General features: G+C 38.7%; 48 protein-coding genes, 3 tRNA genes and 1 other RNA gene (2 of these 52 running past the window's edge). 14 read left to right on the forward strand and 38 right to left on the reverse strand.

Translation table 11 applies throughout. The features are described from left to right. The 6 genes from nirJ1 to F606_RS0105575 all read right to left on the reverse strand — a co-directional run. A protein-coding gene (nirJ1, locus tag F606_RS0105550) for a putative heme d1 biosynthesis radical SAM protein NirJ1 (protein WP_019552888.1) crosses the window boundary here: on the reverse strand, positions 1-858 show its 5' portion. Its footprint begins 324 nt before the window's first position; the window shows 858 of its 1,182 coding nt (coding positions 1-858); the start codon lies at positions 856-858; its stop codon lies beyond the left edge, outside the window. Positions 859-1,207: 349 nt separating this feature from the next. Continuing rightward, complete coding sequence (locus F606_RS0105555; protein WP_019552889.1) at positions 1,208-1,843, reverse strand: TetR/AcrR family transcriptional regulator; 636 nt, start codon at positions 1,841-1,843, stop codon at positions 1,208-1,210. A gap of 125 nt (positions 1,844-1,968) precedes the next feature. Then, positions 1,969-2,045, reverse strand: a tRNA-Arg gene (locus F606_RS0105560). 478 nt (positions 2,046-2,523) lie between these two features. Continuing rightward, positions 2,524-3,945 (reverse strand): amino acid permease, encoded by a 1,422-nt coding sequence (locus F606_RS0105565; RefSeq protein WP_019552890.1) that lies wholly within the window; start codon positions 3,943-3,945, stop codon positions 2,524-2,526. Between the two features lie 375 nt (positions 3,946-4,320). Continuing rightward, a complete protein-coding gene (locus F606_RS0105570; RefSeq protein WP_019552891.1) occupies positions 4,321-4,497 on the reverse strand; it encodes a hypothetical protein in 177 nt (58 codons plus the stop codon). A gap of 113 nt (positions 4,498-4,610) precedes the next feature. Continuing rightward, positions 4,611-4,925, reverse strand: a complete 315-nt coding sequence (locus F606_RS0105575; RefSeq protein WP_019552892.1) for a hypothetical protein — start codon at positions 4,923-4,925, stop codon at positions 4,611-4,613. Positions 4,926-5,099: 174 nt separating this feature from the next. On the opposite strand from F606_RS0105575, the gene F606_RS0105580 reads away from it, so the two are divergent. Further along, on the forward strand, positions 5,100-5,555 hold the full coding sequence (locus F606_RS0105580; RefSeq protein WP_019552893.1) for a DUF441 domain-containing protein: 456 nt from the start codon (positions 5,100-5,102) through the stop codon (positions 5,553-5,555). Positions 5,556-5,558: 3 nt separating this feature from the next. On the opposite strand, the gene F606_RS20670 is transcribed toward F606_RS0105580, so the two are convergent. Continuing rightward, the gene (locus tag F606_RS20670) at positions 5,559-6,164 is read right to left on the reverse strand and encodes a DUF3846 domain-containing protein (RefSeq protein WP_019552894.1); all 606 of its coding nucleotides are present in this window, start codon (positions 6,162-6,164) and stop codon (positions 5,559-5,561) included. 202 nt (positions 6,165-6,366) lie between these two features. Between F606_RS20670 and ssrS the strand changes: the two genes are divergently transcribed. Beyond that, a non-coding RNA gene (ssrS, locus tag F606_RS22650) (6S RNA) lies at positions 6,367-6,546 on the forward strand. Between the two features lie 15 nt (positions 6,547-6,561). Here the strand turns inward: ssrS and F606_RS0105590 are convergent. Together F606_RS0105590 and F606_RS0105595 are read right to left on the reverse strand one after the other, a co-directional pair. Beyond that, positions 6,562-7,740 (reverse strand): DNA polymerase IV, encoded by a 1,179-nt coding sequence (locus F606_RS0105590; RefSeq protein WP_019552895.1) that lies wholly within the window; start codon positions 7,738-7,740, stop codon positions 6,562-6,564. Between the two features lie 186 nt (positions 7,741-7,926). Continuing rightward, positions 7,927-11,172 (reverse strand): DEAD/DEAH box helicase, encoded by a 3,246-nt coding sequence (locus F606_RS0105595; RefSeq protein WP_019552896.1) that lies wholly within the window; start codon positions 11,170-11,172, stop codon positions 7,927-7,929. A gap of 194 nt (positions 11,173-11,366) precedes the next feature. On the opposite strand from F606_RS0105595, the gene F606_RS0105600 reads away from it, so the two are divergent. The 3 genes from F606_RS0105600 (at position 11,367) to F606_RS0105610 (ending at position 13,270) form a co-directional block, all read left to right on the forward strand. Continuing rightward, positions 11,367-12,413: a glycosyltransferase family 9 protein gene (locus tag F606_RS0105600; RefSeq protein WP_019552897.1), complete on the forward strand. Its 1,047-nt coding sequence runs from the start codon at positions 11,367-11,369 to the stop codon at positions 12,411-12,413. 62 nt (positions 12,414-12,475) lie between these two features. Further along, positions 12,476-12,850, forward strand: coding sequence for a hypothetical protein (locus F606_RS0105605; RefSeq protein WP_019552898.1), 375 nt, complete (start codon positions 12,476-12,478; stop codon positions 12,848-12,850). A gap of 6 nt (positions 12,851-12,856) precedes the next feature. After that, positions 12,857-13,270: a hypothetical protein gene (locus F606_RS0105610; RefSeq protein WP_019552899.1), complete on the forward strand. Its 414-nt coding sequence runs from the start codon at positions 12,857-12,859 to the stop codon at positions 13,268-13,270. Between the two features lie 43 nt (positions 13,271-13,313). Here the strand turns inward: F606_RS0105610 and F606_RS0105615 are convergent, their stop codons facing one another. From F606_RS0105615 to F606_RS0105685, 14 genes are all read right to left on the reverse strand, one after another. Further along, positions 13,314-14,006, reverse strand: coding sequence for a response regulator (locus F606_RS0105615; RefSeq protein WP_019552900.1), 693 nt, complete (start codon positions 14,004-14,006; stop codon positions 13,314-13,316). A gap of 41 nt (positions 14,007-14,047) precedes the next feature. Continuing rightward, positions 14,048-16,747, reverse strand: a complete 2,700-nt coding sequence (locus tag F606_RS0105620; protein ID WP_019552901.1) for an ATP-binding protein — start codon at positions 16,745-16,747, stop codon at positions 14,048-14,050. Between the two features lie 31 nt (positions 16,748-16,778). Then, on the reverse strand, positions 16,779-17,357 hold the full coding sequence (gene kdpC, locus F606_RS0105625; RefSeq protein WP_019552902.1) for a potassium-transporting ATPase subunit KdpC: 579 nt from the start codon (positions 17,355-17,357) through the stop codon (positions 16,779-16,781). Positions 17,358-17,378: 21 nt separating this feature from the next. Continuing rightward, positions 17,379-19,412, reverse strand: coding sequence for a potassium-transporting ATPase subunit KdpB (gene kdpB / locus F606_RS0105630; protein WP_019552903.1), 2,034 nt, complete (start codon positions 19,410-19,412; stop codon positions 17,379-17,381). Between the two features lie 14 nt (positions 19,413-19,426). Continuing rightward, positions 19,427-21,133, reverse strand: coding sequence for a potassium-transporting ATPase subunit KdpA (kdpA, locus tag F606_RS0105635; RefSeq protein WP_019552904.1), 1,707 nt, complete (start codon positions 21,131-21,133; stop codon positions 19,427-19,429). A gap of 1 nt (position 21,134) precedes the next feature. Next, entirely contained in the window at positions 21,135-21,254 is a 120-nt protein-coding gene (locus F606_RS20675; protein ID WP_083923956.1) for a potassium-transporting ATPase subunit F, read from the reverse strand. Positions 21,255-21,402: 148 nt separating this feature from the next. Further along, a complete protein-coding gene (locus tag F606_RS0105650; protein WP_019552906.1) occupies positions 21,403-21,909 on the reverse strand; it encodes a hypothetical protein in 507 nt (168 codons plus the stop codon). A 225-nt stretch (positions 21,910-22,134) separates the two neighbouring features. Next, the gene (locus tag F606_RS0105655) at positions 22,135-22,635 is read right to left on the reverse strand and encodes a ferritin family protein (RefSeq protein WP_019552907.1); all 501 of its coding nucleotides are present in this window, start codon (positions 22,633-22,635) and stop codon (positions 22,135-22,137) included. A 47-nt stretch (positions 22,636-22,682) separates the two neighbouring features. Further along, entirely contained in the window at positions 22,683-24,113 is a 1,431-nt protein-coding gene (gndA, locus tag F606_RS0105660) for an NADP-dependent phosphogluconate dehydrogenase (protein WP_019552908.1), read from the reverse strand. Between the two features lie 33 nt (positions 24,114-24,146). Then, complete coding sequence (gene pgl, locus F606_RS0105665; protein ID WP_019552909.1) at positions 24,147-24,866, reverse strand: 6-phosphogluconolactonase; 720 nt, start codon at positions 24,864-24,866, stop codon at positions 24,147-24,149. Then, positions 24,859-26,385, reverse strand: coding sequence for a glucose-6-phosphate dehydrogenase (gene zwf / locus F606_RS0105670; RefSeq protein WP_019552910.1), 1,527 nt, complete (start codon positions 26,383-26,385; stop codon positions 24,859-24,861). Before zwf ends, pgl begins: the two co-directional genes overlap by 8 nt. 123 nt (positions 26,386-26,508) lie before the next feature. After that, positions 26,509-28,326, reverse strand: a complete 1,818-nt coding sequence (locus F606_RS20680) for a diguanylate cyclase (RefSeq protein ID WP_019552911.1) — start codon at positions 28,324-28,326, stop codon at positions 26,509-26,511. 263 nt (positions 28,327-28,589) lie between these two features. Then, positions 28,590-28,678: transfer RNA gene (locus F606_RS0105680), tRNA-Ser, on the reverse strand. Positions 28,679-28,705: 27 nt separating this feature from the next. Further along, positions 28,706-28,794: transfer RNA gene (locus F606_RS0105685), tRNA-Ser, on the reverse strand. Between the two features lie 423 nt (positions 28,795-29,217). On the opposite strand from F606_RS0105685, the gene F606_RS0105690 reads away from it, so the two are divergent. The 3 genes from F606_RS0105690 to F606_RS0105700 are packed head-to-tail and all read left to right on the forward strand — an operon-like array spanning position 29,218 to position 30,646. Then, entirely contained in the window at positions 29,218-30,174 is a 957-nt protein-coding gene (locus F606_RS0105690; protein ID WP_019552912.1) for a magnesium transporter CorA family protein, read from the forward strand. 16 nt (positions 30,175-30,190) lie between these two features. After that, on the forward strand, positions 30,191-30,421 hold the full coding sequence (locus tag F606_RS0105695) for a hypothetical protein (RefSeq protein WP_019552913.1): 231 nt from the start codon (positions 30,191-30,193) through the stop codon (positions 30,419-30,421). Between the two features lie 33 nt (positions 30,422-30,454). Continuing rightward, positions 30,455-30,646 carry a type II toxin-antitoxin system Phd/YefM family antitoxin gene (locus tag F606_RS0105700; protein WP_019552914.1) on the forward strand — a complete coding sequence of 64 codons (192 nt, stop codon included), beginning with the start codon at positions 30,455-30,457 and terminating at the stop codon, positions 30,644-30,646. 42 nt (positions 30,647-30,688) lie between these two features. Here F606_RS0105700 and F606_RS0105705 read toward each other — a convergent pair whose 3' ends face one another. From F606_RS0105705 to F606_RS0105720, 4 genes are read right to left on the reverse strand one after another with little or no spacing between them, the layout of a single operon-like run. Further along, positions 30,689-31,087 (reverse strand): secondary thiamine-phosphate synthase enzyme YjbQ, encoded by a 399-nt coding sequence (locus tag F606_RS0105705; protein WP_019552915.1) that lies wholly within the window; start codon positions 31,085-31,087, stop codon positions 30,689-30,691. Positions 31,088-31,119: 32 nt separating this feature from the next. Continuing rightward, positions 31,120-32,283 (reverse strand): FtsW/RodA/SpoVE family cell cycle protein, encoded by a 1,164-nt coding sequence (locus F606_RS0105710; protein WP_019552916.1) that lies wholly within the window; start codon positions 32,281-32,283, stop codon positions 31,120-31,122. 44 nt (positions 32,284-32,327) lie between these two features. Then, complete coding sequence (gene trmB, locus F606_RS0105715; protein ID WP_019552917.1) at positions 32,328-32,975, reverse strand: tRNA (guanosine(46)-N7)-methyltransferase TrmB; 648 nt, start codon at positions 32,973-32,975, stop codon at positions 32,328-32,330. A 19-nt stretch (positions 32,976-32,994) separates the two neighbouring features. Continuing rightward, positions 32,995-34,905, reverse strand: a complete 1,911-nt coding sequence (locus tag F606_RS0105720) for a sigma 54-interacting transcriptional regulator (protein WP_019552918.1) — start codon at positions 34,903-34,905, stop codon at positions 32,995-32,997. A gap of 375 nt (positions 34,906-35,280) precedes the next feature. On the opposite strand from F606_RS0105720, the gene F606_RS0105725 reads away from it, so the two are divergent. Genes F606_RS0105725 through F606_RS0105740 form a run of 4 tightly spaced genes read left to right on the forward strand, consistent with a single transcriptional unit; the run spans position 35,281 to position 37,469 of the window. Continuing rightward, the gene (locus F606_RS0105725; protein ID WP_019552919.1) at positions 35,281-35,460 is read left to right on the forward strand and encodes a DeoR family transcriptional regulator; all 180 of its coding nucleotides are present in this window, start codon (positions 35,281-35,283) and stop codon (positions 35,458-35,460) included. 14 nt (positions 35,461-35,474) lie between these two features. Then, on the forward strand, positions 35,475-36,227 hold the full coding sequence (locus F606_RS0105730) for a DeoR/GlpR family DNA-binding transcription regulator (protein WP_019552920.1): 753 nt from the start codon (positions 35,475-35,477) through the stop codon (positions 36,225-36,227). A gap of 29 nt (positions 36,228-36,256) precedes the next feature. Continuing rightward, positions 36,257-37,063: a Cof-type HAD-IIB family hydrolase gene (locus F606_RS0105735; RefSeq protein WP_019552921.1), complete on the forward strand. Its 807-nt coding sequence runs from the start codon at positions 36,257-36,259 to the stop codon at positions 37,061-37,063. A 37-nt stretch (positions 37,064-37,100) separates the two neighbouring features. Beyond that, positions 37,101-37,469, forward strand: coding sequence for a hypothetical protein (locus tag F606_RS0105740; RefSeq protein WP_211210036.1), 369 nt, complete (start codon positions 37,101-37,103; stop codon positions 37,467-37,469). A gap of 98 nt (positions 37,470-37,567) precedes the next feature. Here F606_RS0105740 and rbr read toward each other — a convergent pair whose 3' ends face one another. The 3 genes from rbr to ilvB all read right to left on the reverse strand — a co-directional run bounded on the left by rbr (position 37,568) and on the right by ilvB (position 40,513). After that, positions 37,568-38,101: a rubrerythrin gene (rbr, locus tag F606_RS0105745; protein ID WP_019552923.1), complete on the reverse strand. Its 534-nt coding sequence runs from the start codon at positions 38,099-38,101 to the stop codon at positions 37,568-37,570. Positions 38,102-38,324: 223 nt separating this feature from the next. After that, a complete protein-coding gene (gene ilvN, locus F606_RS0105750; RefSeq protein WP_019552924.1) occupies positions 38,325-38,825 on the reverse strand; it encodes an acetolactate synthase small subunit in 501 nt (166 codons plus the stop codon). Beyond that, on the reverse strand, positions 38,822-40,513 hold the full coding sequence (gene ilvB, locus F606_RS0105755; RefSeq protein WP_019552925.1) for a biosynthetic-type acetolactate synthase large subunit: 1,692 nt from the start codon (positions 40,511-40,513) through the stop codon (positions 38,822-38,824). The genes ilvN and ilvB overlap by 4 nt, the downstream gene beginning before the upstream one ends. Positions 40,514-40,784: 271 nt before the next feature. Between ilvB and F606_RS0105760 the strand changes: the two genes are divergently transcribed. Next, entirely contained in the window at positions 40,785-42,203 is a 1,419-nt protein-coding gene (locus tag F606_RS0105760) for a DASS family sodium-coupled anion symporter (RefSeq protein WP_019552926.1), read from the forward strand. A 142-nt stretch (positions 42,204-42,345) separates the two neighbouring features. Beyond that, positions 42,346-43,206, forward strand: coding sequence for a LysR family transcriptional regulator (locus F606_RS0105765; RefSeq protein ID WP_019552927.1), 861 nt, complete (start codon positions 42,346-42,348; stop codon positions 43,204-43,206). An 82-nt stretch (positions 43,207-43,288) separates the two neighbouring features. On the opposite strand, the gene malQ is transcribed toward F606_RS0105765, so the two are convergent. The 8 genes from malQ to F606_RS20685 form a co-directional block, all read right to left on the reverse strand. Beyond that, the gene (gene malQ, locus F606_RS0105770) at positions 43,289-46,735 is read right to left on the reverse strand and encodes a 4-alpha-glucanotransferase (protein ID WP_019552928.1); all 3,447 of its coding nucleotides are present in this window, start codon (positions 46,733-46,735) and stop codon (positions 43,289-43,291) included. Positions 46,736-46,817: 82 nt separating this feature from the next. Then, positions 46,818-48,254: a glycogen synthase GlgA gene (gene glgA, locus F606_RS0105775; protein ID WP_019552929.1), complete on the reverse strand. Its 1,437-nt coding sequence runs from the start codon at positions 48,252-48,254 to the stop codon at positions 46,818-46,820. Positions 48,255-48,282: 28 nt separating this feature from the next. Then, positions 48,283-50,355: a 1,4-alpha-glucan branching protein GlgB gene (glgB, locus tag F606_RS0105780; RefSeq protein WP_019552930.1), complete on the reverse strand. Its 2,073-nt coding sequence runs from the start codon at positions 50,353-50,355 to the stop codon at positions 48,283-48,285. 118 nt (positions 50,356-50,473) lie between these two features. Next, entirely contained in the window at positions 50,474-52,915 is a 2,442-nt protein-coding gene (locus tag F606_RS0105785) for a glycogen/starch/alpha-glucan phosphorylase (protein WP_019552931.1), read from the reverse strand. A 142-nt stretch (positions 52,916-53,057) separates the two neighbouring features. Next, the gene (gene glgD / locus F606_RS0105790) at positions 53,058-54,164 is read right to left on the reverse strand and encodes a glucose-1-phosphate adenylyltransferase subunit GlgD (protein WP_019552932.1); all 1,107 of its coding nucleotides are present in this window, start codon (positions 54,162-54,164) and stop codon (positions 53,058-53,060) included. Positions 54,165-54,198: 34 nt separating this feature from the next. Continuing rightward, on the reverse strand, positions 54,199-55,356 hold the full coding sequence (locus tag F606_RS0105795) for a glucose-1-phosphate adenylyltransferase (protein ID WP_019552933.1): 1,158 nt from the start codon (positions 55,354-55,356) through the stop codon (positions 54,199-54,201). Positions 55,357-55,562: 206 nt separating this feature from the next. After that, entirely contained in the window at positions 55,563-56,603 is a 1,041-nt protein-coding gene (locus F606_RS0105800; RefSeq protein ID WP_019552934.1) for a M48 family metallopeptidase, read from the reverse strand. 202 nt (positions 56,604-56,805) lie between these two features. Beyond that, positions 56,806-57,671, reverse strand: partial view of a CYTH domain-containing protein gene (locus tag F606_RS20685; protein ID WP_019552935.1) — the 3' portion only. Its footprint extends 28 nt past the window's final position; the window shows 866 of its 894 coding nt (coding positions 29-894); the start codon falls outside the window, past its right edge — the gene reads right to left on this strand; its stop codon occupies positions 56,806-56,808.

Raw genomic sequence — 57,671 nt, forward strand, 5'->3', positions numbered from 1 at the left:
CGAAATGTATTTTTCAATCTGCTTCGCCACTACAATATCGCCTTCAGCAATAGCTTGCAAATACATATATATACCATCACAATGGTTATCTACTGTTAAAATTTCTTTTTTCAAACCACGCGCTTCAAAATCTTTCGTACGGCGAATGATGATATCCATCGCTTTGCGAGACTCTTCTGCCGTCACATCTTCATCCATCATCTGATTACCGCGACCCGAATAAACAAGATGATAAAAACAAACCCGATTTATATTTTCCGCTTCAATAAAATCAAAAATACGTTCCAGTTCCTGTATGTTATGATGATTAATTGTGAAACGAAGTCCTACGCGCTGATCCACAGCTACACAGTTTTTAATCCCCTGCATGGCTGCATCAAAAGCGCCTTCTTTACCACGGAACTTATCATTCACATCACGCAGCCCATCCAAAGATATACCTACATAACCGACACCGATATCTTTAATCTTCTGCGCTACTTCCCGTGTTATTAAAGTTCCATTCGTCGACAATGTCGGGCGGATGCCTTTTTTCTCTGCATATTCAGCCAACTCAAAAAAATCAGGACGAATCAAAGGTTCTCCGCCTGAAAATAAGATAACTGGTACTTTAAAATCAGCCAAATCGTCAATAAACTGTTTCGCTTCTTCTGTCGATAATTCATCTTTATACAATTTCGCATCGGAACTCATATAACAATGACGGCAGCTTAAATTACAGGTTCGTGTTGAATTCCAAACAACGACTGGACCAACGCCTGCATGTACACCATTTCGAGCTGTATTTGCGCCTTTCGTATAACGCAGTGAATCCCCAAAATATTCCGTTCCAAATAATAATTTCGTAACACTAATCATTTTCCCACTCACCTATACATCGTATTTTGATATACATAACTTATAAAATCTCTTTCACAACATAATTTTTCATTATACACAATTGAAAAATAAAATATAAACCTTGTTTTATGCCAAAACTTTATAAATTACAGCTGTGAACAACTTCTTTGCTAAAAGAGAATCATCCTCAAAACTGAATCGCATTCATTATTTTTATCATAACAGTTATTGATAGTTTGGTCAATAAATGAATTTGTAATTTATCATAAAGTTTTCATTTTATTTTTAGCAAATCAACAAAGGGATATAACATCCACTTGGTTTGGATGCTATATCCCTTTGGAATGGAAGCAGTAAAATAAGGATCTTATTTTTTCAAAATAATTCCATCCATAATCAAAATTAATTTATAACGAATATTGGCTAGAAAACTAATCTGAATACTGCTAAAAGATGCTGCTTGAAAAACCGAATGAAACATCTCCGTAATAATCTCCGCTGGAATGTCCTGCCGAAACTCGCCGCTCGCCTGACCAGCTTTAATAATCTGATCAAATATATGTTTAAATGTCATTTTTTTTGGCATACTGGCTGGTCTTTCTGTCTCGCTCATATCTTTCGATGGTTCCATACTATGGTCTTTGAATCCGCCTTTATGAGCAGCACTTAAAAACAGCGGTAACACAAACCGTTTGCTATCTAAGATTTCAGCTGTAAACAAAAACATCTCACGCAGTGTCTCTCCCGCCAAGCGAGATTCTTTTTGCAACTCTTCAAATTTATCATTTGTTTCTACTATAATCTGAAATAGCAAATGCTTCAAAATGTCTTCTTTAGACTGGAAATAGTTATAAAAAGTGCCAATACCTAAATCTGCTTCACTCATAATATCCGCTACCGTTGTTTCCTGATAGCCCTTTTGCGCAAATAATTTTACAGCGGACTCTACAATGGCCTTCTGCGAAAATATTTTTTTCCGTTCTCTACGATTGATTTCTGCCAAAACTTAGCCCCCTTTAGCAACAATAACGATACTTACTATTTATTATATATGAAAATGCTTTTATCTTCACGTATTTTTTTATACAAAAAAACTCCGAAACAACTTCGGAGTTTTTAATTTCGATATGGTGACCCTGGCAGGAGTCGAACCTGCGACCCTTTGATTCGTAGTCAAATACTCTATCCAGCTGAGCTACAGAGTCATGTTTAAGTTGTTCTCACAACCAACGAATATTATAATACCATTTATAATTTCATTTGTCAAATCTCTTTTGCAAAATATTGTTAAAAATGTAGTGTTTACTATTTATACACATTTTATACACAGAATTTGTGAATAAAAATTCCGCTCTAGCCTTAAAAGTTAAAACTTATACACATAGTCAGCTTATTTATCCACATATTTTTGCTATTTCTGCTTACTTATCCACTTTTTTGTTTTTTTTGTGGATAAAATTGTGGATAAGTCTTATTTTGTTGAGTAAAAATATTTTAAAAACTTGTTTACTCCATTATTATCCAAAATTTTATCCACAATCATAAAATAAAATCTCCTGATTTAACGGCTTATATCCAATAGTTATCCACAAGAACAGTCGTTTTGTGGATAAAATTGTGGATAACTGCAAAAAGAAGGCTGCCGCCAACGATAAATTTATATCGTTCATGCGACAGCATTTTTCAATCCTGATCAATTTGTGCCTTCAAAGAACCCTCATCTACCGCATCTACTTTATTAAACCCGGCTTTGTAATAAATGACGGTCAGAATGAGCAGCCAGACAGGGCCGACAAACAAAGATATACGATGTGCATCGTCGATAGCCATTGCAAAGACTACAAATCCCAAAAATATCATCGTCAGCCAATTCGTATAAGGATAACCCGGCATCGGAAATTTAAGCTTTGACACCTCAGCAGCGCTTAATTTTTTGCGATAACTATGCTGCGACCAAAGGATAATAAACCATACATACAGTCCAATGAATGTAATAACACTCATAAGATAATTAAAAATTGCTTCTGGAACAAAATAATTGAGAATAACACTAATCACCATCATACCTACCGATGCTAAAATACCACGGTGCGGCACTGCAGATTTACTGAGTTTAACAAAATACTTAGGGGCTTTGCCCTGCAGTGCCAAACTATGAAGGGTACGACCCGTTACATAGATACCACTGTTTCCCGTGGATAAGGAAGCCGTAATAACGACAAAATTGATGATTCCCGCTGCCGCCGGAATACCCAAATGATCAAAGATCAAAACAAACGGACTTCCCATCGTACCAATATCCTCCCATGGATAAACCGATAAGATGACCAACAGGGAACCCACATAAAAAATAAGCACACGATAAAATACTTTATTAATCGCTGATGGAATTGTTTTATCTGGATTTTCCGCTTCACCGGCTGTAACGCCGATGAGTTCCATCCCTAAAAAAGCAAATGCCACCATAACTAAGGATGTAATGAATCCTGATATGCCATTTGGAAAAATTCCGCCATGAATCCAAAGGTTGGAAAATCCGATTGCGATACCACTATTTCCTATGCCAAAAAAAATCATGGCCGATCCGAAGAAAATCATGGCAATAATTGCAATAACCTTAATCAAAGCAAACCAAAATTCAAATTCGCCAAACACTTTTACTGAAGCGAGATTCGCCACCGTAAGAAAAACCGTACAAGCCAACGCTGCGATCCATTGTGGCATATCCGGCCACCAAAACTGTACATAAATTCCTGTAGCTGTTGTCTCCAACATACATACGAGCGCCCAAAAGAGCCAGTATGACCAGCCGGTAAGGTAACCTGCCAAAGGCCCAATGAATTGATATGCATAAGCCGTAAAAGAGCCGGAAATCGGCTGTTCTACGGTAAGTTCTCCTAATGCCCGGAGAATGAAATATATAAAAATACCGCCAAGCCCATAGGCTAGAACGATCGATGGCCCCGCTGCCTTGATGGCTGATGCTGAGCCGAGAAAAAGCCCGACGCCGATAGCGCCGCCAATTCCGATGAGTTGAACATGCCGCTCTTTCAAGCCGCGCTGCAGTCCTTCATGCAGAATATCAGGTTCTTGCTGTTGTTTCATGAAATAACCTCTTTTTTTCTAAATTCTTCTCAATAAACGCTTCTTTGATACAGCGAGCATGATGACAAGTTTATCATCATAGCATAATCCCGAACCCCGTTTTGTACGTCTAGGAAAAACATAGCTCCGTTATCGCAACATGATTTATATTTTACGACAATTTTTTTGATTAGTAAATTGTTAAATCCATTTCAAAGAAAAAAAGTACAAATGTTTCCATGAAAAATAAGTTCGGTGTATTGAATCGTAAAAATCTAACAAAATACTACATATTTTGTTATGCAGAAATAACAACGTACAAAAAAAGCGAGCGGTTTTTAACAAAACCGCCCGTAAAAACATGCATTATTTCTTTTACTTCTCTTTTAGCTTTACTTACTTAACTTCATAAGACTGACAATCTGTCTGCGAAATCTGCCTCGTTACCATATATGGCATCGTTTTGCTTTTAAACCCCATTGCTTTACAACCATACGGCAATGCACGATCCCACGTAATATAGAAGTATTTACAGTTTGAACAAATTGCCCGTGAATTTTTCGTTTGCTGCATTTTTTTCTCCATCCTGCAAAACCTATTTTTTCATGGCTTACATAAATTTAAAGACCGATTCTATAAAAATAAGAAAAAGGCGTACAACTACAGCTGCACGCCTCTTTCACATTTTACTTATCCATACCATCCAGTACGTAGTCAATCGGACGGCTCCAGTCAACGTAGACATCCGTTTCGCCCCAAACGCGTGTCATAGCTAATTTAAATGATTCCAGACTCGCAAGCGGCTGAATTTTTTCTGTCGTAAAATCTCTAAGTGTCGCATGCGGTACTTGGATTTCATGTTCATTGGCCAAATAGTTTTCTACGGCCGCTTTCTTATCTAATGTCTTTAAAAAGACGTTTGCTGCTTTTGTATTAATTACATATTCCACATATCCAATATCATTTAGATAATGAACAGCTACACGATATATATTTTCCATATGCAGGTCTCCCTCGTATAAAAATCTCTTATATATTATAATCTGTAAATTTCAATTTGTCTTGTCTTATTTTCGAAAGCCTAGATTTGTGTGATTGTCGAAAGGCAAGATTTGCCTATTGTGATGAATCATTATATAATTATCTGCAAAACACAAATAAAGGATGATTTTCTTATGTATTCTGAATATATTGCGATCGCAGCAATTTTGATTCTCAGTCTGGTTGGTCACAACTTATCGGTTGCGTATGCCGCTGGAATTATTTTGGTTATCAAGGTGCTTGGGCTTACTTCTATAATGTCACTGCTTCAGACCAATGGTCTTAATTGGGGCATTATACTTTTGACAATAGCAATCCTAATTCCAGTAGCGACTGGTGAAATCACAATCCAAATCATGATAAACTCTTTCAAATCCCCGCTTGGCATCACGGCCATCATTGCTGGTATTCTTGCCGCAGCTTCCGGCGGAATGGGTATTCAGCTTTTAAAAAGTTCCCCGGAAGTCGTAAGTTCGTTAATTATCGGTACCATGATCGGCGTATTTTTCTTTAAAGGAATCACCGTCGGGCCTTTGATTGCCGGTGGTATTGTCTATATGGTTATGAATATCCTGACTTATTTCAAATAAAATTTACTGCAACGTTTTTTTTTCTGTTGTTATGGTAACTTGGCGAAAATATCGACCATGTATTTCAATTACTTCATATTCCTCATTTTGAATCAGTTTCGCTCGCCCAGCTTGTAAAAACCTGTCCACTTTGGTAGGTTTTTCTATTTCTACCCACTTATAGGCCCGTTCTTCTGATGTGCCTTCATTTTCTATATAAATTTCACCTTTGGAACTTGGTTTTTCATCTCCCTGACATGGTTTAAAGCTGCTCTTGATCTGTTCTATAAACATCTGGCATACATGTTCCGGCATATCCACAATGCCTTCTTTACCACTTTTTTCATTATAAACAGCAATAAATAAACAATTGCCAAAAATAATCTCTGCCTGATCCGGCTCTGGGAAATGACGATTAGGAGCAAGCCCCAATGGCACACTTAAATCATTTGTCACAATAAATAAGGACGCCCCATTTCCCACATCAAAAAATTCGGTTGCCCCAAAATTTCCGTCCACCAAGTCACAAATAGTGTCCTGCTGATCAGGGCCTGTCGGAATTTCAGCTATCTCCGGCTGCTGACCCGGTTTGACTAAAATCGCATGTATTACATTTTTCAATTCTTCCATTGCCTATCTCCTTCTCATGTCCTAATTTCAGTATTATTCGCCAAAAAGCACAAAAGTTCCTTTGTTGCAAACCGGAATAACCTCGATTCATTTTACATTTGCTCTCGAATTTGCGTGAATATTGGAAATATTGTCCTTAAACATACTTTTTTCAGGGTTGCACACCGGCTTTATTTATGTTATCATTACCTCAGAAAGATTGATTTGCCTGAGATGCACGCAAACCTTTGATATGTCTAACCTACTTTTATTTATTGGGAATCTGATTTGTTTTGTGGATGCTGGATCGTCTCGTAGCGAATAGCAGAATCACGACTTAAGATACCCACCTGCTGAGCCGCAGGTCTTAGACATAAAGAGGTAACGGCATTGCGGGCGCAATTTTTTTAGAAAGGACCTACCCTTTGGGTAGGTCCTTTTCGTTATGCGGTTTCTGAATCAAATTGGCTTTCGTAATGATATTTTCACCAAAGCGAGCTTTTAAATCATCCATCATGTGATATAGTGCTTTCTTTTTTTGATCTTCCTGAAAGAGTGACTCTTCTTCATGTAACGACAGATTACTCCCCGTAATACCGAGCAGCCGAATACTTTCTTTAACTTTAACTTGTCGATATAGATTCACCGCCATCTGATAAATCACTTCATCAAAATTGGTTGGTTCAAGCAAAGATTGACTGCGGGTAATGGTTTGAAATGAAGCAAAACGAATTTTAATCGTTAAAGTTCTGGCTTTAACTCCCGACAATCGCAGACGCCATCCTACTTTTTCCGCAAGCGCCAAAAATTGTTTTTCAACTTGTGCTGCTTGCAGAAGATCTTGTTCAAAGGTTATTTCATTGCCAATGGACTGGATATCACGCTCCGGTTCCACTTTACGCTCATCGCGGCCATTGGCCAATTCAATTAATTGATAAGACAGCGTCTTGCCCAAATATTTGGCCAGTTCATCCGACGAAGCCTGGGCAATCTGCCCAATCGTTCTAAAACCCAATGCCTGTAATTTTTCACCTGTTTTTTTCCCAACACCCCACAGCCGACGAATCGGCATATCCCGTAAGATAGATTGTTCCAGACCACGCTCAATGATGACCAATCCGTCGGGTTTATCGAAGTCCGATGCCAGTTTTGCCAAAAATTTATTTGGTGCAATACCGACGGAAGCAATCAGTCCCAGTTCATCTTTGATCCGTTTTTTTAGCAATTTTGCGTAGTCTCGCTGATTAAGTGTGATTTTTTCCATACCGGTAATATCCAAAAAAGCCTCATCCAATGATAACGGCTCCACTAGTGGGGAAAATTCTTGAAAAATATGAAATATTTGCTTGGATACCGCTTTATATAAACTATGATTTCCTGCAACAAAAATCCCCTGTGGGCAGCGGCGCCGTGCTTCAACCATAGGCATCGCCGAATGTATGCCAAAACTGCGTGCTTCATAAGAAGCCGTTGACACAACCCCCCGATTGCTGAGACCGCCAACAATTACCGGCTGATTTTGATATGCTTCATTGTCTCGCTGCTCAATCGAAGCAAAAAAAGCATCCATGTCTACATGCATGATCCAACGTTCCATCAAACCCCTCCGCTTCGCCAATCATATGTTCTATTCTACTTGAAAAACCTTACGGATGCAAGTATCCAAAGGGCCATATACGTTGCATTAAAGAAATTACATCTAGACTATTAGGCTGCCATATAAAATATTTAATGCAACTTATATAATAAAAAAATGTCTTTTCCGACGGGAAAAGACATTTTTCTATTTCGTATTAAATAACTCGCGAATTTCAGTTTCAGTAAGTTTTGAAAGGAAATTGTCACCTGGTTGAATCATTTGGTCAATAAGTGCTTTTTTCTTTTGCTGCAAAGCAAAAATCTTTTCTTCGATTGTGTCTTTTGTTATAAATTTAAAGACCTGCACATTTTTTTTCTGTCCCAGACGATACGCGCGATCTGTTGCCTGATCTTCAACGGCCGGGTTCCACCATGGATCATAATGAATAACCATATCCGCACCAGTTAAATTGAGTCCCGTCCCTCCAGCTTTTAGCGAAATCAGAAACACCGGCTGGGTACCACTATTAAAAGCCTTAACTCGTTCAATTCGTTCAAGCGCTGGTGTATGCCCATCAAGATATTCATAAACGATACCCGCTTTTTTTAATTTAGCACCAATCATCGCCAGCATACTCGTAAACTGAGAAAAAATAAGTAAACGGTGCCCCCCGTCGACTGCATCATGCACGACTTCTTCCAACATCTCCAGTTTACCGCTGCCGCCTTTATAATCTTCTAAAAACAACGAAGGATGGCAGCATATCTGTCGCAGCCTTGTCAAAAGTGCCAAAATCTTCATGCGATTGTTATTAAAACCCGACTGTGCCAGCCCAGTTTCAAGTTCCTGTTTGGCCTGCATAAAATAACCTAAATAGACCTTGGCCTGCTGGGTAGTCATTTCATTGATCATCTTACCTTCTACTTTATCCGGCAGTTCTTTTAAAACATCTTTTTTCATACGCCGCAAAATAAACGGTGTAATATGTCGATTGAGATCCCGGAGAGCATGTTTGTCCTGATCACGGATTATCGGTATTTCAAATCGATTTTTAAATTCTTTATGTGATAACAAGTACCCTGGCATTAAAAAATCAAAAATAGACCACAATTCCGTCAAAGTGTTCTCAATTGGAGTACCTGTAAGCGCAAAATATCCATGTGTTTTAAGCCGTTTGACTGCTTTTGCATTTTGCGTACCAGGATTTTTGATATGCTGCGCTTCATCAAGGAAACAATAACAAAAATCTAATTTCTCATATTCTTCAATATCTTTTTTTAACATATTATAAGTCGTAATTACGAGATCCGCACCTTGAATTGTCGCTAATTTTTCCCGACGTTCACTTTTGCTTCCCGCCAATACAATGGCTTTTAATTCTGGGGCAAAGTGTTCGATTTCATCCAGCCAGTTGTACATGAGTGATGTCGGCGCCACAACCAGTGATGGACTTTTAGCATCATCACGCTGCGATAATAAAAAAGCAATGACTTGTAGTGTCTTGCCCAGCCCCATGTCATCCGCTAAAATGCCGCCTAGTCCATATTTAGCTAGTGTTGCCAGCCAGCGGAAACCAACTTTTTGATAGTCACGCAATATTTTTTTCAGTGATTCTGGAACTTCAACATCAGCATCCATGGGATCTTTAAGATCGGTTACTAATTTTTTGAAGGCCTGATTGCGCTCTAAGCGAAAACCATGTTCCTCTTTAGCCAAACTATCTATATAGGCTGCTTTGGCCAGCGGCATCCGAATAAACTCTGCTTTGCCTGCCTGAAGCCCTGTATTTTCAACAAAATCCGCTACACCAGCCAAAGCATCATCTTCCAAAGGAATAAATGTACCATCTTTTAACCGATGATAACGTTTTTTTAACCGATAAGATGAAATAATATCGAGAAGTTCATTTAAATTAAAGCCTTCATGATTGAGTGATACTTCCAGTAGATTATCCTGATTGACACTTACCCCTGCTGTCACTTTTTCGAGACGCTGAATCGGTTTTTTCTTAAGTGACTCCGAATAATAAATATCGGCTAATTCAGTAAGTTCGGGCAAAGCCTGCGTCAAAAAGTTATAACATTGTTCTTCTTCTTTTTGTACATATAATTCTTGTTCAGCTCGAAACTCAAACTGTTCAAAAAAACGTAAAATCTGCCCTTCTACTAACTGATCACGAATCAAAATCTTACGATTCATCGTTGAAATCTCCTGTGAACCAATGGCTGGATTAAATGTCACATCACCATAACTAAACAGAATTTTTGCACCGATGCCAGCACCTGCATAATCGAGATAGATATCCGCACTGAGTGGCAGAATTTCAAAACGATTCAAGAAGGACGGCGCAACCTTCACATTTACAATTTTTTCAATTTCCGGCATGACATTACTAAAAAAATCCGGCATATATTTTTTATCTATTTTTATATGTTTGTCCTCTTTAAAACATTGAATGAGTGGTTTTATATAACGAGAAAATTCTTCATCCACCTTATGGATAACGGTATGATTATATAACAGATAGCGAAAATTTTTATCTAAATTGACAAGTTCATCCTGCCCCATCGATAGCTGCCCGCCTGCCGCCAAATCGTTTACCATCAGACGAATCTGCGGTCTTGACTCTTCAATTTTAATTCGAGTTGGCGCAAATTCATTGAGCCCAAACGAAAAAGCATGCTCTTCCATAATGGTGAAAAATTTCACCAAGTTGCTTGGTGACAATTTAAACCGTTTTTGATCAAATGTTTTGCTAATCCCTGAAGCAGCACTATATGGTGAGAGGCTTTTTTCATCTTCATAAGCCATGCGCAGCAGATCCCATAGCTCTTGCGATAGTGCATCAAATTTAATGCGATGCGGCCGCAGTGTCAATTCTTTGCCGAAGACAATTTCTTCTTCATATAACATGGATTTAACAAAATCCGCTACATTGCGCATCACATATTGGCGAGTCCGACCAATTTTAAACTCCAGCCACACGGTCATTTCATTATATTGCTGCGTGCAACGGCATTCAGGGATTAAATGAAGTGGTTCCATATCAACCACTTCATTCGACTGAACTGCCTCTGCAAATAGAGAAAACAGTTTGCCTTTCGACTCCTGATGCATTCCCATATTTTGAAGTTGATCCATAAATTGGAGTTTCTGCATTTCTTTGAGGACCGCTACAATATGTTTGCAAATACCATCATATAAATCATATGCCGGACAGCTGCAAGAGCAGGAATGTACCGTATCTTGATCCGTTAAATGAACCGCTATTGAATAAATAGAATTTCCCCAAACTTCGGCCGTATAATGCCCATCCTTGTGAAGTTTCATTTTTTTTACTGCTTTATTCTTAAAATATCGGCAGCCACGCTGATAAACTGCTTCCGTTGCTCTTTTTTGGATTTCACTATCTTTGATCATACCTTTAAAAATCCTTTCGATTTTCTGCATTTATGTTCCAGCAAAAAAATAAGTCTTCCCTATATCATATCATTGCTTGAGAAATTTGTATTTCTCAAAATTCATATTTTAACACAAAGCCAATATTTTTATGATGTTTTTTTGCGATTTTAAGCATCTCATGCTACAATAACAATTATATTTTTACTGTGACGGAACAAAATAATAAGAAAGCATGGTTTATTATGTTTAATAACACAAAATTCTTAATTGTACGTTTAAGTTCCATTGGAGATGTTCTGCATGCAACACCAGTTGCCCGTACACTGAAAGAAAACTATCCAAACTGTCATATAACATGGATTGTAAGCCAAACAGCTGCTGAATTATTAAAACACAATCCCGATATTGATGAACTCTTCATCTGGTCTAGAGAAGAGTTTGAAAAAGCTGCCATTCATCTTAATATCAGCAAAGTCATTCAGTCATGGCAAGCACTAAAAATTTTTTTTAAGCAACATCATTTTGATATCGTTCTTGATATCCACGGACTCTTTATGTCGGGTATTATAACCAGGTTAAGCCAATCAAAACGACGTATCGGCATGGCGGGAACACGTGAACTCAACCGTTTTTTTATGACCGAATTGGCACCTGCCATTGACAGTCCTCATATGATCAAACGCTATCTTTCCGTACTGCAGCAGCTTGGCATTGAAACCACCGATTATCACCTAACATTACCCCTGCCAAATCAGTTTGATACTTTCGTAAAAGATTTTTTTACTAGATATAAAATAAATCCTCTGAAAAAAATACTCATGATAAATCCACGTACAAGCTGGCCCAATAAAAATTGGGGTAACCAGCATTTTGCGAGCTGCATTGATTTGCTTGATCCTGAAATTCAACTGCTTATCTCCGGCGGTCCCTCAGATAAAAAGGATGCAGCTGAAATCATGACCTTAACGAACAAGCAGGTTATAAATATTGCCGGAAAAACGTCACTCATGGAAATGGCCGCACTTTTGAAACATATAGATCTTCTATTAACCGGTGATACCGGAGCGCTGCATATAGCCACCGCGGTCATGACACCCACGATCAGTCTCTGGGGACCGACACGACCTGAACAATATGGCCCATTGGTCAAAGGACATACATTCATTTGCAGCGACAATGAATGTCGAAATTGTAACAAAACAAAGTGTCGTTATAAAACCAATGCCTGCATGAACCAAATTGAACCAGCATCTGTAGCAAAAAAAATTCATGACCTCTTAACTTTATGACGTTTTTCATCGATATTCTATTATATAATGATAGTTGTGTAATGGAAAGGCAGGTTTCATCTATGCCAGAACAAACAAGAGACAAAATAGTAATTATTGATAATAATTTTGATAATCTTGATATGGTTTGCTGCGCTTTATTTGATGTTTATGACTTATACCCTATTTCGGATGATTTTACCTCGACGGCATATCTAGAAGTATTTTTACCAGATTTAATTATCTTAAATACGGATCTCATTTATTCTGAAAATTTTTCTTTCGCTCAATTTCGCAGCCATCCGCTCATTAAGAATATTCCCTTTTTACTAATTACACCTTCTGGTCCTCCGCCCGAAGGCTTGCAGAGCTTATCAAGTCAGCTGCTTTACCCTTATACACTCGATTCTTTACAACAGGCCATTAAAACAAAAATCATACATTATAAAAAGGAGTAATTAAACATGAGCGAAAATATTGATGTCAGTATTCCCCACGGTATACAGCAAGATATAAAAATAGAACTAATGGATATGATTCATAATTGTGAAGATCCCTTTCAAATCATTATCCATGTTGCCAAATACTTAGAAAGAACTTCAGCTGAGGGCGGTTATGCCCAAATCGTCAAAGATAATATTCGCTCAATTTATGGCATTGGTCTGGGCGAACCAAAACTTTTAGAAAACGAACTCCATGATATTATTGAGCGTGGGAAAAAACTAAAACAAGCATATGAAAGTGACATTGAATCAGAAGAAGTAAAAAAACGTATCGAATTTGCCATCATTGCGCACCGCAAACGGGCCGAGCAATTACAGCTGATGATCCGCTCCGAAAAAGCAGATCGAATCGAAGAAGAAAAAAAAAGTTTTTAACCAAAAACACCCCTGAGACGCTTGAGCGTGACAGGGGTGTTTTTTAGCCCATAAAACGATATCCGACTCCGGTTTCCGTAAGAATATAATGCGGCTGTGTAGGATTTGATTCTATTTTGCGCCTGATTTGACCTATATAAACACGAATATAATGCGTGTCTTCATTGTATTCGCTGCCCCAGACTGCTTTTAACAATTGCTTATGGGTTAATACACGGCCTGCATTTTGGGCCATGATTTTTACAATATCATATTCTGTGGGTGTCAATTTGATCTCACGATCAAGGATGGTTACTTTCCGTTTGGCAAAGTCAATCTTTAAGTCACCACATTGGATGACCGATTCCTCTGCATCGGCATCGGTGATGCTTCGCCGCAAGCAGACACGCAGTCTGGCTAATAGTTCACCTGTACTAAATGGCTTGGTTACATAATCATCAGCACCTAAATCCAGTGCTTCAATTTTCTCTTGTTCTTCGTCACGAGCCGTCAATACAATAATTGGCACTTTTGACCATTCGCGAATTTCTTTGACAACAACTTTACCGTCTATATCCGGCAGACCCAAGTCAACAATCAATAGATCTGGTTTAAACATGGTAGCTCTGACAATACCATCTCGACCATTTTTTTCTTCCTCTACTTCATAGCCATGCGCACTTAATACGACACGCAATAATTTTCGAATCTGTGCCTCATCATCAATAACCAGAATTCGTGTTCCCGCGGTTGTCACATTGATCACCTGCTGCCTGTTTTTAACCTAATTATAGCAAATTAATCGCTGCTTTTTTTGTTTTTATCTGGCAGAGGAAGTGTAAATACGATCATCGCCCCGCCCAAGCTGCGATTTACTGCTGTTATTTTCCCTTTATGTGCTTCAATGATACCCTTACAAATAGACAGTCCAAGTCCCGTCCCCGTGACTTTTTTAGGTTGTTTGACCCTATAAAACTTATGAAAAACATTCTCCAAATCTTCTATGGGAATCCCAACCCCCTGATCCATTATGGCGATTTCAATTGCTCCTTGTATTTTTTTTACCCGAATGACAATTTCAGTCTGTTTCTGAGAATATTTAATTGCATTATCAAGCAAATTCACTAAAACCTGTTCAATTAAAACACAATCTCCTTGCACAAAAGGCAAATTTGGTTCAACATCAACCGTCACCTTATGATTTTTCAAGAGATCTCCCAGCCGCCGTAAAGTTGTGCCAATGATATCTTCCATATCACACCAATCCGATTTTAGCTTCATCATCCCGCTTTCCATACGTGCGGTATCCAATAAATTGCCAATCAGGCGTTCCATACGAAACGAGCTGTCTTTTATGTTGGACAATAATTCAATTCTATCTTGTTGATTATAAACGGAATCCGCTTCCAGCAGTGTTGTCACACAGCCCAAAATAGCCGATAGCGGGGTTTTTAATTCATGTGAAATAGAATTAAATAAAGCCGTACGCAATTTATCAGCTTCCAGAAGCAAATCCGTTCGACGAGCTTTTTCAGCCAAATCCACCCGTTCCATCGCAACAGCCGCCAGCCTCACCCAGGCATCAATCAGTCGCCGTTCACTTGGTATCAATTTTTGCTGTGCCAAATCTATACCAAGTACACCAAATACTGTTTCCTGACTATAAATAGGCACATACATATATTTCCCGCCGGGCAGAGTATCCGTACTGCAGCCAGCAGCTTGTTTATTTTTATACACCCAGGCGGCAACAGCTGACTCGGACTCATGCAGGGTTATCTGGCGAAGCGTTTCATTAACAGTCCCCGTTTGCGGATCATACTGCATTTGCCTACTGATATTTCCTTTATCGTCTGGCAGCAAAAGCAAGATTTTTCGTTCAATCGTTTCCCCCGCTTGTCTGACCAAACTTTTTGCAATCGCTTCCAGATTGACGACTGCCACAATATCACGACTAAATTCATAAACGGCCCGTGTACTTTTTTCTTGCTGCCGGGCCTGTTTACTTTCTTTGCGCAATTCATCTGTTCTGCCACCGATCAAAGCCGATAACAGCAAAAAGATCACAAAACTCCATATATAACGTACATCTCCCACTGAAAAAGTCATAATCGGTTCGATAAAATAAAAATCCAAAGCCAAAATTCCAACAATTGCACTCAAATACGATGCCCATTTCCCCCACCACAAAGCACTAAATAAAACAGGCAGAATATATAAAAACGCAATATTTAAAATTTCGAGCTGCTCTTTAAGCCACCAACCAAATGCGGTAATAAAAACAACCATGCTAAGGCTCAAGCATACCTGACGGTAACTAAGTGCCACCGAGTTCGGGGTGAAATCGGTAACTCTGACATTTTTTGTATCCTTCGTTCCGGGAATGACATACACATTGATATCCCCGCTGCGCCGAATAATATTGTCTACAATAGAGCCGCGAAACAGTTCCAGAAGTTTACTATGATTTGGCTTGCCAACAACAATCGCCGTAACATTTTGTTTACGAGCAATCAGCAGCATTTCATCGACTAGGTTTTGCCCTACTACCGTTAAAGTTTTAGCCCCCAAATCTTCAGCCAGCCGCATATTTTTGGCAATACGATCTCGTTCCTTATCGCCAATGGGAAAATCCATTTTTTCGGCTTCAATATGTACAGCCAAAAGTTCGGAACGCAGGCCGGTTGCCAGACGGTTCGCCGCGCGAATCAGCTGCGCCGAAAAAGGACTGCCGCTAATGCAGACCATAACTCTTCCAGCAGCCGGCCACGGTCCTTCAATATGGTGATCCTGCATATATTCTGCTAAATCTTTATCAACCCGCTGAGCGGTAAATCTAAGCGCCAGCTCACGCAGCGCACTGATATTACCTTGGCGAAAAAAATTCTTCAAAGCCTGTTTGGCTTGTTCCGGTATATAAATTTTTCCGTCGCGCAGCCGCTGCATCAAGTTTTCTGGTGCAATATCAATTAATTGAACCGTATCTGCTTCTTCCAGAACATAGTCTGGCACAGTCTCTTTCACAATAATACCCGTAATTTGTGCTACAACATCATTGAGACTTTCTATATGCTGGATATTAACAGTCGTATAAACATTGATACCGGCCTCTAATAATTCTTCCACATCCTGATATCGTCTTACATGTCTTGAGCCAAAAACATTCGTATGTGCCAGTTCATCGACCAAAACAATTTCCGGTTTCAATGTTAAAATTGCATCTATATCCATTTCAAAAAGATCATTTTCATGATAACGAACGGATAACGGGGCTACTTTAAAAAGCCCCGTTACCAGTTTTTCAGTTTCAGCTCGACCATGTGTTTCAATCCAGCCAATCACAATATTTTTTCCTTCACGTTGTTGATCATGAGCCGACTTTAGCATGGTGAAAGTTTTGCCAACCCCAGCCATGGAACCTAAAAACACCGTCAATTTTCCCCGTGTCTCTTTATGCAGTTTTTTTAATAACACTTCAGGATTCGGGCGGTTGTCCATTTTCTTTCCTCCCTGTTTTATAACGCGTATTTCACAAAGGCATTGCATCCAGCGCTAAATTAAGCTGCAATACATTCACTCTCTTATCTCCTAAAAATCCTAACTGCGGATTTTCGATATTTTTTTCGACCAGAGCAGACACCTGATTTTCAGCCAAACCTCTGGCTTTCGCTATGCGTGTAATTTGCAGTTTAGCGGCCGCCGGTGAAATATGCGGATCAAGTCCACTGCCGGATGCCATAACCAAATCACTTGGAACCATCGCCGTTTGTGATAAATCATTATCCTGGCGTACCTGATCAGCCCTTTCGGCAACACTTTTCATCAATTTTTCACTCGTTGGGCCTAAATTTGAACCAGCAGAACTGGCCGCATCATACCCATCATCACCAGCAGCCGATGGACGCCCATTAAAATATGCATCGCTTGCAAATGTCTGTCCAATCAGCTCTGAACCAACTACCTGCCCATCTTTCGTTATTAGCGAGCCATTGGCCTGTGACGAGAAAAGCAGTTGTGCAAACCCCGTCATACTTAAAGGATAAAGAACGCCTAAGACTAAGGTTAAAACCAAAAGCATTCGAATTGCAGTACTAATTTCTTTCAACATTTATCTTCCAACTCCTTTTTATCAACCAGCAATATTGAGTGCCACTAAAATCATATCGATGATTTTAATGCCAATAAAGGGAGCAATTAAGCCGCCCAAACCGTAAATAAATACATTTTGTCTTAAAATCATGGCTGCTCCAATCGGTTTGTATTTCACACCTTTCAACGCGAGTGGAATTAAGCCGATAATAATTAAAGCATTAAAGATGACTGCACTTAAAATCGCACTATCTGGTGTAGCTAACTGCATGATATTAAATACACCCAGTGCTGGATATGTTCCAACAAACATTGCTGGTATGATCGCAAAATATTTTGCAATATCATTGGCAATACTAAAGGTTGTCAAAGAACCGCGAGTCATCAAAAGCTGTTTGCCAATTTCAACAATTTCAATCAATTTGGTTGGATTCGAATCGAGATCTACCATATTGCCGGCTTCTTTTGCTGCCTGGGTACCACTATTCATCGCCACACCCACATCAGCCTGTGCTAGTGCCGGGGCATCATTGGTACCATCGCCCGTCATCGCTACCAGCATACCGCCCTCTTGATAGTCACGGATCATTTGTAATTTTGCTTCTGGAGTTGCTTCAGCCAAAAAGTCATCAACGCCTGCTTCTGCTGCAATTGCCGCTGCCGTAAGCGGATTATCTCCGGTTATCATAACCGTCTTGATTCCCATCTGCCGAAGTTCACGGAAACGTTCTTTAATACCACCTTTTACAATATCTTTCAAATGAATTGTACCCATAATTTTTATATCTTGTGTTACAACGAGAGGTGTGCCTCCACTTTTTGCGATACGTTCACTCGCGTGTCTCACATCATCCGGCAAAATCCCGCCCCGCTCTTTCACATATCTTTCAATTGCATCAACCGAACCCTTACGGATTTCTAATTTTTGAATATTGACACCACTCATGCGTGTTTGGGCTGTAAATGGAACAAATTCAGCCTGCAAAGCATTGAGATCTCGTTCTCGTAAGCCATATTGTTCTTTTGCTAAAACGACAATGCTGCGTCCTTCTGGCGTTTCATCAGCCAAAGATGACAATTGTGCAACATCTGCCATTTCTGCAGCGCTGACTCCCTCAGATGGAATAAATTCCGTTGCCATACGATTTCCTAATGTGATCGTACCTGTTTTATCCAATAATAATACATTGACATCACCAGCAGCTTCGACAGCACGACCAGACATCGCCAAGACATTGTGCTTTAACAGGCGATCCATCCCGGCAATTCCGATGGAACTGAGGAGTCCACCAATCGTTGTCGGAATCAAACAAACCAGTAGTGCCATTAAGGTGGTCGTCGAAACGACGGCTCCTGAATAAATGGCAAATGGTTCAATGGTGGCTACGGCAACTAAAAAGATAAGAGATAGACTTACCAATAAAATAGTCAAGGCAATTTCATTTGGTGTTTTTTGACGTTGTGCTCCTTCGACCAAACTAATCATCCGATCTAAAAATGTTTCGCCCGGATTTGCCGTAACTTTGATTTTGATCCAATCTGATAAAACTTTTGTACCGCCAGTTACCGATGATTTATCACCACCGGATTCACGAATGACCGGTGCAGATTCACCCGTAACCGCACTTTCATCTACCGTTGCCATCCCTTCGATGATTTCACCATCGCTGGGAATAAAATTTCCTGCTTCTACTAATAATATATCACCTTTACGTAAGGTATCGGCATTAACCATAAGCCAATCCTGCCCCGCCAATTTTTTTGCCTGCACATGGCTTCGCGTACTGCGAAGCGATTGTGCCTGCGCTTTGCCGCGACCTTCAGCGACAGCTTCAGCAAAATTGGCAAATAACACTGTAAACCATAACCATACGCTGATTTGAGTTACAAGAAAAATAGAATTTGAGCTAGTGACAGCATCACGCAAAGCCACATAGCTTGTAAATATTGCCCCAAGATACACAATAAACATGACCGGGCTTTTTATTTGTATAGCTGGATGCAGTTTCCGAAAAGAATCACGAACTGCTTCTATAATAATTGTTGAATTCAAGTTGTTTTTTTGCGCATTCATATTCTATAGCTCCTTTAAAATGTTATTCCCTGTATCATAAGAACCTGTTCTACAATAGGCCCCAATGCCAATGCCGGTAAAAAGGTAAGTGCACCAATAATGAAAACAATACCTGCCAGTAAAATCATAAACGTGAAACCAGTTGTTTCAAACGTACCTAACCCACTCGGTGCTATTTTCTTTTCAGCCATACTGCCGGCGACTGCCAAAAGTGGCACAATGACCCCAAACCGCCCCAGCAGCATAGCGACGGAAAGGCTCAGATCATAAAAGACTGTATTGGCCGTTAATCCAGCAAAAGCACTGCCGTTATTTGCCGTGCCTGACGTAAAGGCATATAAAATCTCACTCAGCCCATGCGGCCCATCATTGTTTAGCCCCGCCAAACCAGCATCCGATACGGATGCTGCTGCGCTAAACAGCAAAATAGTAACTGATGGTATGAGTAAGGCTAGCATGACGAATTTCATTTCTTTCGCTTCAATCTTTTTCCCCAAATATTCCGGTGTACGTCCGACCATCAAGCCAACAATAAACACCGTAATCAAAACATAAACCATGATGCCATAAAAGCCTGCACCAACGCCGCCAAAAACAATTTCACCTAACATCATTTGTAAGAGCGGCACTAATCCACCAAGCGGTGTTAAACTATCATGCATATTATTGACTGCACCACAAGAAGCAGCCGTTGTGATTGTTGTAAATAAAGAAGAGCTTCCCATTCCGAAACGAACTTCCTTCCCTTCAAAAGAAGTCGGTTCACTGATATTCATTTGAGCAATGATTGGATTGCCATTGATCTCACTACTGTAATTAATGCCCAACATTATGAAAAACATCAAAAACATCGCGCCGGCAATCGCATAACCTTGTTTTTTATTTTTTGCCACATTACCAAACATAAAAACAAGTGCTAACGGAATCACAAACATTGCCAGCATTTGCACAAAATTGGTCAGTGGTGTTGGATTTTCAAACGGATGGGCTGAATTTGCATTAAAAAATCCCCCCCCGTTCGTACCTAGCATTTTAATGGCCTCTTGTGATGCAACGGGTCCCATCGCGATTGTTTGCTCTGCACCCTCGAGTGTTTGTACCGTTTGGTACGTATCAAAATTTTGAATCACACCCTGCTGTACAAAAAACAGCGTTAAAACAATGGAAATTGGTAATAAAACTCGTACTGTAAAGCGTACCAGATCAAGCCAAAAATTCCCGATCAGATTTGTTGACTTCCTTGTTAATCCTCTGATAAAAGCAACAGCCACAGCACACCCCGTTGCCGCTGATAAAAAGTTTTGCACGGTAAGACCGGTCATTTGCGTGAAATAGCTTAATGTAGCTTCCCCGCCATAAGCCTGCCAATTCGTGTTGGTAATAAAACTAATCGCCGTATTTAGTGCTAAATGCCAAGTTTCCACAGATCCGAAATTTTGCGGATTAAGTGGCAGACCCTGTTGGGTCAATTGGATAAAGAACAAAAAAGCTGCACCAAATACATTAAATAGTATAAGAGCTGTGGCATATTGCCGCCAATTCATTTCTTTTTTTTCATTCACACCAGTCAAACGGTAAAAAACTCGTTCAATTGGTGAAAAGAACTTACCAACGATTTTATTTTCGCCAAAAAATACATTGGTCATATAGCGACCTAATGGCAAAGCTATTGCAACAAGTACAACTGCAAAAACAACAAATAACGTCATATCACTAAACATGTTAAAATTCCTCCGGTTTCATTAAGACATAAACTAAATAAACAAATATTCCTCCAGCTAAAATAGCTGCCAGCCATAAATCATCCATACCCCTGAGCCCCTTTCGTTTGCTTGTTCTCATTATAAATCCATTCTCCGTAAAGATGTCGTCAATAATGATTCCATTTATATAAAGAAAGTGTAAAGATTATCCGCCAAAATACCATGCAAAAAAAGCCGACCACCATAAAATTTGGCGGTCAGCTTCGGTACATCAACAGAAATAGCCTTTATTTTTTCCATCTTGGAGTTAATGTTTCAGCAATATGATTCACTACTTCATCCATCATTTCTTTTTCACCAACCGGATATTCTAAGATAAATCCCGCCGATTCTTCTTTCGTGAAATATACTTTTTTATAATAAATCATACCTTGATCCAGCCAGGAAATCACATACCAATCATCTTGCAGATCGCTGTATGTTACTTTTCCATGTAAATTTTTAAGCTGCTCTTCATACGCTGTATTAAAATACGTAGCATATACTCGCAGGTTTCGATTAAAAGTATTGTCCTTAAAAATAGCACCATCGGCATTATCTGGTTTAAAAATCAAAACAAAAGAATTAGGGACCTCGATGGAATAACCAAACCTGGAATTCGTATAATTCATATAGCCCGCCCAGCGGGTACTCGGCAACAAAGAATCTGCCTGGGCGATACTGCTGCCAGCAAATAAAAGAACCAAACAAAATAAAAATCGCCAAACCTGCTGCATTATATAAGCTTTATTCATTCTCCATCCCTCCTCTAAATAAATAGAATTGTGCGCAAGGCTCGCTATATCTCCTATCGTATTATTTACGCAAAACCAGCAAAACTCCTTTTTACCAACTAAAGAATTATCAAATGGACAAATATGAAAAAAGCTGCTTCAACTAGATTTTCATCTTGTTTGAAGCAGCTTTATTTTTACAAATAAGGTTTTTGACAGCCTGCTTATATAACATATTCGTTATTTTTAATAGGCATCATCTTTAGGGTTGAATTCTGCTGCCTCAACCCAATCATTAACATGATTGAGCATTTCAATAAGATCCTCGATGACATGGACATGCTTTGTTTCTTCTAAAGCCAAACGCTCGCAAATATCTTTTTCTTCTACCGTAACTACCTTTGTTTTCAAATCTTGATAAAGCGTAACGCTTTGTTGTTCTTTTAAAAGAGCGGCCTGATAGACATCAAGTTGTTCTTTTTTCCACTGAGCCAGCCATTCCGGCGATTTTTCTTTGAGTTCATCGGGAAAAGCAAAGACATTAGGAATCGTTGGCATTGGACCTGGCGTAAGCGTATAATGCCCCGCATCTCTTGCCTCTTTAATGATTTCGTAATGACGTTTTTCAGCCTCCGCTAAATCCAGGAAAACAACTTCTAGATCTTTATAACCAGCATGTTTAGCCAGCTCAGTATAATAGGCTTCACCATCAAGCTCCATTTTGAGTGCATAAGCAAAAATATCCATATAAATTCTCCTCTTTTTTATCGTTCTATTTTTTCTGAAAACGTCGGCTAATCTTGATGAACTGCTCCCTCTAGCCACTGCGTATGAAAAATCCCCTTTGTATCGGTTCTTTCATACGTATGAGCGCCAAAATAATCTCGCTGGGCTTGAATCATATTGGCACTTAATACCAACTGTCGATAGCTGTCGTAATAGTCTAAGGAGGCACTAAAGGCTGGTGCCGGAATGCCTTGCTGTTTACAGATCGTGGTCACCAAACGCCAGTTATCCTGCATTCGGCTCAAGATATCCTGGAAAAATGGATCCATCATAAGATTGGTCAACTTAGCATTTTTCACAAAAGCCGCTTTGATCCGATCTAAGAATTGAGCCCGAATAATACAGCCGCCCCGCCATAGCAGCGCCATATCGCCATAATTCAAATCCCATTTATATTCAGCACTTGCGGCCTTTAGCAAAGCAAAACCTTGCGCATAAGAACAAATTTTTGATGCATACAGCGCATCATGAATGGCCTGAATCAATTTTTTGTGATCACCCGTATAGTGGATTTCAGGACCTATTAAAACAGTTGATGCAGCTATGCGTTCATCCTTATACGAAGACATGCATCTGGCAAAGACAGCCTCCGTAATGGTCGGTACCGGAACGCCAAGATCCAGGGCACTTTGTGAAGTCCATTTACCTGTTCCTTTTTGTCCGGCTTTATCTAAAATCATCTCGAGCAACGGTCTACCTGTTTTTTCATCTTGCTTCAAGAAGATGTCACGTGTGATCTCAATGAGATAAGAATTCAGTTCTCCCTGATTCCATTCATCAAAAACCTGATACATTTCAGCCGCTGTTAAGCCTAAAACTTTTTTCATAATGTAATAGGCTTCACTGATTAACTGCATATCTCCATATTCGATGCCATTATGCACCATTTTCACATAATGGCCAGCTCCGCCTTGACCAATATACGCACAACAGGGTCCATCCATTACCTGAGCAGCAATCGTCCGATAAATAGGAGCAGCTTCCTCATAAGCTGAAAGATCACCACCCGGCATGAGGCTAGGTCCATTAAGAGCCCCTTCTTCACCGCCAGAAACCCCCATACCAATAAACCGAATCTGTTTATCAGCCAATTCACTATAACGGCGCTGGGTGTCCATGAAGAACGAATTTCCCCCATCAATAATAATGTCGCCTGCTTCTAAATAAGGAACAAGTTCAGAAATGACAGCATCCACTGGTGCACCCGCTTTTACCATCAGCATAACCTTGCGCGGTTTTTTAAGCATTTTGATAAAATTTGGAATTGTGTAGGCTGCCCCAATCATATCCGATACAGCTGTTGTATGTTTAAATTCATCTGTTTTACCAGCTGTCCGATTGTAAACAGCAACAGCAAAACCATGATTGCTCATATTCAAAACCAAATTCTGCCCCATGACAGCTAAACCAATCAGCCCGATATCATATTTTTTATCCATACCATCCACCTCTATTTTTTTATTCTATAAACTTCAAGAAATAAGCTGAGCTGCTGCTTGATCAAGCAGCCAAATCAACTGGCCTGTTAGCGGTTGAATACGCTGAGCTGGATAATTTAATTCTGTCGAAACAGGTTTTAAAATTTGTTTTACCATTTCTGCCTTTTCTTTTCCAGTTACCATAAAACAGACAAGACCCGCCCGGTTTAAAACAGGAAAAGTCAATGTAATTCGTTCCGGCCCCGGCACTTTTGTTTTAGACGGACAAACCCAGCGGGTCTCTTCATTTAAGGCATCTGATCCAGGAAATAGAGAGGCTGTATGTCCATCTGGGCCCAAGCCTAGTAAAATAAGATCAATTTGCGGCCATGAATCCGGAAAAAATTGTTTAAGAACTTCTTCATATTTTTCTGCTGATTCTATAGGCGTTTCCGCAAACGGAATTGGGAAAATATTTTCTTCGGGAATTGGCACGTAACGCAGTAAACTTTCCCGTGCCATTTTTTGATTGCTCTGGGCATCATCCGCAGGAACAAAACGTTCATCGCCCCAAAAGACAAAAATTCGCTGCCAATCTAATTTTTCATGCCACTCTTTTTTCGCAATCTCTTCAAATAATCGGCGCGGCGTGGAACCGCCAGAAAGAGCCACTGAAAAACGGCCTCTTGCCACAATCGCTTTTTGCGCTTCTTCCACAAATAAATTTGCTCCAGCCACACATAATTCATTCATATTTTGATAAATTTTATTCAACAGAACAACCTCCTCGTTTCGGTTCAAAAGAAATTGGTAAAAGCCACGTACGTCTATCTTGTGCAACTAAACTTTCCGCTTCAGGCGGCCCCCATTGCCCCGCTTGATAATTTGGGAAATTAAGTTCCGTATTTTCGCTCCACACCTCTAAGATTGGATCGATTACACTCCATGCAGCTTCAACCTGATCCGCTCGCATAAACAGCCCCGGATCATTACGCATGATATCCACCAGCAATGTTTCATACGCATCCGGTGATGCCTGATGAAATACATCTTGATAACAATAACTCATATCAACTGGTTTCAATTTCATCCCCATTCCCGGTTCTTTGGCCTGAGTTCTAAGAACCACCCCTTCATTCGGTTCAATTTGCAGCACTAAACGATTTGGCTGAAAAACCTGCGTATTTAAATGAGCAAACGGATGATGCGGCACTGGTCTAAATTGCAGTGAAATCTCCGAAACACGACCAGGCATACATTTACCAGTCCGCAAATAAAAAGGAACGCCTTGCCAACGCCAGTTATCCACAAATAATTTCAAAGCTGCAAAGGTTTCAGTATTAGAATTAATATCGACATCTTTTTCACAGCGATAGGCTTGCGCTGGCTGTCCATCCATCCAGCCTTGTCCATATTGCCCCCGAACGGCAAAAGCCGGAACGTCTGCTTTATTAATAGCTCGAATTGCATGCATGACATCTACTTTTTTGTTGCGAATTTGATCCGCTGTAAATTCCGTAGGTGCTTCCATAGCAATTAAGCACAAAAGCTGCATCAAATGATTTTGTATCATATCCCGCAAAGCACCGGCTGAATCATAATACCGGCCGCGACGACCAATACCAATTTTTTCCGATACGGTAATTTGCACATGATCAATGAAATTTCGATTCCAAATAGGCTCCCACATGGCATTGCCAAAACGGAATGCCAAAATATTCTGCACGGTTTCTTTGCCTAGATAATGATCAATCCGATAAATCTGCTTTTCTTCAAAAACTTGCAGTAATCGTTGATTTAAAGCTTTAGCTGAATGCAAATCATGGCCAAATGGTTTTTCAATGACAATACGATAGCGGATATCACCCTGAAGTTCCGAAAAGCGTCCTAACTGATCAATAACAATGGTAAATAAATTGGGCGGTGTCGCTAGATAAAAGACAATATTGGGTGGTGTTTCCCATCCAGTATCACCAAGTTTCGTCAAGCGATCATACAGCGTTGGTTCATCATAGCTCGACTGTATATAATGAAGATGCTCCGCAAAAGCATCCCATTCCTGGTCCTTGGCAGGTCCCCGCCGAGAATATTGATCAACACCCTGCCGAAAGCGCTCGCGAAGCGTTTCCTCAGTCAGAGAACTTCTCGCTACACCAACAATTGCATACTGCTGTGGCAATAAACCATCAAGATGCAAATTATATAAAGCAGGAATTACCTTGCGTGCTGACAAATCACCCGACGCTCCAAATAAAACAATAATGACTGGCTCCATCTGCGAAGATTTATTCATATGAAACTCTCCTTTATTCCCTTTGTAAGATAAAATTTTTTGCTAATCAATAATAATTATTATATAGTTTTATTTTAACACTTTGCTAATTTTATGCAAGAGCAACTTTACAAAGGCTGTATATTAATGCTCTGCCAATTGTTCGAAACAACATACTTGATTCCGTCCATTCTTTTTCCCTTTATACACGGCAATATCTGCATTTTTAATTACTTCATCCAAGCTAAGCCCGTCTTTGTACATAGCAATCCCTAAAGTCATCGTCGCTTTCAACGGTGTTTTTTTACAAACAAATGCATGTTCCTCTATACCACTCCGCAGCAGTTCAGCAATTTCAATCGCCTGTATTAACGTTGTTTTTGGCAAAAATACTAAAAATTCTTCACCACCCCAACGAGAAACACAGTCTTGCTTACGAACTACTTGCTGCATAATCATAGCAGTATCTTTTAGAACTAAATCGCCGCAATCATGTCCATATTCATCGTTTATTTTTTTAAAATAATCCAGATCCATCATAACAATGGCAAACCCATCATATTTAGTCCCGAAATTTTCTATTTCCGTTTCAATTTGTTGTATAATAAATTTCCTGTTATATAACCCTGTTAAAAAATCGGTCTGAGCAGAAAGCTCCATCTGTTCTTTCGCTTTTGCGAGTTCTGTATTTCTTCGTTCCAATTCTTGCGTTCGTTCAACAACTTTATTTTCTAAATGATTGATCAGTACTTCTAATTCCTCTGCCATTTTATTAAATGCTGACCCTAACTTACCAACCTCATCGCGTTTGGATATATTGGCTCGCTTCGAAAAATCACCTAACCCATATTCTTCCGTAATAGAAATCAATTCATAAATCGGCCTTAAATATTGATCTATTTTTTTTGTCCAGATCACAATTGCAATGATAATCGTCAAAACAGATAAAAATACCGAAAAAATAATACTTTGCTTAAGTTCAACAATAGAATGATCTTCTGGCATCGCCATAATAATCAACCAATTTAAACCGTTTTTTTTCAATTCAGATATTTTGATATACCATTGTCCTTTTGTCGTATCTTCCATAAACTCAGGTTTTTCATCCTCATGATAGTTTTCCAGCGCTGTGTGAATAATTTTATTTTTAATCTGCATACTGTCGATTCGATCAATCGTCCCTGCCTGATCTACAACAAAATTTGATTCATCTTCGGTATTGGCAACCAGTTCGCCGGAATTTTTTTCTACGATATAAGCAATCGCATTTTTGTCACGGACTACTTCTTTTAGCTTCTGGTTCATTTCTGATAAAAGAATATGAGTTCCCATAACTCCCATTAAGTCGCCCGTTACATTATAAATAGGATACGAAGCTGAAAGTGCCAGATCGTGCATAATAAAATGTTTATACACAGGAGAAAAGATTGGTTTATGTGTTTGTTCGGCAAGTTGATACCAGCTTCTAGTCCGCGGATCAAATGCACCTAATGTCAATCGCAATTCACCTTCACTAAAATCATCATTTGCCGCATAATATTTTGAATGCCCTTGTGTCGTTTTATCGCTTTTCATAAATTCTAACTGATTTTCGTGATTGCGCCTTACACCATAATACTCACCCGTGCGAGTCCCATAGCTGAAACTATACACATTTAAGGGTGCCGTTTGCATAACTCCTGAAAAAAAGTCCTCTCGATTATTTGCACTATTTATATCAACAAGACCGCTTTTAATAAACAAACTATTCCTTTCATTCATATCTAAAGGAATTGTAATGAAATTTTCTATTTCATGTATAATAGCATCGTTCGCTTCTTCCTGAATTTTCATAACCATATCATCAATCGACAATTTCCAATAATAAAAAGCAATAAAACTCACCACTGCAATCATCATCGTCATAAGAATAATAAATAAATAACGAATTTGATTTTTCATCGATCGTTGATATGTCTCCATGCTTTCACAACTTCCTCCCTAAAGATCCAATAATCTTGTATGTAAGTCAGTTAATAAGCCATGTTACTCGTAATTTTACGAAACGCGCCAACTCGTTATTTTTTTAATCCGTTCATATAGTACTAACAAAGTAAATCTTCTCTATTAAAAAGAAAATACCTCTAAATAAACTCATATGCTTTAGCCGAAAATTTCTATAAAATATAAATTTGCATACTAAAAAGGACTTTGGGCAAAACCCAAAGTCCTAGATGTTTAAATTATGGCGGAGTGGGAGAGGTTCGAACTCTCGCACGCTTGCGCGTCTAACGATTTAGCAAACCGTCCTCTTCAGCCACTTGAGTACCACTCCATGATACGAATCATATTTATAAAAAAATGGCGGAGAGGGTGGGATTCGAACCCACGGTTCCTTGCGGAATCACTGGTTTTCAAGACCAGCTCCTTAAACCACTCGGACACCTCTCCGTAACGTACTATAACATTATACCAAATTTTATTTTTATTTGTCAAATTTTTATTTAAAATATTTTTTCAACTTAATTATTTGCCATAAATAACCTATGATAGCTCAAGCAATGCGTCTTATCTCGATTTTTTTTACTTATTCCTCTAAATTTATCTTTATTTTTTGTAAAATTTTCATTAAATGACTTGAAATCTGATATTCTAGCAGAAGATATATTGACTAATGCCTGCTCAGGGAGTAATATTTTAATGTAATCTATGAAATATCAAAGGTTGGTGAGAAAAATGGACGCAGACCACCCTAGTTCGCGGTCTAAGTTAAAAACAAAAAAATATCGCCGAATTTCGTCATTTTTCTTGCTATTTTTTGCTTTTTAGCAGAATGATGACTGATTTTCTTTGCGAAGGGAGCAGTTATACACTATGCTAAAAATATATAAGTCATTAGAAAGTGGTCCATTGCAGGAACTTAGTTTAAAAACTCTCGAAAAAGGTTCTTGGATCAATATTATCGCCCCAACCCCTTATGAATTAAAAGTCGTAGGAAATTTGACTGAAGTAGAACCTGACTTTTTGAAATCAGCCCTAGATGATGAAGAACGTTCTCATACCGATGTTGAAGATAATTGTGTTATGGTTTTAACAAATGTACCTGTAATGCGTGGACGCGACAGTTACGATACTTTACCATTGGCTATTATTGTCACCACTGATTATGTCATCACCGTATGTTTAGAAGATACGCCTGTTATTTCAGAATTTAATGAAACAACATCCAGAACCTTCCGTACATACAAAAAATCGCGGTTTTTATTTCAGATTCTCTATAAATCAGCAACTTTTTATTTACGGTATCTACGGCAAATGAATAAAATCTCTGATGAAATAGAACAAAAGCTGCGTAATTCTATGAAAAATCGAGAAATACTGCGCTTATTGGAGCTGCAAAAAGGATTGACCTATTTTAATGCAGCACTTCGTTCCAATGGGGCCGTACTTGACAAACTTTTACGCTTATGTTCGAATCATAATGTACAAGCTTTTTTAAAAATGTATGAAGAAGATGAGGATCTGTTAGAAGATGTCATTATCGAAAATAAACAGGCCAAAGAGATGGTTGAAATGTATAGTAAAATCCTCTCGCGGCTTGCTGATACATTCTCCTCAATCATCTCCAATAACTTGAATTTGGTTATGAAGTTTTTAGCATCCATGACTATCATGCTGGCAATTCCAACTGTGATTTCAAGTTTTTTTGGCATGAATGTTGATATTCCATTCGCTTCAGCTGGCCCCAACGGATTCCTGTACGTCTCAATTATTGCCATAGTACTGACTTCGCTTTGTGCGTTTGTCTTATGGCGCAAAGATATGTTTTAGAAAATAGGTGATTTTTATGAGTGTTATGGTAGCAGCCGAATTAAAAGTCGGCACTATTTATGGCGATACAATGAACCAAGAATATGTTTATATGCCTGCCAGTGAGATTGGTCTCGCTGAACCGGTCTGCATATTTGAAAAAAGTGCCGTGCGGCAAGATATTAGTCTGACCGAAGCGCTCACGCTTGTTCGGAAACTAAGCCTCAAACCTGCCTGTCATCCTCGTTTTGGCAGATCATCCTGCTAATATGCCGACACAAAACAAAGGGAGTCGATTGTTATGCTTGCTGTTTCTTCCTCCGAATTTTTAAATGAATTTACGATTTATGCCAATAAAGCGCATGATGAAAAAGAAGTTTTTATCATTCAGCGTGCCAATGATAAAAATGCCGTTTTACTCTCACTAGCTGAATATAATGAATTAAAAAGGCAGCTTTTCCTATTGCAAAAAAATAATAATACAACTAAATAAAGCATAAAAAACTGGCTCCACTATTAAGAGGAGCCAGTTTTTTTATGCATATTCTAAAATTTTAACGTAAAACTTACGTGACCTTGGACCATCGAATTCACAGAAATAAACACCCTGCCATGTACCAAGAATTAACTTTCCCTGATCTATGATCATTGTGACACTACTGCCAATCGATCCCGCCTTAAGATGGGCGGTTGTATTTCCTTCCGCATGTTTGTACTCCAGGCGGTCTGGATACATCTTGCTCATAGCAAATAACATATCTTCAACTACATCAGGATCAGCATTTTCATTAATTGTAATCCCCGCTGTTGTATGTGGACAAAAAACAATACACATCCCGTCCTGAATACCGCTTTTACGCAGTGCAGTTCGTACTTGGCCAGTTATATTAATATAATCTTCCCGCGGTGTCTCCAATTGAAATTCATAAATCATGATCCCTGCCCCTTTCAATCTGATACAATCGTTTATTTCTTCACAAGGCGTAGCCGTGTCCGAGTCGGCACAACATCTTCTGTTGTCACCTGTTTAGGATGTTTTGTCGCATATTGTCCAACATTCACCAGTAAGCCGATTCCTACCATATTAATAATTAAGGATGTCCCGCCATAACTGATAAAGGGTAAAGGTACACCAACAACCGGCAAGATCCCGCTTACCATAGCAATATTGGCCACACTTTGTCCAACAATTAGGATCAGCACGCCGCTGACAATCATCTTACCAAACCCATCCTGCACTTGGTTCGCAATTTTCCCGCCGTAAAAAGTCAAAAGGGAAAGTAAAAAAATTAAAAAAATCGCACCTAGATAGCCATTTTCCTGACAGAAAATCGCAAAAGCAAAATCAGTATGTGCTTCTGGTAAATAAGAGTATTTTCCGGTCCCCTCACCTAATCCTACACCGAAAAAGCCGCCTGATCCAATTGCGGACATCGATTGCACTGTTTGATAGCCTTGATTTTGCTGGTAAGGCCAGGGATCAATCCATGCCTTCATGCGTTCAAGTCGATACGGCTGTAAAATCGTCAGACCAATTATAATCAAAACGACCGGCACTATTAAAATACCGAGCCACTTCCATTCCAGCCCTGCTAAAACATGCAATATCAAGGGAATACCAAATACAAGTGCCGCTGTTCCCAAATCTGGCTGTAATTCAATCAATGCTGACAAAACTAGCAGCATAAACATTGGTGTCGTAAATACACGAATTTCCAGTTTTTTATCAATTCGCGGACCTAAATAAGCCGCAGCCATTAAAATAGAAACCAATTTTGCGAGTTCTGATGGTTGAAACTGCATCACTACGAGATTCAACCATCTTTTAGACCCATTCACTTCCACACCAACGATCAACACCAACACTAACGCGATAAGAGTAACCGCAAACAACAACGGCACGCCCCCTCGCCAACGACGGTAATCTACTTTGATTGTAAAAACCAGTGCTGTAATTCCAACTGTCAGACTAATCAAATGCCGTGTCAGAAAATAGTAAGGATTATGAAACTGCGTTCCCGCTAGAACAAAGCTAGCACTAAATACATTGATTGTCCCAATAACAATCAATATGCTCATAATCACTAATACCGCTTCCGTATTGTTCACCCAAAATTTTTGACGTGGCATATATAAGCCTCCAATTTCCATCCACTCTCAGCCTTTAAACTCACTTAAAATGAAACTTCACAACGGTTTATTTTTTCACCGAATCCACTAAATTTACGTTCATATTCAGTCATAATATTATCGGTCATACCACTATTGTGCAAATCAAAAGTCAATGCATCCACTTTTAAATGTGCCAATTCAAATTGTTCTAACGAAAAATCAAATAATGGACGATTATCTGTTTTAAAAAAAAGTTTTCCATGTTCTTTTAACAATTTACGATATTTCGCTAAGAAATCAATATGTGTCAAGCGGCGTTTCGCATGGCGGGATTTTGGCCACGGATCACAAAAGTTCACAAAAAAACGATCAATTTCATTTTCGCCGAAGATTCCTTCAATATTATTAATATCAAAAACAAGCAGTTTGACATTTGTAAGATTCAACTCTTTAACTTTTTTTGCCGCATAATAAAGGACATCCTGCTGCGCTTCAATTCCAATAAAATTAAGTTCTGGATAACGCAGTGCCATCTGGCTGATAAAAGTTCCTTTACCAATGCCAAGTTCCACTTGAATGGGTGCCTGCCTCCCAAACAGATCACACCATTTTCCTTTTTCGGCCTCGCCGATTTTGGCTTCATCAATATAAACAAAATCACTGAAATCCAAAATTGCCTCATCAATCCAAGGCTTTTTCCTTAAACGCAAAATCCTCTATCCCCTTTAATTATGATTTTTCTAATCCATATTTTTTCAGATAACGATACAATGTCACACGACTTACATTCAGCAGATTTGCCAATCGACTTACATTGCCACCAGCAGCCTGCCAAGCTTTCACAAAAACATCGCGATCTTCTTTCCATTTGTTATCCGGTTTGATATCCCCCATCAAATTGATATCATCTGGGCAAATCACATCATCTTTCGTATTGAAAAATGCATACTCCAAAACACCCTGCATTTGTTTGATATTACCTGGCCAATCATAATTTTTTAAAACTTCTGCCGTTTCTGGCAAAATTACTTTTTCTTTCATTTGATGCTGCAATGCCAATTCACTAACAATATGTTCCGCCAGCACAGGGATATCTTCACGGCGACTTCTAAGTGCTGGTACACGTATCACACTTTTAGCCACAATTTCATAGAGCGTTTTGTCAAATAATCCACGCTCGGTAAGACGTTTTAAATCGCTGTCACAGGCAGCGATAATGCGCACATCAATCGTGCGTTCTACACGTTCACCAATACGATACATCTGCTGTGAAAGTAATGCCTTGGCTAAAGTAACAGCTAATGGTTTCGGTATTTTTTCAATTTCATCCATAAAGAGCGTTCCACCATTAGCCAGTTCGAGCTTCCCCTGATGGCTGACCTCTGGTGTCAAGGATACACCAAACAATTCTTGTTCTAAAAGTTCCGGCGTTGCATCACCGCACCGAACTGAAATAAGTGGGCCAGCAGCTCGAGCACTGGCTTGATGTATGCCATGCGCCATCCTCTGTTTACCAGTCCCTGACTCACCTTGCAGCAATATATGATTTTTGTTACGTGCTACACGTGCCGCTTTTTCCTTCATCGCGCCAAACAAAGAGCCTTCTCCGACCATAGAACTCAAACTATATTTCGCAGTATAGCCTGCGGCATGTGCTACCAAAGTTCGCAGATCTTCAATTGGCATTGATACCGCGACCACACTGCTCACAGCCTGATCCAGATCGCGTTCAAGCGGCACAACCGTTGTAATATCTTCGTAGGTTTTTGCTTTTGTAATCCAAGTTACTTCTTTATTATAAGATGGTACGCCACTAAAACCTTTATAAATTGGTGTATGTCGATAATTCAGCACTACATCATTTAGATTCATGAACGGACTATCTTTTTTATGTGCACCGATACCCGCCAAGCGGCTTAATCCCAGCTTGTTAGCATAGGCTACATCGCCGCCTGGCATCACATGATACACTGCAAATGGCGTCGAATCCAAAATCGCTTCCTGTGCTTTTAAACGCAGCGACAAGCTAAGATGTGTTTCTAGTGCATGCTTCATCGTCAGCATCAACGAAATCACTGCATCTTGTGGCAAGGTTTCATGTTCAACAGAAACAAGTGTAATAATATATACGAGCTCTCCATTTACAAGAATCGGTGCCGAACAAGCATCTCCCAATTGACATTCTTCTACCCACATTTCCGGTCCAAAAAGCCAAAATGGCATTTTATGTTCATGGGCTATACTAATACTCGATGTGCCAACATCAGCAATCCCGACCTGTACGCCTTCGATTTCTCCTGGTGTTTTTTGATAAAACGGCAGCGAATAACTCTTTAATACATTGCAGTCTGCGTCAATCAAGAGCAGACTCAAATTGTATTTTTGAAAAAACTCTCTAATTTCCTCACTAAATTGACTGAGATAGTCAATTGCATTTTTATGTTTTTTCTGATATTCAGTAAAAACGGCGTTGTCTAAACGATTTTGCGTGGACATTGTTTTTGTTCCCACCTGGTATTGTCTGCTCTTTTGCCAAGATTGAGCAACCCACGGATGAACATTCGGATCAAGAATACCTTCTTCCTGATACTTTTTATAATAGGATTCCAGCTTTGTCCTACTACGTTGTTCTCTAATCATGTATTTTCCTCCTACCAACGTGAAACTATAATTTAATGGAACGATCTATAATACGATTTTCCATCAGCCATCGCTCTTTGAACTTTTTTTACATTGAAAAGCAGCCGAGCTTTACACGAATAAAATGATTTCCAGCTATCTTTTTTCCGCAAATTGTGTTTCACGCATACTTGTGTATATTACATTGTACCAATCATTTATCCCAGTGGCAATTCATTCACGAAAAAAGTTTACAAAAAAACGTGTAAAATCACTTTTTCAGCATTCCAGCAAACACTTTTTTCGAAATAAACTTATATTTACTTATATATTATTGATTTTAAACTTATAATTGCTTATAATATAAGCATGTTGTAAGTAAGGAGTATGATTCATATGTCGCAAGAGGAACGTTTGTCGATTATTCTTAATTATCTAAAAACACACAAAGAAATGTCAATCCAAACAATTTGCCATCAATTATCAATCTCGCGTACAATAGCAAGAAGTGACATTTTGAAACTGTTAGAACAAAAACAAGTCGTCGTAAATAAAAACCATATCCATATATTATAGAAAAGAGGTTTCTTATGCATCAAGAAGAGCGCTTACTCGCCATATTCACCTACCTAAAAGAACATCAGAAGATGTCAATCCATACGATTTGTGATCAACTGCACGTTTCACGCGACACCGCCAGACGTGACATTCTAAAGTTATTAGAACAAGGTACCGTTACACGTACCTATGGCGGTATCAGTCTGCCTGTCTTAAAAAATTCAATAAAAGAATATCGGGAGCGCTTGCAAGAAGGCTCTGCCGAAAAAGAAAGGATTGCGCAAAAAGCTTATGAATTTATTCAAAAAAATGGTCATTATTTTTTTGATGTTTCAACGGCTGTCCGTTTCTTAGCGCAAAAAATTGAAAAACCAATTTGGGTACTCACACATTCTCTAGATAATGTGGAAGTATTGTCGGAAAAAGAACACGTTCAAGTTGCCTCTACGGGCGGTTCATTGCAACCCCAAAATCGTTTTTTTTATCATCCGGGCTGTACGGACTATATTGATTCCCTGCATTTTGATGCTGCATTTTTAGGTACAGCAACGATCAATAAACAGGGTTTATACTACACCGATGAAGAAGATGCCTTCATAAAAAAAGCTGTTATCAAAAAATCTGATTGTGTCATCGTTTTAGCCGAAGCTGAAAAATTCAATGCCACAAGTTACCATAAAGCTGCCGGTTGGGAACAAATTGATATTCTTATCACGAACGAGGAACCACCGCTTGATATGAAACGCAACTTTATGCTGCATAAAGTGCAAGTTATCGTGGTCTGATTTATTCAATAATAGAGGAGTTGATTTTTATGTCTGTTTACAAAATGATTTGCCTTGATATCGATGGAACGCTTTTAAATTCAAAGCACAAAATCACACAGCCAGTAAAAGATTCCATTCAAAAAGTCGTCACAGAAAAAAACATTCCCATTATCCTTGTTTCAGCAAGAATGCCAAAAGGAATCATTTTTCTACAAAAGGAACTTGGTATCGCGTTCCCGATTATCAGTTACAGCGGTGCTTTAATTTTAGACAAAAAACAAAATATTCTGCACCAGGAAATACTACCGTCAACTGACGTTCAAAGCATTTATGCTGCGGCAAAAAAGCTGCAAGCTCATCTTAGTATCTATAAAGAAGATACCTGGTATATCGAAAAAAATGACGTCTGGTCAAGGCAGGAAAGCGACATCACCGGAATTCGTCCTGAAATACAGCCTTTCGCTAAGCTCTTAACCCAATGGAATAGCCAAAAAACTGGACCTAATAAACTTTTATGCATGGCTGCCCCCGAAATTATTCAAACTTTAAAAAATTCGCTTGCTGCAAAATCCATAACCAGTTATTGTTCAAAACCAACCTATTTAGAAATAGTCCCCAGCTCTGCCTCAAAAACAAACGCTATAAAATATTTGGCTAATATCGGCTCTATTGCCACAAAAGAAATTATGACCATCGGTGACAATTATAACGATATCGACATGCTGGAATCCGCAGGACTTGGAATTGCAATGGGAAACGCTCCTGATGCTGTCAAAATCCATGCAGCTGCTATAACAGCATCAAATGATAACGATGGAGTCGCCGCCGCAATTGAAAAATATTGTTTACGTTAATTATGTCCATACTTTATGGTATAATAACGATAGTCTTATGACTAAGATAGATCATTTTGAAGGATTGGTGATTTCCTCTATGGCAAGATTATCGAAACGCATTCAACAAAAAATTACAAAACCAGTTGAAACTCCAACAAAAAAAGGTCGCCCCGGACGCGATTTTTGGCTCATTGCCATCATCTGTTTAAATCTATTTATTTTAGCTTTAGGCTGGTCAGAACTGGATACACCGAGTCTGCTCATGTATGTACTGCTTGCATTATCGCTCATTTCCATCTATGTGCGAAAACATGTCAATATACCAGAAAAATTTAGTCCATATCTTGATAAAGCAGGGTTAGTCACGATAGGCGCCGCTTGTATCCTATTCGCTTATATCTGTTATGTAAAATTCATTTCGTAAAATGAATTAATTTTTTATCCATCGGTATTCGTTTATTCGTTATATATAATAAAAATGGTAAGATTTCACAAGCGAAATCTTACCATTTTTATTATATATTAATAATTTTTCGCTACAACTTGAAAGAAAGCTTGTGGGTGATCACAAACGGGACAAGTTGCCGGTGCAGTTGTACCTACAGAAACATACCCACAATTTGCACATTGCCATATTACTTTCTCATCTTTTGTAAAAACTTTGTCTTCTTCAACATTGGTCAGCAAGAGATTGTAGCGTTCATCATGGTCTTTTTCAATTTTAGCTACGGCCTCAAAAAGATAGGCAATTTTGGTAAAGCCTTCTTCTTTGGCGATTTTTGCAAAACCAGGATACATAGAAGTCCACTCATAATGTTCACCTGCGGCAGCATCTTTTAGATTTTCAGTTGTCGTTCCAATCCCATGAACTAATTTAAACCAAATTTTCGCATGTTCTTTTTCATTGCCCGCAGTTTCTGTAAAAAGGTTTGAAATTTGAACGAAGCCATCTTGCTTGGCTTTTGCTGCATAATACGTATACTTATTTCTTGCCTGCGATTCGCCTGAAAATGCTTCCAATAAATTTTTTTCTGTTTGTGAACCTTTTAAATCCATTAAAATCTCCCCTTTTTATTTCATTTTATTCTATAACCGCTATGGTCATAGAGCAAACTATACATATAAGAATGATTCAAAAAGAATCATTCTATATATTGATTGATTAAACCGTTAAGTCATCTGCTTCGAAGTTGCACTATAAAGAATCCACAAAGCAAGTATTCTAGATCTCTTTTTATTGTAGTATTTTCAAAACTTGATGTCAATTGAAATCCTTTTTTTAGGCCTCTTTCGCCGGAATCGGACCTCTCGACAATGCAATAGCACCGGTCCGGGCAATTTCAATAATTTCATATTCAGCCAAAACTTCACAAATCGCATCGATTTTGCTTTGTTCTCCCGTCAGTTCAATAACAACATTTTCACGGTTCACATCCACGATTTTCGCTCGAAAAATATTAACAATATTTATGATGTCAGCTCTCGTCTGCGGCGTTGCTTTAAGCTTGATCATCACCAGTTCCCGCTTAATCGAATCGACTTCACTGAGATTAACTATTTTGATCACATCGATCAATTTTGAAAGCTGATTAACCACTTGATCAAGTTCCAGCTGATCATCTACGGATACAACAATGTTAATCCTTGTCACGTCCACCTCTTCGGTATAGCCAGCCGCAATACTTTCAATGTTAAAAGCACGACGACTGATAAGACCAGCAACATGTGTAAGCACCCCTGGCTTATTATCGACTAAAACAGCTAATAAATATTTTTTCATTGAATCTCCCTCCCCAGTACCATCTGATCAAGCCGATTACCGCCAGGCACCATTGGCAGTACATCTTCCACCTCCGGCAGCAGAACATCAATCAAGGCCGGTCCTTTATGGGAGAGTGCTTTTTTCAGGATAACCTCTAGTTCAGCCAATTCATTGATCCTGTACCCAGTCACCCCCATTGCTTCAGCTAGTTTCACAAAATCAGTCTTCCCATTCAGCCGTGACTGCGAATATCGTTTTCCATAAAACATTCGCTGCCATTGTGTCACCATACCTAATACATGATTGTGCAAAACTATTATTTTTACATCAATATCATAATCAGCAGCAGTTGCCATTTCCTGACAGTTCATCATAATACTGCCATCACCAGTAAATAAAACAACCGTATTTTGAGGTCGGCCAAGTTTAGCACCAAGCGCAGCAGGGAGACCATATCCCATCGTACCCAATCCACCTGATGTCAGTAATTTCCTTGCTTTGCCAAATTTATAAAACTGTGCAGTCCACATCTGATGCTGTCCAACATCCGTCACAACAATCGTATCGTCATCGGTCAATTCATTCACTTTTTCAATAAGTTGCTGCGGCATAATACAACCGGTATCTTGCTTATAAGAAAAAGGTACTTTACTACATAGACCAATGACATACATACGCCACGCTGAAAATATGCCTTTAAAATCATCCGAAAGAGATTTTATTTTACGTGAAAAAATGGGAAGTGACCAACGCAGATCACCCACTACCTTATAAGTAACCGGAATATTTTTATTGATCTCAGCTGGATCTACATCAAATTGAACAATTTTTGCCTTAGGGGCAAATTCAGCAATAACCCCTGTTACACGGTCATCAAAACGTATACCGATCCCAATTAAAAGATCGCATTCCATAATAGCCATATTGGATGCATAAGAACCATGCATCCCCGCCATACCTAAATTCCCATCATAAGAAGCCGGTATACAGCCCAGCCCCATCAATGTAGTTGTAACCGGAATACCTGTCTGGTCAATTATTTTTTGCAATTCAGCTCCCATATCAGCTAATGTCAAACCACCACCAATAAAAAACAAGGGGCGTTTTGCAGCTTTCACCGCTTCAACAGCCACCTCTATCTCAGCTTCATTGCCGTTAAACTCACCTTTATACCCTTTGAGATTTACACTGGTCGGATATATATAATTAAACTCAGCCGCAAAAACATCTTTGGCTATGTCAATCACAACCGGCCCTGGACGTCCGGTCCGGGCAATAAAAAAAGCCTCTTTCATTACGCGTGGCAGCTCTTCAACATTTTTCACAAGATAATTATGTTTTGTAATGGGCGTTGTAATACCACACATATCCGCTTCCTGAAATGAATCTTTACCAATAAAAGATGTTCCAACCTGCCCGGTAATGCAAACAAGCGGAATTGAATCCATATTGGCTGTTGCAATCCCTGTAACCAGGTTGGTTGCACCAGGACCAGATGTTGCAATGCAGACACCTACTTTACCCGTTGCTCGCGCATAGCCATCAGCAGCGTGTACAGCACCTTGTTCATGTTTCGTCAGGATATGTCTAAAACCCATTTTATATACTGCATCATATAAAGTCAGAACAGCTCCGCCTGGATAACCAAATACAACATCTACCTCTTCTTTTTTTAAGCTTTCAATCACTGCTTGAGCACCATTCATTCTCAACAGCAGCCCCTCCTTTACACTATCACAGTATTTTCATTATATTATATACTATTTTTATACATTATGTCACTCTTTGTTTCTTATACAAGCAGATTTGTATATTAACAAAATCTGCAATACCTATCATTATTAAATTATGCAATCATCCCCTATAAAATTTTTTAATTTTACATTACTCCGCTATTTTTATATGATTTAATTAATAAAATTTATAAAGCGAATTTTCATACATTTTAAAAATTCGTTGTATCAGGGAGCGTTGCATATGAAAAAACTTTTCGGACAAAGCAAACTACCAGCTATTATCCTAACATTAGGTACAGTCCTCGTTCTATGGTTAATACCTGTACCAGAAGGATTGAGCCTTCAGGCTTGGCGTTTATTCGCTATTTTTATGGGAACTGTCGTTGGTTTCATGTTACAACCAGTCGAATTAGGAACGGTCGCTTTTGTTGCTATGGTTTTTGCTGCCTTAACCGGAGCATTATCATTTCCACAGGTACTGTCAGCGTTCAGTGGTAGTACAGTATGGCTAATTGTTTCGGCTTTTATCTTAGCCAGAGCTTTCATCATTACCGGACTAGGGCGCAGAATCGCCTACATAACAATGCGTGCCTTCGGGGACAGCAGTTTAAAACTGGTTTATTCATTGGCACTCAGTGATCTCATTATTGGACCGGCAATTCCTTCGAATTCAGCTCGAGCCGGTGGTTTGGTTTTTCCAATTGTCCAAAGTCTTGCGGAAGCATTTGATTCATATCCTGGTAAATCAGCTCGAAAAATTGGTGCATATTTAGTTGTTTGCGTTTTTCATTTAGATTTAGTCGTATCGGCAATGTTTTTAACAGCCATGGTTGGAAATCCGATTGCTGTTGGTATTGCCAAAAAAGTTTTAGATGTTGATATCACTTGGATCGGCTGGTTTGTTGCCGCCGTAGTTCCTGGCACAGTTGCCTTGCTAGCAATCCCTTATGTACTTTACAAAGTCTATCCACCTGAAATAAAAGAAACACCTGAGGCAAAAGTCATCGCCGCCAAAGCCTTGACGGATATGGGTCCAATGTCTCGCAGTGAAAAATATTTGCTGTTCGTCTTTGTATTCTTACTTGCATTATGGGCAACGGCTTCTATTACCAAAATAGAAGTTACTCTGATTGCTTTTATGGGGTTAGCCATTTTGCTTTTAACACGCGTACTCAGCTGGAATGATGTTATTAGTGAAAAAAGAGCTTGGGACACACTGGTCTGGGTCGGCAGTGTTATCACCATGTCGGATTATTTGAACAAAACTGGTTTCATTCCTTGGTTTTCTCGTCTTTTAGAAAATCAAATGGTTGGTGTCGGTATGCTGACAGCTGTTGTACTCTCTTTTGTGATTTATCTATACAGCCATTATTTCTTTGCCAGCATGTCCGCCCATGTAACAGCAATGTATGCAGCCCTTATCACTCTCGGTGCCGCTGCGGGCGCACCAGCTTTTATTTCCGTCTTTGTTGTAGCAATCGCATCTAATATTTGTGGTTGTTTAACACATTTTGGTACAGGTCCTGCTCCCGTATATTTCGGTGCAGGTTATGTAGATCAAAAAACCTGGTGGAAAATAGGCTTTGGAGTATCCCTTATGCATATTGTCATCTGGCTTGGTGTCGGCGGCGTATGGTGGAAAATTCTCGGTTATTGGTAATAACCAACCTTATATTGATATCCCTTCAGCCGAACGGTATAAGCGCCCGTTCGGCTTTTTATTTTTTATAAAGGAATGCCGTCCACAAGTACAGAATCTATATATATATATATGTATTATAGCGTTTTAAGGGGGATCATCTATGGAAGACCGTGATTGGTTAATCATGCAGGCGTTATATGCCGAAAAAAACATAACAAAAACCGCACAATCACTTTATATGTCACAGCCAGCGCTTACATCAAGACTCCAGCATATTGAACGAGAATTCGGTGTAAAACTCGTTCACCGCAGTACAAAAGGAATCCAGTTCACAGCGGAAGGGGAATATCTTGTCACATCATCCAGCGATATTGTTAATCGCTTCAATCTCATAAAAGAAGAAATCAAAAATTTATCCCAGCAAAATGCAGGTACCTTGGAAATCGCTGCCTCAAATTATTTGACCATGTATACGCTTCCTCAGCTCCTGAAACGATTTAAAACAGAATATCCAAATGCCAAATTCAAAGTAACCACAGACTGGACGAAAAATATTTTCAGTCTTATTTATAACCAAAAAGCTCATGTTGGTTTTGTAAGCGTCGACTACGGTGGTTGTAAAGATATGCATCTCCTATATGAAGAACCCATCTGTATCGCCTCAACAACACCTTTTGACTTTAAAGATCTGCCAAATTTGCCGCGTATCGAATACAAAAGTGATTATCTATTAAAATCACAGCTTGATAAATGGTGGCGAGAAAATTTTGAGCAGCCGCCAACAATTAGTATGATGGTTGATAAATTAGCAAATTGTAAAGAAATGGTGAAATTTGGTCTCGGTTATGCAATACTACCGTTGCGCATTCTGCACGACATTCCTAATATCCATCGTTTGAACTTAAAAAACAAGGAAAATCAGCCCATCACACGAAAAACGTGGATGATTTGCAACGAAAGTTCAATGGAACTGCCACTTGTTAATTTATTTGTCGATTTCGTGAAAGCATCACATTTATAATCGCCTTTATGTCCAGACAGAATATAAAAAACGACAGAACCTCTAGGGTTCTGTCATTTTTTTGTTTTGTTCAATTGAAACTTTATCGTTTATATTTCTCGCATAATTTTGTAAGTTCCTTACTTAGATCCAAAGTGAAATCTGCTTTACCCGCACACCATTGCCAGTTTGTACCAACGGTTCCCGGTTTGTTCATTCTACCATCACTACCAAGCCGCAATAAGTCTTGCATCGGCACAATGACTGAACTTGCATTCGACGCATAGGCAAACTCAATCAGTTTATCACAAATGTCCATTGGAACTTTAGCATCTGCACCAATTAAATCCGCTACTGCTTCTAGTGTTTTACCATCAATATTTTCTGCTGCCCACCCCACTGTTGTATTATTGTCATGCGTTCCGGTATAAACAACGCAGTTTTGATTGCATATAAAACCCAGTCGTTCCATTTCATTAAGGTACAATTCAAAATGCAGAACTTTCATACCTGGAAAGCCACATTCATCTTTAAGATTTTCTACGGCTTCCGTGATAATACCTAAATCTTCAGCAATAATTGGTAATTTTCCAAAATATTTTTCCAGTATCGCAAAAAAATGTTGGCCTGGTCCTTGAACCCATTTTCCATCGATCGCAGTTGTTGCTGTGCCATCTACCTCCCAATACGATTCAAACCCACGAAAATGATCAACACGAATAATATCCACCATCGTCAACAGTGTTTTGAAACGATTGCGCCACCACAGATAATCATCTTGTTCCATCTGATCCCAGCGATAATGAGGGTTCCCCCAAAGTTGTCCTGTTGCACTAAAATAATCAGGCGGTACGCCAGCCACCTTGAGCGGATGTCCTGCTTCATCGAGTAAAAATAGGTTTTGATTTGCCCAGACATCAGAGCTGTCATGAGCAATAAAAATCGGCATATCACCAATGATTTCAATACCTTTGCTATTGGCATATTCTCGCAATTTTTTCCATTGCTTAAAAAATATATATTGCAAAAATTGATAGTACGAAATTTCTGTATGAAGCAGCTTACGAAATTTCGTCAAAGTTTCTGGCTGCCGTGAAATTAGGTCCTTATCCCAAGTATTCCAAGCAGTTTCCTTAAATTGTTTTTTCAGTGCCATAAAAAGAGCATAGTCTTCCAACCATACCTTGTTTTCTTCACAAAAAGCTTGATAATCACCGTCAGCTTCTGCTGCCACAAATTTTTGATGTGCTTTGTGGAGACATTTTTCTTTAAATGCCCAGACCCCCTCAAAATAAACGCAATGACGGACATCTGCAAAGGGAACCTTGACATCCTGTGCCGTAAGCAGCCCCTCATCCAATAGTTGAGTTAATGAAATAAGCATCGGATTCCCCGCAAAAGCTGAAGGGGACTGGTAAGGTGAATATCCATAGCCCACTGGATTAAGTGGCAGGATCTGCCACAATTTCTGCTTTGCCCCCACCAAAAAATCGACAAAATCATAGGCCGGCTTACCAAAATCACCAATTCCATACTTGGATGGCAATGATGTTGGATGCAGTAAAATCCCGGCACGGCGTGGCAGCTGCTCAGTTTCAGAAATCATCTGATAGACAAGTCCTGTCAACGCCTTGATCGTAACCGTCAGTTTGCCATTATGCACCATAACCAACTCGCCGTTATGGAACACTTCTGTAAGCGATCCACAAGCTATTCCATGTACATCCAATTCGACCGTCCGTTCATGCACTTTACTGCGATTGAGTAAAACAATAAATACTTCATTATCCGCTGCTTTGCCAAAAACATCTTGATTTTTTTCAAGAATCCTCGCATACGCATATACATCAGCCGTATCATAGATTGGAATCAACTTACCAGTTTGCAAAACAACATGCTGATTTCGCAGTGCTATCACACGTTTATACCAATCTAACAGAATTTTATTTTCTTTCCCCCAGGTATAAGTACCACGATTATAGGGATCTTTAAATCCTTGCATTCCAATTTCATCCCCATAATATACACAAGGAACACCAGGAAATGTCATCTGCCATAAAACTGCTAATTTGAGACGATCCAACCCTAATTGAAAATGCTCCTGATCCATACGATATTTCCCCTGATTCACCGCTGGCATGCCTTCATAAAAAGGTGCTTCGCCTAATGTTGTAATCGCACGTTCCACATCGTGACTATCGACAAGATTCATCATTGCATAAAAATTTTCAATCGGATAATTTTCTTGAAGGCTCAAAAGTTTCCGATTGGTTTGCGCTGCATCCACATAGTCTAAGAGAAAATCTAAAACGATCCGACGAAACGGATAATTCATCGCTGAATCCATCTCTTGTCCACAAAGATACTCGCGCGTTGACCCATAACTAATCTTATTTGAAGCATCTTCCCATACCTCGCCTATCAAAACAGCATCCGGATTTTCTTCTTTGAGAACCTGGTAAAAACGCTGTGAGAAAGCCGCTGGAAGTTCATCCACCACATCAAGCCGCCAACCACTAACACCTTTTTTGATCCAATGTTTCAGCACACTGTCATCTTGATTAATGATGAAATCCATGTAGGATGGTATCGTTTCATTCACATTTGGCAATGTATGAAAACCCCACCAACTATCATATTCATAGGGATAATTATGAAAACTATACCACTCATAATATGGTGAACGCGTCGATTGAAAAGCACCAATTGAATCGTAATTGCCATCCCGATTAAAATATTTGCTATCACTACCGGTGTGACTAAAAACACCATCGATAATAATTGCTATGCCCATCGTTTTAGCCGTTTCACACAATACGGTAAAGTCTTCATTGCTGCCCAATAAGGGATCAATTTTATGATAATCCCCTGTATCATAATGATGATTACTCGGTGATTCAAAAATTGGATTCAAGTAAATAACAGATATACCTAATTCTTTCAGATACTGCAGCTTTTCGATTATCCCCGTCAAATTTCCACCAAAAAAATCATAAGCTACAATTTCTTTGGTATCAACATCTTTATAGTAACAGGGGGCATCTTCCCAATTGGCATGAATAACGGCGCCTTTTTTAGAAATCAATTTATCTCCTCTGCGATAAAATCGATCTGGAAAGATTTGATACATGACCGAATGTTTAAACCAATCCGGTGTCTTAGCACCTATATTGAATACCGTAATTTGGAATGAAGGCGGCACATGATCATAGCACTGTCCTACGCCGCCTAAATGCTCCATATTATTTCCATAAAAAAAAGATTTTGTTGCCGTCACAATCACAAAATAGTACCAAAGCAGGCAGCCTTTGTCCGGAACCATAATTTCACAAGTATAATGATCACAGTCTGTACCTGAAGAAACTGTAGACATCGGAACCAATTTTTCTCCAGAGCTTTCCTGCCAAATTCTAACAAATATAGAAGATATATTACCACGCATATTTACATCTAAACTCAATTTAATACTGGATTTTGCCCGAACTGCACCAACCGGATTTCGATAATATGAATGCTGTGAATTATGAATAATTTTTCTTTGTTCCCGCATATTACCTCACCTTTTTATTAATCAAGCTATGGAAAAAGCCCAACAAGTATTACAGTACCTGTTAAGCTTCCCATAGTTCGATCTATTTTTTTAGACTCGTATAGAGTTCTTTATATTGCTGGGCTGATTTTTTCCAGCTGTAATCACTTGTCATAGCATTTTGAACAATCGTATTCCAAATGGATTGATCGCTATAAGTCCCCAGAGCTTGTTTGATCGCAAATAAAAGTTCATGTGCATTATAATTTGTAAAAACAAAACCATTACCAGTCTGTGTATATTTATCAAAAGCTTGAACCGTATCTTTTAACCCGCCCGTTTCACGAACAATCGGAATGGCGCCATAACGAAGTGCAATCAGCTGACCAATACCACATGGTTCATAACGAGACGGCATGATAAACATATCAGCTGCCGCATAAATTTTATGAGCTAAACTATTACTGAAGGTGATATTAGCCGAAACTTTTTTTGGGAAACGCCACGCCAGGCCTTTGAACCAATCTTCATATTTTTTATCGCCTGTCCCAAGAATAACAACCTGTACATCTTCATGCTGTAAAATTTCATCCATGATACGAATAATAAGATCAAGGCCTTTCGTACCAACGAGCCGCGATACAATCGCCAGCACAGGCACCTTACGGTGCACCGGCAGACCAAGTTCTTGCTGCAAAGCTACTTTATTATCAAGCTTAGCACTGGTTGAATTCTCATCGTAATTGACCACCAAATGCCTATCTGTCTTGGGATTATAAAGATCATAATCGAGTCCATTTATGATACCAACAAGTTCTTTGGAACGTTCGCACAATAAACCATCTAGTTTTTCACCAAAATATTCATATTGAATTTCCTGCGCATACGTGCGGCTTACTGTCGTGATGTAATCTGAATAAATAATACCGCCTTTCATAAAATTAACTGCATCAAAAAATTCTAAATCACCATTTTGAAAATACTTCATATCCAATCCCAATACATCATTCATAACGCTCTTGGGAAAAACACCCTGATATTTTAAATTATGAATCGTATAAACGGTACGGATATTTGTATAATAAGGGTCGTTCTGATGTTCTAGTTTCAGAAAAACACTTACCAAACTTGCATGCCAATCATTAATATGAATAATATCTGGCTTAAAATCAAGTTTTGGTAACATATTTAATACAGCACGACTGAAAAATGAAAAACGTTCTGCATCATCATCATACCCATAAAACCCTTCACGTTTGAAATATTCTTCATTGTCAATAAAATAAACCGGAACGGTATCATGTTCTACATATTCTACACCACAAAATTTTTCACGCCAGGCCACATGAATTTGCGTATTAAGCAACGGTTTCATCTTTTTTTTATATTTTTCTGCTATATTTCCATATTTCGGCATAACAACTCGCACATCAATCCCCTGTGCCCGTAACTCTTTCGGCAAAGAGCCCGCTACATCTGCCAGGCCACCCGTTTTTGCAAATGGTACTACTTCTGATGCTACAAAAAGAACTTTTAACATATTGTTTTATTCCTCCTTTTTTGCATTCTTATTGTATTGACTTATTTTTGGGGCGGGATCTTTTTTTTGCGCCCTTATCATTTGAAACCTCTTTTTTCATTATGTCTGTTTTTTTATGTTTTGGCATGTCTAAGTTTACTGAAGTTTTTATTGCTTTAGCTTCTGCAACTATATTTTCACCAACAGAGCGATTTATTGTTTTTTTTTCCAATTGCAATTGAAAATAAATAGTAGCTAAAGGCGGTACCGTAAAGCGAATCGATTGTTCCTGGTTGTGCCAAATGACATTCTCCGTATGAATATCATCTTTATTCAAAACATTGGACCCCCCAAAAATTTCCGCATCACTATTAAAAATCTCTCGATAAGAACCTTTTACCGGCACACCAATCCGGTACTCATGATACACTGCCGGCGTAAAATTGCACACAACAATGATAAAGTTATCGGGATCTTTCCCCTTGCGAATAAAAGAAATGACACTGTTTTCATTATCATTACAGTCGATCCATTCAAATCCATGCCAATCAAAATCAACTTCCCATAATGCCTGGTGCTGCAAATAAAAGGCATTCAAGCTCTTTGAATACGTCTCCATTTTCGCATGCATCGGATATTCTTGTACTAAATGCCAATCCAAACTATCATCATATTTCCATTCGATAAATTGACCAAATTCACTGCCCATAAACAATAATTTTTTACCAGGATGGGCTATCCAATAGCCAAAAAATGCCCGTAAATTCGCAAATTTCTGCCAATAATCTCCTGGCATTTTCTCGATCAATGAACCTTTTGCATGCACTACCTCATCGTGTGAGAGCGGCAAGACAAAGTTTTCCGAAAATGCATAAACAAATGAAAATGTAACCTTACCATGATTCCATTTACGCTGACTCGAATCCAAACTCATATAATCAAGCATATCATTCATCCAGCCCATGTTCCATTTGTAGTTAAAACCAATTCCACCCATGTGAACGGGCTTTGATATCATCGGCCAGGAAGTTGATTCTTCCGCCATCATCAATGCATACGGATGATATTTAAAAATTGCCTGATTGAGTTTTTGCAAAAAATCCATACCTTCTAAATTACCGGAATCTCCATATTTATTAGGTTCCCATTCACCATCTTTGCGGGCATAATTCAGATAAAGCATATTAGCCACTGCATCAATCCGCAGACCATCTATATGGTACTGCTCCAGCCAGAACATAGCATTTGAAATCAGAAAACTATGCACTTCCGTACGACCATAATCAAAGTTCGTTGTACCCCATTCCCAGTTTTCAGCCCGACGTTCATTATCAGATTCATAAAGCGGCTGCCCATCAAAATGCCGCAGGCCCTGTTCGTCTTTACAAAAATGTCCTGGTACCCAGTCCATAATGATACTGATGCCATTTTGATGGGCTGTATCCACTAAATAACAAAAATCATCGGGCGATCCATAACGACTTGTTACCGCAAAATATCCGGTTGCCTGATAGCCCCATGAACCATCAAACGGATGTTCACACAATGGCATAAATTCAATATGGGTATAATTCATTTTTTTCACATATTGTATAAGCGAATCCGCCAGTTCACGATAGCTTAAATAGTCCCCTGCAGAATTTCGACGCCATGAACCGAGATGCACTTCATATATAAGCATCGGTGACTCATAGGATGTTTGCTGCTTCTTCTGCTCTTCCCATACCCGATCATGCCATTCATATTGAGTGATATCAAAGACTTTTGACGCTGTTTGCGGTTTTTTTTCAGCATAAAATCCATAGGGATCTGCTTTTAAAATATGCCCACCGTGCACTGTCTCAACATCATATTTATAAATATCACCCACTTTAACATCTGGAATAAAGAGCGCCCACACTTCTCCGTCCGAAACTTTTTCCATATAGTTTAAAGAACTATTCCATTGGTTGAAATCGCCGACGACACTAACAGATTTCGCATGAGGTGCCCAAACAGCAAACCGAACTCCCAAAACACCATTCTGTTCTATTAAATGTGCACCTAACATCTGATGCGTATGATAATTGGTTCCTTGATGATATAAATATAAGTCAAACTCACTAAGTCTTGAAATCTCCATGATAATGCCTCACCAACTCATTGAATTTTCACCATAAATAAAAATGTCATTCGCTTGCCTGAAAAATTTCTTTTATATAAATCTAATTTCATTTTATTTCCATCCTAGAAAAATACGTTCATGGAATCAACACAGGATTTATTTTCCAAATATCTTTTGCATACTCTTCAATCGTTCGATCACTGGAGAATTTTCCTGAATGGGCAATATTTATAACACTTGAAGTCAGCCACGCCGAACGGTTCTGATATCTTTTTACAATTTCCAGATGAGCTTTCGCATATGCCTCAAAATCTTTCAAGACAAAAAATTCATCATTACTATTTAAAAGATAATCATAGAGATCTCTAAATTCTTCATTTTCATTGACAAAATATCCATTAACCAATTGTTCCAAAACTGTTCGTACACGACTATTATTGTTATAGACATCCCAAACGGAATAACTTCCGCTCGCATAATAGTTTAAAACTTCTTCGGCTCGCAGCCCAAATATTACACAATTTTCAGGTCCTACAGCTTGACTGATTTCAACATTTGCCCCATCAAGCGTCCCGAGTGTAATTGCACCATTCATCATGAATTTCATATTACCTGTACCGGATGCTTCTTTACTGGCAGTAGAAATTTGTTCGCTTATATCAGCAGCTGGGAATAAAATTTCGCCAAGAGATACACCATAATTTTCCATGAAGACAATTTTTATTTTATTATGGATTGATTTATCATTATTTACCAATTCCGCCACCGTATTAATCAATTTAATCGTTTCCTTGGCCACATGATACCCCGGTGCTGCTTTACCCCCAAAAATAAATGTATGCGGCACAATATCAAGTTTTGGATTTTCTTTTAAACGATTATATAGATCCATAATGTGTAGTAAATTCATAATCTGGCGTTTATAAGAATGAATGCGTTTAATTTGGATATCAAAAATTGAATTTGGATCGACCACAAGATTGTTATGCTCTTTAATATATTTTGCCAAATCTTGTTTTCGCTTCGACTTAATCTTCTCCACCTGACTTGTAAATGCTTTATCTTTACTATACTTCAATAAGTCAATCAATCGTTCCGGTCGTTTATGCCATTTTGTCGAAATTGCATCATCAATTAAAGCGGCCAATTCAGGATTCGCTCCAATCAGCCAGCGCCGATGTGTAATACCATTTGTTTTGTTATTGAATTTTCCCGGATAATACGTATTGAAATCATGCATGGTATGACTTTTTAATATGTCAGAATGAATCTGCGCTACCCCGTTGACACTGTGACTGCCAACAACAGCTAAACGTGCCATATGCACTTGCCCATCTTGTAAAATAGATAATTCCTGAATCATATGTTCATCATCATCGTACCGCTCACGAACATCATCCAGTAAGCGACGGTTGATTTCTTCAATAATCATATAGATTCTTGGCAAAAGTGACTTAAACATGTCAATTGGCCATTTTTCCAACGCCTCTGGCAAAATGGTATGATTGGTGTAGGCCATCGTTCCCACTGTAATTTTCCAAGCTTCAGCCCATTCCATATCCGCTTCATCAATAAGTATACGCATGAGTTCAGCTACCCCTACCGCTGGATGTGTATCATTTATATGGATTGCAATATTATCGGCAAAATCAACTAATTTCATGCCTTTTTTTCGATAATGACGAACAATACTCTGCAACCCCGCTGAGACAAAGAAATATTCCTGAATCAATCTAAGTCTGCGTCCTTCATATGAGCTATCATCCGGATACAAATATTTTGTGATCTTTTGGACATTATGTTTATAATGCATTTTAGCCTGTTGCTGCTCATGTGACAATAATCCATAATCAGAGAAATCTTTATTTACTTCGGCATTCCAAAGCCGCAAAGTATTGACTGTTTTATTGCGATACCCAACAATTGGTACATCATAAGGAATGGCCGTAACCGAAGTATAATCTTTATGGATTGCTTTCAATTTTCCATTTTTTTGTTTTTCCATATAGGCATTACCTTCAAATCTGACCTCAATTGCCTTGTCGGTTTTTCGAAACTCCCACGCAAACCCTTCTTTAAGCCAGTTATCTGGTATTTCCACTTGATAATTATTAACAATCTTCTGTTCAAACAGACCATATTTATAACGAATACCACACCCATGTCCAGGAAGACCTAATGCTGCCATCGAATCAATAAAACAGGCTGCCAGCCGCCCTAATCCACCATTACCAAGCCCAGCATCAGGTTCTTCATCTAAAACCACATTTAAATCCATATTTAATTCTTTAAAAGCCTCTTCACAAATTTGTTTAAAATTCATATTAATCAAATTACTATTTAATAAGCGACCAAGTAGAAACTCAATTGAAAAATAATATACCTGTTTTTCTTTATGATCTAAATAATATTTATTGGTCTTGACCCAGTTTTCACTGATATATTGGCGTATGACGCGGGAAAGAGACTGATAACTTTCATTTTTCGTAAGATCGGTTAAGTCCTTACCCCACATAGCGTGGGCCGCTTGCGTAAACCTTGTTTTTAATATATCTTTCAACTCTTTATCTTTAATCAAAATACGACAGCTCCCTCACATTCTTTTGTATAGCTTACCGTAGAAACAAGCTAAGCCGCCTCAAATGCATAGCATCCTTGCGCAAACAAAATGTTTGTTTATCACTGGAATACGCTAATACATTTGAGACGGCCTCATCTCCTTAAATAACAACACCTTTTTCAACGATGAGCGGATAATTTGAAGCGCCCTTGAGCCATTTCCCGTGGGTAATAACTACGTTCTTATCACAAATAACATTTTCAATCAACGCATCTTCCTGCAGATCGCATTTTTGCATAACAATACTATTTTTCACATGTACGCCTTTCCCGACTTTTACACCACGAAACAAAATACTGTTCTCGACAGTTCCCTCAACAACACAACCATTGGCAATCAAAGAATTCGTTGCTTTTGCATTCTTCTTATATTGAGCCGGAGCCTCATCTTTCACTTTAGTGTAGACCCGATCCACGTTCATAAAAATTTCCTGCCAAATTTCCGGATTTAATATTTCCATACTTGCTTTATAATAACTGGCTGTTGAATTAATCCTCGCGACATAACCATCATGCTTAAAACCATAAATGGAATAAGAATCATCGACATGCATTAGACCATCAATCAGAAAATTCGTTCCACCATGAGAAAAACACGATTCTACAATATTTGTAAAAATGTTTTTATCCATTAAGTAAATTCCCATAGCGACCTTAGCATCTTCATACGTAACCGCCTGAACAGCAATATCCTGAACCAGTCCATTTTCCGCAGTCTTAATGACCGTACCACCTGCTGTATTTTCTGTAGATTCCATATTGTAGACCATCGTAATATCAGCACCTGTATTTTGATGGAAACGCAATACATTATCAAAATTCATATTATAAACAATACGACTTCCAGAAATCAGCACATATTTTTGTGAACTGTTTGCAATGAAATCCAAATGACGATAAAAACTTTGTATATTACCATTACGCAGCCCATTTTCAGCTTCTGCAGGAGGTAAATAAAACAAGCCATCATGTTTACGTGCCAAATCCCAGTCTTTGCCTGAACGAAGATGATCTAAAATAGAACGTGACTTATTTGGCAATAAAATTCCCACTGTATCCATGCCGGAATTCACCATACTTGATAATGAAAAATCAATCAATCGATATCGACCAGCAAATGGAACAGCTGCTAAAGGTCGTTTTGCTGTCATTTCTTTGATTAATTTATCGTTTTCCTGAAGATCAATAATACCCATTACCGTTTTCAATGTTATCCACTCCGATCAAATCATTAAAAAGACATCAACCAACTTGTTTACTGCTATTTTCCGCGAGTACAACTTCACCTTCTGGAACAACGATAACCGAGTTATCTTCTGAAATAATTTTTGCCCCGCTGCCAATTTCACAATTTTGTGCCACAACTGCTTTTTCAATATAAGCATTTTCACCAATGGTTGTAAATGGCATAATAACCGAATTAATAATTTTTGCACCTTTACCAATCTTCACACCATGAAAAATAACTGAATTTTCCACCTCACCATAAATCATGGCACCCTCACTTACAATAGAACTCGTCACATTGGCTGTAGACGCAATATAATGTGGTGGCAGCGATGGATTCACGGAATAGACCTTCCATAATGGATCATGTAAATTAAGGGATGGATTTTCTTTCAAAAGATCCATATTCGCTTCCCAAAGGCTGGCTATTGTACCTACATCTTTCCAATATCCATCAAAAGCATAAGAAAAAAGTTTCGCATCGGCTGCTAACATTTTTGGAATAATGTTTTTACCGAAATCATGATTCGATACACTATCTTTTGCATCTTCCTCCAAATAACGTTTCAAGAATTTCCAATTAAAAACATAAATTCCCATCGAAGCAAGATTGCTTTTTGGTTTTGACGGTTTTTCTGCAAACTCAGTAACGCGACCCTTCTTGTCCGTACTCATAATGCCAAAGCGCGGAGCTTCTTCCCACGGTACTTCTATTACACCAATGGTCGCTTCACCTTTATTCATTTTATGCGATTCAATCATCCATGAGTAATCCATCGTATAAATATGATCACCCGACAAAATCAAAACATATTCCGGATTCGTTATTTCGATAAAATTGATATTTTGATAGATTGCATCCGCGGTGCCTTTATACCAGTCCGCACCTTTTTCCTGGGCATATGGAGGCAAAATAAACACACCGCCGCCATTTCGGTCAAGATCCCAGGCTCCGCCAGTTCCAAGATAACTATGCAATTCCAATGGACGATATTGTGTAAGTACACCTACTTTGTCAATTCCCGAATTGGAACAATTACTTAAAGGAAAATCGATAATACGATATTTCCCCCCAAACGGTACTGCTGGTTTCGCAATTTTTTTCGTTAGCGCTCCCAGCCGACTTCCTTGACCACCTGCCAAAATCATTGCTAAGCATTCTGTTTTTCTCATAAAAACTCCCCCTGGAATTGTTTTCATACTTTTCTGTTTACAACACCACATAATATATTTATAAACCTGTAGATAAGAATATCCATATTCTCATCTACAAACTGTGGACCGATATCATGTTCCTATATAAACTGTATTACTTATGAGATTTACAATCATCGCTTACTTACTTACTTAATCGTTCATATTGTAAAATAATTCTATATTTAATTATGTATTCTCCATTTCTTTAATGTTTCTACATAATTTTTTGTCAATTCCTCTAATGTTGTACCCGCAGCCAAAGCATCTTCCGGCATCAGCGTGATAAGCAAGTTATCATCGTAATAAATACTCATGTTGCTGCCATCTGTATCTAAAATATAGTGATCGGCGGAATAATCTGGTTGCTGGGCTATTTGATACAACCGCCCTGCTGTCAAATACGCTCGATAACAAGGTGTCAACTTTTCCGCACTGATCTTAATTGGCGGTAACAACCAACTACCGTCGATAACCTGTGCTGATGCAGTACTTGTATCTTCTATAATTGTTGGATAAATATGTTTTTTTTCTAAGTACTGCTGCATAAGCTTAATTCGCTCTGCAGCTTCCGGATGATCGGAAAACAAATCGCTTTTCACGTCAGGATTCAATTCCGCTAATTTCATTAGACCTATCAATGATCCATACGGATTATAGCCTGCTTTGACAGATTGTTCAAAGCCAAGCTTGTCTGCTTCACGTTCATCACTGCGGCTATAACCAGCAGCAATTGCATTAAGGGCAATCATTTCTGCACCAATTTCACGTCCACCAAAAAGTCCACCCAGGAGAACCGCCATCCCTAATGTCTTTTCTAGTTGTGCCATCGAATGACGTTTCACAATATGACCAATCTCATGACCAATAATTCCAGCGAGTTCATCATCGGTCAACATACAATCTGTTAGACCTTTATTGATATATACAAATCCCCCTGGTAGTGCCATAGCATTGACCTCATCCACATCAAGAACTTTAAATGTATAAGGTAAATTAGGGCGATCGCTGACTGCAGCAATTCTCCGGCCAATCTTACTAACCCGCTCTTGCAAAACCGGATCATCTACTAATTTATACTGTGTTTCAATCTGTTTCACAGCACTTTGCCCAATCGCAATTTCCTGCTTCGTACTGATGATACCAGCCTGTGCTGCCGATACCATAAAAACATTGAAAAAAAGTATTCCGATAAAAAATCTTTTAAAACTAAAACACTGCCTCAAAAAAGATCATCCTTTCATACTCAAAAGACTCATATTCAGGCAGTTATTACAGCATATATATAAAATATATAATCTTGTTTTAATAAAAATTTTTCTAACAATTTTATATATTTTATATATTCTATGAAAAAATTTTATTCCCTGCTAAAATACATAAGTTTTCACTTTTAAGTTGTATTTTTTTAATTATATAACCAACCTGTTACAAAATCATATTTTTCCAAATCTGTAATAAGCTAAACATGTATTTTTGCCTATCATATTTACCTGTTTCATTAAGTTTATTATAGATTTCTTGTAGTTCAATTTCCACTCCTATTATTTGCTGGCGATAAGAAAGCAATCCAGCTAGTGTCTTTAAATGCTGTCTGCTATCCACTTGTTTTTCCTCTGTCCATTCTTGAGAAATTAAGTCCAACAATTCATATACATAATAAAGTGGATTTGAACTATCTAAAAAAGAAACCGGGTTTTCTTTTGCTCGCCCCGCCAAAATGAGCCCGCGGAATAATTTGCTTTTTGACTCAATTCGTAAGGGAAACTGCCCTGCTAATTGCGCTCCTAAAGACAGCAGCTCAGCAGCCTTCCCCTTTTTAAGTTCAAGCTCTACCTCTAATATCGGGCTTTTTTTATCCGCAGCGATAATGCTGCCTTGATCGAGGGCAATTTCGATCCATGTTTCATTTTGTTCAAACAGTACTGCCTCGCGTTCAAAATCCGTCTGAACAATCCCTTCGAGTACACCTCCATCCAGCACTTGTAAAATTTTTTTATGAATATCATTTGCTTGAAAAACACTTAGATCCGGTTTTGATGAATGAACCGGAACATTGATTTCCATGCGAGAATGAAGTCCGCCAAGCGATGACCCATCCCCTTTAATCGTAGCAATCCATACATCATTTTCTCGACGGACTCGATATGATAACCTTGCTTTGCTTAGCCGTTCATCTACCGTATCAAAATAATTTGCCCGCAAGTGAATTTTATCCGAATGCTTCACCCCTCGCAAATTTTTTATATACGTACCAATCATCGGCCAGACATGTTCATCCATGACTTGCAATT

Origin of the sequence: Propionispira raffinosivorans DSM 20765 (genome assembly GCF_000381065.1) — a bacterium.
GTDB classification, from domain to species: domain Bacteria; phylum Bacillota; class Negativicutes; order Selenomonadales; family Selenomonadaceae; genus Propionispira; species Propionispira raffinosivorans.

Bases quoted from the DNA above. Each gene is read 5' to 3' on its own strand.
- F606_RS0105565 (WP_019552890.1), bottom strand. From the start codon at position 3,945: ATGAAACAACAGCAAGAACCTGATATTCTGCATGAAGGACTGCAGCGC.
- F606_RS0105570 (WP_019552891.1), bottom strand. From the start codon at position 4,497: ATGCAGCAAACGAAAAATTCACGGGCAATTTGTTCAAACTGTAAATAC.
- F606_RS0105575 (WP_019552892.1), bottom strand. From the start codon at position 4,925: ATGGAAAATATATATCGTGTAGCTGTTCATTATCTAAATGATATTGGA.
- F606_RS0105580 (WP_019552893.1), top strand. From the start codon at position 5,100: ATGTATTCTGAATATATTGCGATCGCAGCAATTTTGATTCTCAGTCTG.
- F606_RS20670 (WP_019552894.1), bottom strand. From the start codon at position 6,164: ATGGAAGAATTGAAAAATGTAATACATGCGATTTTAGTCAAACCGGGT.
- F606_RS0105590 (WP_019552895.1), bottom strand. From the start codon at position 7,740: ATGGAACGTTGGATCATGCATGTAGACATGGATGCTTTTTTTGCTTCG.
- F606_RS0105595 (WP_019552896.1), bottom strand. From the start codon at position 11,172: ATGCAGAAAATCGAAAGGATTTTTAAAGGTATGATCAAAGATAGTGAA.
- F606_RS0105600 (WP_019552897.1), top strand. From the start codon at position 11,367: ATGTTTAATAACACAAAATTCTTAATTGTACGTTTAAGTTCCATTGGA.
- F606_RS0105605 (WP_019552898.1), top strand. From the start codon at position 12,476: ATGCCAGAACAAACAAGAGACAAAATAGTAATTATTGATAATAATTTT.
- F606_RS0105610 (WP_019552899.1), top strand. From the start codon at position 12,857: ATGAGCGAAAATATTGATGTCAGTATTCCCCACGGTATACAGCAAGAT.
- F606_RS0105620 (WP_019552901.1), bottom strand. From the start codon at position 16,747: ATGGACAACCGCCCGAATCCTGAAGTGTTATTAAAAAAACTGCATAAA.
- kdpC (WP_019552902.1), bottom strand. From the start codon at position 17,357: ATGTTGAAAGAAATTAGTACTGCAATTCGAATGCTTTTGGTTTTAACC.
- kdpB (WP_019552903.1), bottom strand. From the start codon at position 19,412: ATGAATGCGCAAAAAAACAACTTGAATTCAACAATTATTATAGAAGCA.
- kdpA (WP_019552904.1), bottom strand. From the start codon at position 21,133: ATGTTTAGTGATATGACGTTATTTGTTGTTTTTGCAGTTGTACTTGTT.
- F606_RS20675 (WP_083923956.1), bottom strand. From the start codon at position 21,254: ATGAGAACAAGCAAACGAAAGGGGCTCAGGGGTATGGATGATTTATGG.
- F606_RS0105650 (WP_019552906.1), bottom strand. From the start codon at position 21,909: ATGAATAAAGCTTATATAATGCAGCAGGTTTGGCGATTTTTATTTTGT.
- F606_RS0105655 (WP_019552907.1), bottom strand. From the start codon at position 22,635: ATGGATATTTTTGCTTATGCACTCAAAATGGAGCTTGATGGTGAAGCC.
- gndA (WP_019552908.1), bottom strand. From the start codon at position 24,113: ATGGATAAAAAATATGATATCGGGCTGATTGGTTTAGCTGTCATGGGG.
- zwf (WP_019552910.1), bottom strand. From the start codon at position 26,385: ATGAATAAATCTTCGCAGATGGAGCCAGTCATTATTGTTTTATTTGGA.
- F606_RS20680 (WP_019552911.1), bottom strand. From the start codon at position 28,326: ATGGAGACATATCAACGATCGATGAAAAATCAAATTCGTTATTTATTT.
- F606_RS0105690 (WP_019552912.1), top strand. From the start codon at position 29,218: ATGCTAAAAATATATAAGTCATTAGAAAGTGGTCCATTGCAGGAACTT.
- F606_RS0105695 (WP_019552913.1), top strand. From the start codon at position 30,191: ATGAGTGTTATGGTAGCAGCCGAATTAAAAGTCGGCACTATTTATGGC.
- F606_RS0105700 (WP_019552914.1), top strand. From the start codon at position 30,455: ATGCTTGCTGTTTCTTCCTCCGAATTTTTAAATGAATTTACGATTTAT.
- F606_RS0105705 (WP_019552915.1), bottom strand. From the start codon at position 31,087: ATGATTTATGAATTTCAATTGGAGACACCGCGGGAAGATTATATTAAT.
- F606_RS0105710 (WP_019552916.1), bottom strand. From the start codon at position 32,283: ATGCCACGTCAAAAATTTTGGGTGAACAATACGGAAGCGGTATTAGTG.
- F606_RS0105720 (WP_019552918.1), bottom strand. From the start codon at position 34,905: ATGATTAGAGAACAACGTAGTAGGACAAAGCTGGAATCCTATTATAAA.
- F606_RS0105725 (WP_019552919.1), top strand. From the start codon at position 35,281: ATGTCGCAAGAGGAACGTTTGTCGATTATTCTTAATTATCTAAAAACA.
- F606_RS0105730 (WP_019552920.1), top strand. From the start codon at position 35,475: ATGCATCAAGAAGAGCGCTTACTCGCCATATTCACCTACCTAAAAGAA.
- F606_RS0105735 (WP_019552921.1), top strand. From the start codon at position 36,257: ATGTCTGTTTACAAAATGATTTGCCTTGATATCGATGGAACGCTTTTA.
- F606_RS0105740 (WP_211210036.1), top strand. From the start codon at position 37,101: ATGACTAAGATAGATCATTTTGAAGGATTGGTGATTTCCTCTATGGCA.
- rbr (WP_019552923.1), bottom strand. From the start codon at position 38,101: ATGGATTTAAAAGGTTCACAAACAGAAAAAAATTTATTGGAAGCATTT.
- ilvN (WP_019552924.1), bottom strand. From the start codon at position 38,825: ATGAAAAAATATTTATTAGCTGTTTTAGTCGATAATAAGCCAGGGGTG.
- ilvB (WP_019552925.1), bottom strand. From the start codon at position 40,513: ATGAATGGTGCTCAAGCAGTGATTGAAAGCTTAAAAAAAGAAGAGGTA.
- F606_RS0105760 (WP_019552926.1), top strand. From the start codon at position 40,785: ATGAAAAAACTTTTCGGACAAAGCAAACTACCAGCTATTATCCTAACA.
- F606_RS0105765 (WP_019552927.1), top strand. From the start codon at position 42,346: ATGGAAGACCGTGATTGGTTAATCATGCAGGCGTTATATGCCGAAAAA.
- malQ (WP_019552928.1), bottom strand. From the start codon at position 46,735: ATGCGGGAACAAAGAAAAATTATTCATAATTCACAGCATTCATATTAT.
- glgA (WP_019552929.1), bottom strand. From the start codon at position 48,254: ATGTTAAAAGTTCTTTTTGTAGCATCAGAAGTAGTACCATTTGCAAAA.
- glgB (WP_019552930.1), bottom strand. From the start codon at position 50,355: ATGGAGATTTCAAGACTTAGTGAGTTTGACTTATATTTATATCATCAA.
- F606_RS0105795 (WP_019552933.1), bottom strand. From the start codon at position 55,356: ATGAGAAAAACAGAATGCTTAGCAATGATTTTGGCAGGTGGTCAAGGA.